This window comes from Sphingobium sp., from assembly GCF_049304695.1.
Lineage (GTDB): Bacteria > Pseudomonadota > Alphaproteobacteria > Sphingomonadales > Sphingomonadaceae > Sphingobium.
Genome location: NZ_JBAQOK010000096.1, coordinates 1 through 56,930, shown reverse-complemented (window position 1 = coordinate 56,930; position 56,930 = coordinate 1). Strand labels below are relative to the sequence as shown.

The 56,930-nt window shown below is 62.3% G+C and carries 56 protein-coding genes and 1 tRNA gene (1 of these 57 running past the window's edge); 25 read left to right on the top strand and 32 right to left on the bottom strand.

Annotation, left to right across the window (positions count from 1 at the left end):
* Positions 1 to 100 carry the 5' end (the start) of a peroxiredoxin gene (locus WA070_RS19655; RefSeq protein ID WP_422635602.1) on the bottom strand. 440 nt of this gene lie to the left of the window's left edge, so only the first 100 of its 540 coding nucleotides appear in the window; its start codon is at positions 98 to 100; its stop codon lies beyond the left edge, outside the window.
* A 112-nt stretch (positions 101 to 212) separates the two neighbouring features.
* On the opposite strand from WA070_RS19655, the gene WA070_RS19650 reads away from it, so the two are divergent.
* Complete coding sequence (locus WA070_RS19650; RefSeq protein WP_422635601.1) at positions 213 to 632, top strand: sugar transporter; 420 nt, start codon at positions 213 to 215, stop codon at positions 630 to 632.
* Between the two features lie 3 nt (positions 633 to 635).
* Here the strand turns inward: WA070_RS19650 and mltG are convergent, their stop codons facing one another.
* The 5 genes from mltG to fabD form a co-directional block, all read right to left on the bottom strand.
* Positions 636 to 1,607, bottom strand: a complete 972-nt coding sequence (gene mltG / locus WA070_RS19645; RefSeq protein WP_422635600.1) for an endolytic transglycosylase MltG — start codon at positions 1,605 to 1,607, stop codon at positions 636 to 638.
* Between the two features lie 196 nt (positions 1,608 to 1,803).
* Positions 1,804 to 3,063: a beta-ketoacyl-ACP synthase II gene (gene fabF / locus WA070_RS19640; RefSeq protein WP_422635599.1), complete on the bottom strand. Its 1,260-nt coding sequence runs from the start codon at positions 3,061 to 3,063 to the stop codon at positions 1,804 to 1,806.
* 181 nt (positions 3,064 to 3,244) lie between these two features.
* Complete coding sequence (locus WA070_RS19635; RefSeq protein ID WP_006950224.1) at positions 3,245 to 3,478, bottom strand: acyl carrier protein; 234 nt, start codon at positions 3,476 to 3,478, stop codon at positions 3,245 to 3,247.
* A gap of 162 nt (positions 3,479 to 3,640) precedes the next feature.
* Entirely contained in the window at positions 3,641 to 4,381 is a 741-nt protein-coding gene (fabG, locus tag WA070_RS19630; protein ID WP_422635598.1) for a 3-oxoacyl-[acyl-carrier-protein] reductase, read from the bottom strand.
* Between the two features lie 19 nt (positions 4,382 to 4,400).
* Positions 4,401 to 5,336, bottom strand: a complete 936-nt coding sequence (gene fabD / locus WA070_RS19625) for an ACP S-malonyltransferase (RefSeq protein WP_422635659.1) — start codon at positions 5,334 to 5,336, stop codon at positions 4,401 to 4,403.
* 184 nt (positions 5,337 to 5,520) lie between these two features.
* On the opposite strand from fabD, the gene WA070_RS19620 reads away from it, so the two are divergent.
* The 6 genes from WA070_RS19620 (at position 5,521) to WA070_RS19595 (ending at position 11,748) form a co-directional block, all read left to right on the top strand.
* Positions 5,521 to 6,978 (top strand): efflux transporter outer membrane subunit, encoded by a 1,458-nt coding sequence (locus WA070_RS19620; protein ID WP_422635597.1) that lies wholly within the window; start codon positions 5,521 to 5,523, stop codon positions 6,976 to 6,978.
* A complete protein-coding gene (locus tag WA070_RS19615; RefSeq protein ID WP_422635596.1) occupies positions 6,975 to 8,513 on the top strand; it encodes an efflux RND transporter periplasmic adaptor subunit in 1,539 nt (512 codons plus the stop codon). The genes WA070_RS19620 and WA070_RS19615 overlap by 4 nt, the downstream gene beginning before the upstream one ends.
* Before the next feature lie 5 nt (positions 8,514 to 8,518).
* Positions 8,519 to 9,220 carry an ABC transporter ATP-binding protein gene (locus tag WA070_RS19610; RefSeq protein ID WP_422635595.1) on the top strand — a complete coding sequence of 234 codons (702 nt, stop codon included), beginning with the start codon at positions 8,519 to 8,521 and terminating at the stop codon, positions 9,218 to 9,220.
* A 127-nt stretch (positions 9,221 to 9,347) separates the two neighbouring features.
* Entirely contained in the window at positions 9,348 to 10,553 is a 1,206-nt protein-coding gene (locus WA070_RS19605; RefSeq protein ID WP_422635594.1) for an ABC transporter permease, read from the top strand.
* Between the two features lie 236 nt (positions 10,554 to 10,789).
* The gene (locus tag WA070_RS19600; protein ID WP_422635593.1) at positions 10,790 to 11,176 is read left to right on the top strand and encodes an RcnB family protein; all 387 of its coding nucleotides are present in this window, start codon (positions 10,790 to 10,792) and stop codon (positions 11,174 to 11,176) included.
* 152 nt (positions 11,177 to 11,328) lie between these two features.
* Positions 11,329 to 11,748: a BLUF domain-containing protein gene (locus WA070_RS19595; protein ID WP_422635592.1), complete on the top strand. Its 420-nt coding sequence runs from the start codon at positions 11,329 to 11,331 to the stop codon at positions 11,746 to 11,748.
* Here WA070_RS19595 and WA070_RS19590 read toward each other — a convergent pair.
* A complete protein-coding gene (locus WA070_RS19590) occupies positions 11,727 to 13,127 on the bottom strand; it encodes a GntP family permease (protein WP_422635591.1) in 1,401 nt (466 codons plus the stop codon). The two genes, WA070_RS19595 and WA070_RS19590, sit on opposite strands and share 22 nt — an antisense overlap.
* Positions 13,128 to 13,398: 271 nt before the next feature.
* Between WA070_RS19590 and rpsF the strand changes: the two genes are divergently transcribed.
* The 8 genes from rpsF to WA070_RS19550 all read left to right on the top strand — a co-directional run bounded on the left by rpsF (position 13,399) and on the right by WA070_RS19550 (position 18,279).
* Positions 13,399 to 13,848, top strand: coding sequence for a 30S ribosomal protein S6 (gene rpsF / locus WA070_RS19585; RefSeq protein ID WP_422635590.1), 450 nt, complete (start codon positions 13,399 to 13,401; stop codon positions 13,846 to 13,848).
* Positions 13,849 to 13,860: 12 nt separating this feature from the next.
* Positions 13,861 to 14,085, top strand: a complete 225-nt coding sequence (rpsR, locus tag WA070_RS19580; RefSeq protein WP_004212076.1) for a 30S ribosomal protein S18 — start codon at positions 13,861 to 13,863, stop codon at positions 14,083 to 14,085.
* A gap of 14 nt (positions 14,086 to 14,099) precedes the next feature.
* Positions 14,100 to 14,705, top strand: coding sequence for a 50S ribosomal protein L9 (gene rplI, locus WA070_RS19575; protein WP_422635589.1), 606 nt, complete (start codon positions 14,100 to 14,102; stop codon positions 14,703 to 14,705).
* A 186-nt stretch (positions 14,706 to 14,891) separates the two neighbouring features.
* Positions 14,892 to 15,230, top strand: coding sequence for a hypothetical protein (locus WA070_RS19570; RefSeq protein ID WP_422635588.1), 339 nt, complete (start codon positions 14,892 to 14,894; stop codon positions 15,228 to 15,230).
* A 13-nt stretch (positions 15,231 to 15,243) separates the two neighbouring features.
* The gene (locus WA070_RS19565) at positions 15,244 to 15,477 is read left to right on the top strand and encodes a hypothetical protein (RefSeq protein WP_422635587.1); all 234 of its coding nucleotides are present in this window, start codon (positions 15,244 to 15,246) and stop codon (positions 15,475 to 15,477) included.
* 77 nt (positions 15,478 to 15,554) lie between these two features.
* The gene (locus WA070_RS19560) at positions 15,555 to 16,493 is read left to right on the top strand and encodes a DUF808 domain-containing protein (protein ID WP_422635586.1); all 939 of its coding nucleotides are present in this window, start codon (positions 15,555 to 15,557) and stop codon (positions 16,491 to 16,493) included.
* A gap of 9 nt (positions 16,494 to 16,502) precedes the next feature.
* The gene (locus tag WA070_RS19555) at positions 16,503 to 17,867 is read left to right on the top strand and encodes an MATE family efflux transporter (protein ID WP_422635585.1); all 1,365 of its coding nucleotides are present in this window, start codon (positions 16,503 to 16,505) and stop codon (positions 17,865 to 17,867) included.
* Positions 17,868 to 17,958: 91 nt separating this feature from the next.
* On the top strand, positions 17,959 to 18,279 hold the full coding sequence (locus WA070_RS19550) for a hypothetical protein (protein ID WP_422635584.1): 321 nt from the start codon (positions 17,959 to 17,961) through the stop codon (positions 18,277 to 18,279).
* Between the two features lie 81 nt (positions 18,280 to 18,360).
* On the opposite strand, the gene WA070_RS19545 is transcribed toward WA070_RS19550, so the two are convergent.
* The 4 genes from WA070_RS19545 to WA070_RS19530 all read right to left on the bottom strand — a co-directional run bounded on the left by WA070_RS19545 (position 18,361) and on the right by WA070_RS19530 (position 21,702).
* Positions 18,361 to 19,131 (bottom strand): ABC transporter permease, encoded by a 771-nt coding sequence (locus WA070_RS19545; RefSeq protein ID WP_422635583.1) that lies wholly within the window; start codon positions 19,129 to 19,131, stop codon positions 18,361 to 18,363.
* Entirely contained in the window at positions 19,128 to 20,060 is a 933-nt protein-coding gene (locus WA070_RS19540) for an ABC transporter ATP-binding protein (protein WP_422635582.1), read from the bottom strand. The genes WA070_RS19545 and WA070_RS19540 overlap by 4 nt, the downstream gene beginning before the upstream one ends.
* Positions 20,061 to 20,131: 71 nt before the next feature.
* Complete coding sequence (locus WA070_RS19535) at positions 20,132 to 20,761, bottom strand: class I SAM-dependent methyltransferase (protein ID WP_422635581.1); 630 nt, start codon at positions 20,759 to 20,761, stop codon at positions 20,132 to 20,134.
* A gap of 38 nt (positions 20,762 to 20,799) precedes the next feature.
* Positions 20,800 to 21,702 (bottom strand): LysR family transcriptional regulator, encoded by a 903-nt coding sequence (locus WA070_RS19530; RefSeq protein ID WP_422635580.1) that lies wholly within the window; start codon positions 21,700 to 21,702, stop codon positions 20,800 to 20,802.
* A gap of 160 nt (positions 21,703 to 21,862) precedes the next feature.
* Between WA070_RS19530 and WA070_RS19525 the strand changes: the two genes are divergently transcribed.
* The 3 genes from WA070_RS19525 (at position 21,863) to mmsB (ending at position 25,098) form a co-directional block, all read left to right on the top strand.
* The gene (locus WA070_RS19525) at positions 21,863 to 23,005 is read left to right on the top strand and encodes an acyl-CoA dehydrogenase family protein (RefSeq protein WP_422635579.1); all 1,143 of its coding nucleotides are present in this window, start codon (positions 21,863 to 21,865) and stop codon (positions 23,003 to 23,005) included.
* 97 nt (positions 23,006 to 23,102) lie between these two features.
* Positions 23,103 to 24,206, top strand: coding sequence for an enoyl-CoA hydratase/isomerase family protein (locus tag WA070_RS19520; RefSeq protein WP_422635578.1), 1,104 nt, complete (start codon positions 23,103 to 23,105; stop codon positions 24,204 to 24,206).
* Between the two features lies 1 nt (position 24,207).
* Positions 24,208 to 25,098 (top strand): 3-hydroxyisobutyrate dehydrogenase, encoded by an 891-nt coding sequence (gene mmsB / locus WA070_RS19515; protein ID WP_422635577.1) that lies wholly within the window; start codon positions 24,208 to 24,210, stop codon positions 25,096 to 25,098.
* Positions 25,099 to 25,245: 147 nt separating this feature from the next.
* Here the strand turns inward: mmsB and WA070_RS19510 are convergent, their stop codons facing one another.
* From WA070_RS19510 to folE, 5 genes are all read right to left on the bottom strand, one after another.
* Positions 25,246 to 26,469 carry a dipeptidase gene (locus tag WA070_RS19510; protein WP_422635576.1) on the bottom strand — a complete coding sequence of 408 codons (1,224 nt, stop codon included), beginning with the start codon at positions 26,467 to 26,469 and terminating at the stop codon, positions 25,246 to 25,248.
* Positions 26,469 to 28,847: a TonB-dependent receptor gene (locus WA070_RS19505; protein ID WP_422635575.1), complete on the bottom strand. Its 2,379-nt coding sequence runs from the start codon at positions 28,845 to 28,847 to the stop codon at positions 26,469 to 26,471. Before WA070_RS19505 ends, WA070_RS19510 begins: the two co-directional genes overlap by 1 nt.
* A 270-nt stretch (positions 28,848 to 29,117) precedes the next feature.
* Positions 29,118 to 29,897 carry an enoyl-CoA hydratase-related protein gene (locus WA070_RS19500; protein ID WP_422635574.1) on the bottom strand — a complete coding sequence of 260 codons (780 nt, stop codon included), beginning with the start codon at positions 29,895 to 29,897 and terminating at the stop codon, positions 29,118 to 29,120.
* Positions 29,898 to 29,982: 85 nt separating this feature from the next.
* Positions 29,983 to 30,882 (bottom strand): SDR family oxidoreductase, encoded by a 900-nt coding sequence (locus WA070_RS19495; protein ID WP_422635573.1) that lies wholly within the window; start codon positions 30,880 to 30,882, stop codon positions 29,983 to 29,985.
* A gap of 17 nt (positions 30,883 to 30,899) precedes the next feature.
* The gene (folE, locus tag WA070_RS19490) at positions 30,900 to 31,505 is read right to left on the bottom strand and encodes a GTP cyclohydrolase I FolE (RefSeq protein ID WP_422635572.1); all 606 of its coding nucleotides are present in this window, start codon (positions 31,503 to 31,505) and stop codon (positions 30,900 to 30,902) included.
* A gap of 153 nt (positions 31,506 to 31,658) precedes the next feature.
* Here folE and WA070_RS19485 point away from each other — a divergent pair, with 153 nt between their 5' ends.
* Both WA070_RS19485 and ilvD read left to right on the top strand, forming a co-directional pair.
* A complete protein-coding gene (locus WA070_RS19485) occupies positions 31,659 to 32,246 on the top strand; it encodes a nucleotidyltransferase family protein (RefSeq protein ID WP_422635571.1) in 588 nt (195 codons plus the stop codon).
* Positions 32,247 to 32,381: 135 nt separating this feature from the next.
* Positions 32,382 to 34,232: a dihydroxy-acid dehydratase gene (gene ilvD / locus WA070_RS19480; protein WP_422635570.1), complete on the top strand. Its 1,851-nt coding sequence runs from the start codon at positions 32,382 to 32,384 to the stop codon at positions 34,230 to 34,232.
* Between the two features lie 70 nt (positions 34,233 to 34,302).
* On the opposite strand, the gene fghA is transcribed toward ilvD, so the two are convergent.
* The 15 genes from fghA to WA070_RS19405 all read right to left on the bottom strand — a co-directional run bounded on the left by fghA (position 34,303) and on the right by WA070_RS19405 (position 53,614).
* Entirely contained in the window at positions 34,303 to 35,139 is an 837-nt protein-coding gene (fghA, locus tag WA070_RS19475) for an S-formylglutathione hydrolase (RefSeq protein ID WP_422635569.1), read from the bottom strand.
* The gene (locus tag WA070_RS19470) at positions 35,139 to 36,248 is read right to left on the bottom strand and encodes an S-(hydroxymethyl)glutathione dehydrogenase/class III alcohol dehydrogenase (protein WP_422635568.1); all 1,110 of its coding nucleotides are present in this window, start codon (positions 36,246 to 36,248) and stop codon (positions 35,139 to 35,141) included. The genes fghA and WA070_RS19470 overlap by 1 nt, the downstream gene beginning before the upstream one ends.
* 109 nt (positions 36,249 to 36,357) lie before the next feature.
* Entirely contained in the window at positions 36,358 to 37,068 is a 711-nt protein-coding gene (locus WA070_RS19465) for an SDR family NAD(P)-dependent oxidoreductase (protein WP_422635567.1), read from the bottom strand.
* Positions 37,065 to 37,817 carry a peroxide stress protein YaaA gene (gene yaaA / locus WA070_RS19460; protein ID WP_422635566.1) on the bottom strand — a complete coding sequence of 251 codons (753 nt, stop codon included), beginning with the start codon at positions 37,815 to 37,817 and terminating at the stop codon, positions 37,065 to 37,067. The genes WA070_RS19465 and yaaA overlap by 4 nt, the downstream gene beginning before the upstream one ends.
* Before the next feature lie 65 nt (positions 37,818 to 37,882).
* Positions 37,883 to 38,692: a YncE family protein gene (locus tag WA070_RS19455; protein WP_422635565.1), complete on the bottom strand. Its 810-nt coding sequence runs from the start codon at positions 38,690 to 38,692 to the stop codon at positions 37,883 to 37,885.
* A gap of 93 nt (positions 38,693 to 38,785) precedes the next feature.
* On the bottom strand, positions 38,786 to 40,222 hold the full coding sequence (locus tag WA070_RS19450; protein ID WP_422635564.1) for a hypothetical protein: 1,437 nt from the start codon (positions 40,220 to 40,222) through the stop codon (positions 38,786 to 38,788).
* 52 nt (positions 40,223 to 40,274) lie between these two features.
* Positions 40,275 to 41,408 (bottom strand): hypothetical protein, encoded by a 1,134-nt coding sequence (locus WA070_RS19445; RefSeq protein WP_422635563.1) that lies wholly within the window; start codon positions 41,406 to 41,408, stop codon positions 40,275 to 40,277.
* The gene (locus WA070_RS19440; protein WP_422635562.1) at positions 41,405 to 42,493 is read right to left on the bottom strand and encodes an endonuclease/exonuclease/phosphatase family protein; all 1,089 of its coding nucleotides are present in this window, start codon (positions 42,491 to 42,493) and stop codon (positions 41,405 to 41,407) included. Before WA070_RS19440 ends, WA070_RS19445 begins: the two co-directional genes overlap by 4 nt.
* A gap of 118 nt (positions 42,494 to 42,611) precedes the next feature.
* Complete coding sequence (locus WA070_RS19435) at positions 42,612 to 43,781, bottom strand: glycosyltransferase (RefSeq protein WP_422635561.1); 1,170 nt, start codon at positions 43,779 to 43,781, stop codon at positions 42,612 to 42,614.
* A gap of 5 nt (positions 43,782 to 43,786) precedes the next feature.
* Complete coding sequence (locus WA070_RS19430) at positions 43,787 to 44,314, bottom strand: DUF2141 domain-containing protein (protein WP_422635658.1); 528 nt, start codon at positions 44,312 to 44,314, stop codon at positions 43,787 to 43,789.
* A complete protein-coding gene (locus WA070_RS19425; RefSeq protein WP_422635560.1) occupies positions 44,314 to 45,276 on the bottom strand; it encodes a hypothetical protein in 963 nt (320 codons plus the stop codon). Before WA070_RS19425 ends, WA070_RS19430 begins: the two co-directional genes overlap by 1 nt.
* Positions 45,273 to 46,499: a glycosyltransferase gene (locus tag WA070_RS19420; protein WP_422635559.1), complete on the bottom strand. Its 1,227-nt coding sequence runs from the start codon at positions 46,497 to 46,499 to the stop codon at positions 45,273 to 45,275. Before WA070_RS19420 ends, WA070_RS19425 begins: the two co-directional genes overlap by 4 nt.
* 130 nt (positions 46,500 to 46,629) lie before the next feature.
* Entirely contained in the window at positions 46,630 to 47,325 is a 696-nt protein-coding gene (locus tag WA070_RS19415) for a methyltransferase domain-containing protein (RefSeq protein ID WP_422635558.1), read from the bottom strand.
* Positions 47,326 to 47,328: 3 nt separating this feature from the next.
* On the bottom strand, positions 47,329 to 52,002 hold the full coding sequence (locus WA070_RS19410) for an NAD-glutamate dehydrogenase (RefSeq protein ID WP_422635557.1): 4,674 nt from the start codon (positions 52,000 to 52,002) through the stop codon (positions 47,329 to 47,331).
* A gap of 292 nt (positions 52,003 to 52,294) precedes the next feature.
* On the bottom strand, positions 52,295 to 53,614 hold the full coding sequence (locus WA070_RS19405; RefSeq protein WP_422635556.1) for a PAS domain-containing protein: 1,320 nt from the start codon (positions 53,612 to 53,614) through the stop codon (positions 52,295 to 52,297).
* Positions 53,615 to 53,808: 194 nt separating this feature from the next.
* Between WA070_RS19405 and WA070_RS19400 the strand changes: the two genes are divergently transcribed.
* Positions 53,809 to 53,884: transfer RNA gene (locus WA070_RS19400), tRNA-Thr, on the top strand.
* Between the two features lie 61 nt (positions 53,885 to 53,945).
* Here the strand turns inward: WA070_RS19400 and WA070_RS19395 are convergent.
* Positions 53,946 to 54,341, bottom strand: a complete 396-nt coding sequence (locus WA070_RS19395; RefSeq protein WP_422635664.1) for a hypothetical protein — start codon at positions 54,339 to 54,341, stop codon at positions 53,946 to 53,948.
* Here WA070_RS19395 and WA070_RS19390 point away from each other — a divergent pair.
* The 4 genes from WA070_RS19390 (at position 54,249) to WA070_RS19375 (ending at position 56,855) form a co-directional block, all read left to right on the top strand.
* Entirely contained in the window at positions 54,249 to 54,623 is a 375-nt protein-coding gene (locus WA070_RS19390) for a rolling circle replication-associated protein (protein ID WP_422635657.1), read from the top strand. The two genes, WA070_RS19395 and WA070_RS19390, sit on opposite strands and share 93 nt — an antisense overlap.
* 209 nt (positions 54,624 to 54,832) lie before the next feature.
* Positions 54,833 to 55,162, top strand: coding sequence for a hypothetical protein (locus WA070_RS19385; RefSeq protein WP_422635555.1), 330 nt, complete (start codon positions 54,833 to 54,835; stop codon positions 55,160 to 55,162).
* A 249-nt stretch (positions 55,163 to 55,411) separates the two neighbouring features.
* Entirely contained in the window at positions 55,412 to 56,068 is a 657-nt protein-coding gene (locus tag WA070_RS19380) for a recombinase family protein (protein ID WP_422635554.1), read from the top strand.
* Entirely contained in the window at positions 56,058 to 56,855 is a 798-nt protein-coding gene (locus WA070_RS19375) for a hypothetical protein (protein WP_422635553.1), read from the top strand. The genes WA070_RS19380 and WA070_RS19375 overlap by 11 nt, the downstream gene beginning before the upstream one ends.
* Positions 56,856 to 56,930: the final 75 nt, after the last annotated feature.

Here is a 56,930-nt window from a genome sequence, read left to right as displayed (position 1 = left end):
CGGTTTCCACATCCTGCCAGCGGAAGGGGTTCGGTCCCTCTATACTGTCGTCGCGGACCCGCGTCTTGAGCGTTACATTGGGTACGGATCGTTCGAGCATGGTCGTCTCCCTCGTAAGGATATTGCCCGCTTTCGCGTGCTGCATGACGGCCGTATGATCCATGCGACGCACCCGCAATGGAGAGCGCGAAAAAAGGGAGAGGGTATCCATCATGAACGCAACGCGCTTCGTCACGCCGATCGCTGTCATCCTGCTGCTGTGGAACCTGATCGGGGTCGCCGCCTTTGCCATGCAATATAGCGCCGACCTCGACACGCTGGCGCTGACCGACCCAACCACCGCGCATGCTTTTGCGATGATGCCGGTCTGGGTCTGGGTCGCTTATGCAATCGCCGTGGGGGCTGGAATGGTCGGCGCGATCTTACTGTTTATGCGCAAGGCTGGCGCGGCAACCCTGTTCCTGGCTTCGATGATCGCGGTCGTCATCCAGTTTGCCTATATGTTTCTGGGCACCGACCTGCTGGCGGTGAAGGGTGCGAGCAGCGCGACCTTCCCGGCCTTCATTATCACGGTGGCGATCCTGCAATGGCTTTATGCGCGGTTTCTGGTCGTCAGGAGCATGTTGCGGTGAGTGTCAAAGCTCACCCCGCGCGCGCCTGATTTCAAACCATTTTCGTACATTTTCATTATGCTGCTGATAGGTGTCGGCAAAGATATGCCCGCCCTTGCCATCCGCCACGAAATAGAGCGCCTTGGTCGGAGCCGGGTGCAGCACCGCCAGAATCGACAAGGAACCCGGATTGGCGATCGGCCCTTTGGGCAATCCGACCATGGCATAGGTGTTGTAATCATTGACCGCTGCGATTTCCGATTTGCGGATGCGGCGGCCCAGCGGCTTGCCGCGCGTGATCGGGTAGATGATCGTCGGATCAGCCTGCAACATCATATTGGTGCGCAGGCGGTTGCCATAGACACCCGCCACCATCGGCCGTTCAGCCGGTACGGCGGTTTCCTTTTCTACGATGCTGGCGAGGATGATCGCTTCGCGCGGCGTTTTGGCGACCGTGTCCTTGGCGCGTCCAGCCCATAGTTTGGCCAGTTCGCGCGTCATCGCCGCCTGCATCCGTTTGAGGACGGCGGCGCGCGGTTCGCCTTTGTCAAAGGCATAGCTGTCGGGCAAGACGCTGCCTTCTTGCGGAATGGCGATGGCGCCGGTCAGTTCCTCATTGGCCATCAGCCGTTCATGGACCAGCAGCGAGGGCATGCCTTCAGGGATGGTGACGAGGCGGGTGAGCGTCTTGCCACCCTGCAGGATGGAGATAATCGCGCTGTTGCTGGATTTGGCGGGAATGACGAACTCGCCCGCCTTGATCGGGCGCGATCCACCGAAAATCCTGGCCCTAGTCAGGAAAGCATCGGCAGAGCGCACTGCGCCTGCCTGTTTCAGCAGGACGGCCGCGTCGGACAGCGTTGCGCCTTCGGGTACGGTGATACTGATTTGGCGGGTCGCCGGTCCCTGCTCGCTCCATCCATAGACGAAGCGAAAGCCCACGAAGGCTGCGACGGCAAGGCCGATCAGTAGAATGATACAGCCTAAGCGGCGCATGGGATTTGCCGATCGTCTTGCCATCATCATAACCGCCCGACCAGAGACAGGATGGACCCGCCATCCATATGATCCTCCCCTGCAACGGGAGGTGGATGGCCAAAGGCCAGACGGAGGGGTGTCATGCTCTCTATAGGGTGACACCCCTCCGTCACGCTACGCGTGCCACCTCCCCTACAAGGGGAGGATTGACACATCAGATCGCCTTCATGATGAGCGATGCGTTTGTACCGCCGAAGCCGAACGAATTGTTCAACACCGCGCGCACCTTGCGTTCCTTGGCGACATGGGGAACCAGATCGACGCCCAGGCAGCTTTCGCTGGGGTTGTCGAGGTTGAGCGTCGGCGGCACGATACCGTCGCGCATGGCCAATATGCAGAAGATGCTCTCCACCGCGCCCGCGCCACCCAGCAGATGGCCGATGGCGGACTTGGTGGAGCTCATCGACATATGACCGATCTGGTCACCGAACAGGCGGCGGACCGCGCCCAGTTCCAGTTCGTCGCCCAGCGGCGTCGACGTGCCGTGCGCATTGACATAATCGATGTCTTCCAGCGCCAGACCCGACTTTTTGAGCGCCATCTGCATCGAGCGGAAAGCGCCCGATCCTTCAGGATGCGGGGCAGTGACGTGGTAAGCATCGCCCGACAGGCCGTAACCCAGCACTTCGGCATAGATTTTCGCGCCGCGCGCCTTCGCCCGCTCATATTCCTCCAGCACGACCACGCCTGCGCCTTCGCCCATGACGAAACCGTCGCGGTTGACGTCATAGGGGCGGCTGGCGCGGGTAGGATCGTCGTTGAAGCCAGTCGAGAGCGCTCGCGCCTGTGCGAAACCGGCGATGCCGATCGGGCAGATCGCGCTTTCCGCACCGCCCGCCAGCATAACGTCAGCGTCGTCCATTGCGATCATCCGCGCGGCGTCGCCGATCGAATGCGCGCCGGTCGAACAGGCAGTGACGACGGCATGGTTCGGACCCATCAGGCCATATTTGATCGAGACCTGACCCGAGATCAGGTTGATCAGGCGACCATGAACGAAGTGCGGGCTGACCCGGCTAGGCCCCTTGTTCGCCAACACAAGGGATTCGCTTTCGATGCCCGGCAGGCCGCCGATGCCCGAACCGATCGAACAGCCAGCGCGCAGGCGATCTTCCTCGCTCATATTGTCGAGGCCCGCATCGCGCAGCGCCTGGCTGGCGGCGGAGATACCGAACACGATAAACAGATCCACCTGACGCTGAATCTTGTGATCGACGTCCAGCGAAGCGTCATAGCCATATTCATGGTCTTTGGGCTTCACTTCGCAGGCGATCCGACATTTATAGTCGGTGGGGTCGAACCGCGTGATCGTCGCCGCGCCGGATTTCGACGCGATGATATTCTTCCAGGTGGTTTCGACATCCCCGCCGAGCGGGCTGACCATGCCAAGGCCGGTTACGACGACACGACGCATATCCTAGCTCCGAAAATTTCTTGTGGGCGCATTGCCATTCCCTACCCGTTGTCGCGGGATTTAGGAACAGCGCGCCAGATACGAAAAGGCTCCCCGCGCTCCGGGTTCACCGGACTGGAGGAGCCGTTTCTCTCAACGCGCGATGCGACCGCCGCCCGAGGGCGACAGGCCGCGAAACGCCTTACTGCTTGCTGTCGATATAGTCGATCGCATCCTTGACGGTGCCGATCTTTTCAGCCGCATCGTCGGGGATTTCGACACCGAATTCTTCTTCGAACGCCATGACCAGTTCCACGATGTCCAGGCTGTCTGCGCCCAGATCGTCGATGAAGCTGGCATCCTCGGTCACCTTTTCGGCTTCAACGCCCAGATGCTCGACGACGATTTTCTTTACGCGATCCGCGGTCTCACTCATGAGTGGTCCTTCTTACTGACTACTGGGTATCGTTGATGGTATGAACAACCGTTAAGGCAGCCCTAGTGCCAAGCTCCGATAGAGGCAAGAGGCAAGGCCGCCAAGCCCCTTTTGTTCACTTTACGCGGACTTTCCGCAAATATCGGGTTCGACAGGTCGCCGTCAGATCATCGCCATCCCGCCATTCACATGCAGCGTCTGGCCGTTGACATAGCCTGCTTCCCGGCTGGCCAGATAAACGACCGCCGCGCCGATGTCGTCGCCGTCACCCAGATCGCCGACCGGAATCTTCTGAAGGATCGCGCCTTTTTGCGCGTCATTGAGCGCGTCGGTCATCGCCGAACGGATGAAGCCGGGCGCGACGCAGTTGACGGTGATGCCCCGGCTGGCGAGTTCCTGGCCCAGCGATTTGGACATGCCGATAATGCCCGCCTTGGACGCGCAATAATTGGCCTGCCCCGGATTGCCGGTGACGCCCACGACCGAGGTGATGGAGATGATACGGCCAAAGCGCGCCTTCATCATCGGCCTGGCGGCCGCGCGACACAGGCGGAATGCGGCCTCCAAATTGACCGAAATAACGCTCGTCCATTCCTCATCCTTCATGCGCAGGATCAGGTTATCGCGGGTGACGCCGGCATTGTTGACCAATATATCGACCTTGCCGCCCAGCGCCTCGACCGCTTGCGGCACCAGCGCATCCACCGAAGCAGGGTCGGAAAGGTTGCACACCAAACTCTTGTGATCGCCGCCCAGTTCAGCGGCGAAGGCTTTGAGCTTATCGGCATTGCTGCCCGACAGCGCCAGCGTCGCGCCCTGCGCGGCCAGCGACCTGGCGATGGATGACCCGATGCCACCCGATGCGCCCGTCACCAGCGCGGTCATGCCTGTTAGATCGAACATTTTCTTATTCCCTATCCTATCAGAATGCGCCCAGCGCGGCTTCGATATCGTCCATGGTGATGATGCTGCGCACGGTCGCGTCGGGGGCGATGCGTTTGACCATGGGGGTGAGCACCTTGCCGCCCAGTTCGACGAACTCGGTCACGCCCGCATCCCACATCGCGATGATGGATTCGCGCCAGCGCACCCGGCCCGTCACCTGCTCCACCAGCCGCGCCCGGATTTCGGCAGCGTCGGCGATCGGCGCGGCCAGTACATTGGCGTAGACGGGCAGCAGCGGCGCCTGAATCGTCACCTTGGCCAGCGCGGCTTCCATCGCGTCGGCGGCGGGTTGCATCAGCGGGCAGTGGAAGGGCGCGGACACCGGCAGCAGGATGCCGCGCTTGATGCCGTGATCCTTCACCATCTCGATCGCCCGCTCGATCGCACCGCGATGGCCCGAAATCACCACCTGCGAAGGATCATTGTCGTTGGCCACGGTACAGACTTCGCCCTGTGCCGCAGCGTCGGCCAGCGCCTGCGCCTTGTCGATGTCCGCGCCCAATAGCGCCGCCATCGCGCCTTGCCCGACCGGCACGGCGGCCTGCATCGCCTGCCCGCGCAGCTTGAGCAGCCGCGCGGTCGTGGAAATGTCAAACGCCTCTACGGCACACAGGGCGCTATATTCGCCAAGGCTGTGGCCCGCGACATAATCGCCCTTCTGCGCGAGGGAAAAGCCGCCCTCCTTTTCCATCACCCGCAGCGTGGCGATGGCGTTCGCCATGATCGCTGGCTGGGCATTTTCCGTCAGCGTCAGGTCGCTGTCTGGCCCTTCGACCATGAGGCGATAGAGATTTTGCGACAGGGCTGCGTCCACTTCCTGAAACAGTTCGCGCGCGGCGGCGCTGGCGTCGGCCAGCGCCTTGCCCATGCCGACCGACTGGCTGCCCTGTCCCGGAAAAAGAAAAGCCCGCATCATCCAACCCCTGATCCATGGCGCCATCAAAAAAACGCCTGATTTCAAACTCGTTACACTTTGAGACATAAATGCCATTGAGCCGTACACGGCCCTGCGGCAGGCAGGGTGCGCACATGGCTGACCCGTTTTGCAGCAGGACAGCGTGGCCGCCCCTTTAACGATGACGGAGTGTTAGGAAAAGGTGCGATATCGCATTGCATGGATTGCCGGGACAGCGCTGAGCCTGTCCGCGTGCGCAGCCGGGCCGGACTATCGTCCGCCGCAGGCCGCTGCGTTGGGCGTCCCCGCCACGTTCAGCGCAGGCGTTGCGACGCCGGTCAGCGACGCCGATCTGGCAAGCTGGTGGACGCGGCTCAACGATCCCACGCTCAGCGCGCTGATCGACAGGGCCGTTGCCGACAATCTCGACATTTTGGCAGCACAGGCGCGGTTGCGGCAGGCGCGCGAAAGCCTGGCCCAGACCAATGCCGCCTTCCTGCCGCAGGTCAGCGGATCGGCGAGCGGCGGCAAAAATTACCGTAGTCAGGCCGGCGGCACCCGCGTCGATGGCAATGGCAACGTCATCAGCACGGGCGCTAGCAACTGGTCGAGCAGCTATTCGGGCAGCGCCAGCGCGAGCTGGCAAATCGACCTGTTCGGGGAACTGGCCCGATCGAGCGAGGCGGCGCGCGCGGACCTGGCCGCATCAGGCTATGATCTGGCCAATGTGCGCATGACGCTGATCGCCGAACTGGTGACCAATTATGTGCAGGCCCGGCTGGGGCAGGAACAGTTGCGGATAGCGCGGACAAGCCAGCAGGTGCAGCAGGACAATTATAACATCGCCAACTGGCGGTTGCAGGCCGGGCTTGTGTCCTCGCTGGACGAGAATCAGGCGCGGGCGCAATTGGCGCAGACCAGTGCGAGCATTCCGCAGATCGAGGCCAATCTGAAAGCCAGCCTGAACCGCATCGCCGTACTGACGGGGCAGGCGCCGGGCGAAGCGACCCGCGCGCTCGAAACGCCCGCCCCCATTCCGGTCGCGCCGGTGCAGATCGCGACCGGCATACCCGCCGATACGTTGCGCCAGCGGCCAGACGTGCGCTCTACCGAACGGGCGCTGGCGGCCGCGACCGCGCGGATCGGGGTTGCGCAGGCGCAGCTTTATCCATCGCTGGGCATCAGCGGCAACATCGGCACCACGTCGAACGCCTTCAAGGATCTGTTCAGCCTGATTACCGGCGGCGTGTTCGCCAACGTCGCGCAGACGATCTTCGACGGCGGACGGCTCGCGTCGCAGGTGCGCGCTCAGCGGGCTGCGACCGATGGCGCGTTCGCCGCCTATAAGAAAAGCGTGCTGACCGCGCTGGAGGATGTCGAAAACGCGATGGCGTCGCTGTCGAGCGCGCGGGAGCGCAAGGCGCAGTTCACCATCGCCTATGACGCATCGAACAGCGCGGCGATCATCGCGCGCAGCCAGTATCAGGCGGGCCTTGTCGATTTCCAGACATTGTCCACCACCGAAACCACCCTTTTGAACGCCCGCAACAGCCTCGCTGCCGCCCGCAGCGACGAGGTTCTGGCCATCGCCCAGCTATATAATGCGCTGGGTGGCGGCTGGCAGAGCATGGATAACCGCCCGGATGAGCAACGTCGATGAGCAATGATGTGACCAACACCGCCGCCGCGGATCCGTCGCTGGACGAATTTCTGGGCGCGAAGCCGGAAAAGCCATGGCGCAAATGGGCGGTCCGCGGCGGCATCGCGGTCGCGCTGCTGCTCCTCATCCTGCTGCTGGCACGCTGCTTCGGGAGCGAGGACAAGCCCAATTATGCGACTCGCGAAGTGCGGCGCGGCGACCTGACCGTCACGGTGTCGGCCACGGGCAACCTCAAGCCCATCAATCAGGTCGATGTCGGGTCCGAACAATCGGGCAAGATCACCGCCGTCTATGTCGATGTCAACGATCGCGTGACCAAGGGGCAGCGGCTGGCCGAACTCGATACCCGTCGGCTGGTCGATTCGATAAACCAGAACAAGGCGCAGGTTTCGTCGGCGCAGGCCAGCGTCGCACAGGCGCAGGCGCAGGCCGCGCTGGCCAAGGCGACGCTGGACCGGCAACTCAACGTGTTCGCGCTGTCGGGTGGCAAGGCGCCTGCCAAGACCGAGATCGATACCGCGCGCGCCAATTATACCAGCGCGCTGGCCACGCTGCGGTCTGCGCAGGCGCAGGTGGACGTATCACGGGCGCAGCTTTCGTCTGCACAGACGAACCTGTCGATCGCGCAGATCGTGTCGCCCGTCACCGGCGTCGTGCTGTCGCGCGATATCGAACCGGGCCAAACCGTTGCAGCGTCGCTGAACGCGCCTGTCCTCTTTACCATCGCCGAAGACCTGACCCAGATGGAGGTCGAAGTGTCGGTCGATGAAGCGGATGTGGGTCAGGTGAAGGACGGGCAGACCGCCAACTTTGCCGTGGACGCCTTCCCCGGCCGCACCTTCCCGGCGAAGGTCGCGCGCGTCAATGTCGGCTCTAACGCCAGCAGCGCGTCGTCGTCCACGACCACGACGACCAGCAGCACGGCTGGCACGGTCGTCGCCTATACCGCTGTCCTGTCGGTCGATAATGACGACGAAACGCTGCGTCCCGGCATGACCGCAACAGCCGATATCGTGACGCAGGAACTGCGCGACGTGCTGCTGGTCCCCAACAGCGCGCTGCGCTTCAAACCCAGCGAAGGCAAGAAGGGCGGTGGCATCGCCAGCGTCCTGCCCGGCCCCGGCCGGATGCGGCGCGGCGGCAATACACGACAGGTCAGTTTCGGCGCGGGCAGCAGCCAGACCGTCTATGTGCTGGACGAAGCAGGCGATCCCAAAGCCGTGCAGGTCACGGTGGGCGCCAGCGACGGATCGCGCACGGCGATCACCGGTGGCGACCTGAAGGCGGGCGCGCGGGTCATCACCGGCCAGCTTGCCGCCGGACAGGAAGCCCCGGCGGAGGACCAGCGCGACAAGGCTGACGTCGGCGCAAAGTCCAGCGGCCCGCGCAACCCCGCTACTGACGGCAGCCCCGCCAGCATGGGCAAACTGGGCAATTCGGGTGACAGCGCGCCCGAAACCGCACCGGTCGCGCCTGCCAGTGGCCAGCCTGCGCCTGCGCCCACGCGCGGCACCGGACGGCAGAGCGGAACCTGACGCCCATGGATGGCAAACCCATCATATCCCTGCGCGGCGTGACCAAAGTCTATGGCGCAGGCCCAACGGCGTTTCAGGCATTGAAAGGCATCGACCTCGACATCGCGCAGGGTGATTTCGTTGCGGTCATGGGACCGTCGGGATCGGGCAAATCGACCACGATGAACATTCTTGGCTGCCTGGACGTGCCGTCCGACGGTCAATTTCTGTTCAAGGGCCATCATGTCGAATCGCTCGACCGCGACCAGCGCGCGCTGCTGCGCCGCCGTTATCTTGGCTTCGTGTTTCAGGGGTTCAATCTGCTGTCGCGCACGACTGCGCTGGAAAATGTAGAACTGCCGCTCATCTATCGCGGCGAGGACAAGAAGACCCGCTATGACCTGGGCATGGCGGCGCTGGACAAGGTGGGGCTGAAAGACTGGTGGGACCATACGCCTGCCGAACTGTCCGGGGGCCAGCAACAGCGCGTCGCCATCGCCCGTGCGATCGTGACCAGCCCTGACGTGCTGCTGGCCGACGAGCCGACCGGCAATCTCGATTCGGAACGGTCGGTGGAGATTATGGAATTGCTGACCGACCTTAACCGCAACAGCGGAATCACGGTGTTGATGGTCACGCACGAACCCGACATGGCCGCCTTCGCGCGCACCATCGTCCATTTCAAGGACGGAATGGTGGAACGCATTGATCAGGGGGTAGCGGCGTGAGTATCATAGTTCCCGTTCGTCCTGAGCGAAGTCGAAGGACCATGCTGAGCATGGCGAAGCACTTCGCCAAGCTCAGTGGAAGGCTTCGACTTCGCTCAGCCCGAACGGACGTGGGGTCTGATTATTCATGCTAGGCACGACGATCACGCTCGCCTTTCGGGCGATCAACCGGCACAAGCTGCGCAGCTTCCTCACCACGCTGGGCATCATCATCGGCGTGGCGGCGGTGGTGACCATGGTGACGCTGGGCAATGGCGCGACGGCGGCTGTGCGGCAGCAGATCAGTTCGCTGGGCGCCAATGTCCTGCAACTGCGCCCCGGTCAGGGCTTTGGTCGCGGCGGTGGCGGGCCACGCCCACCCGATTTCAAAACGGCGGACCTGACCGCCATCCAGAACCAGCTGACCGGCGTGCGCGCGGTCGCGCCGGTGGTGCAGTCCAGCGGCACGGCCATTTACGAAGGCAATAACTGGTCCACCACCGTTTATGGCACCACGTCGGCCTATTCCGAAGTGCAGCAGTGGAAGGTCAATGACGGCCGCCTGTTCCTGCCGGAGGAGGAGGAAGCGGGCCGTCCGGTCTGCATCATCGGCAATACCGTGCGCACCAACCTGTTTCAGGGCGGTGAGCCGGTCGGCAAGCGGATGCGGATCAAGGGCGTGTCCTGCCAGATCATCGGCGTGCTTTCCACGCGCGGTCAGGGCGGTTTCGGCGATCAGGACGATGTCGTCGTCATGCCGATCAAATTCGTGCAGCGCCGCTTCACAGGCGATCGCGACATCAGCCAGATCATGGTCGCGGTTGACGACGCCTATGACAGCGCGGCCGTGCAGGCCAGCCTGGAACAGCTGGTCCGCGAACGGCGGCAGATCAAGCCGGGCGCGGAAGATAATTTCAACGTCTTCGACACCAAGCAGATCAGCGACACGCTGACCGGCACCACCACCATATTGACGCAGATCGTCGGCGCGGTGGCGGCCATATCGCTGCTGGTCGGCGGCATCGGCATCATGAATATCATGCTGGTGTCGGTGACGGAACGGACGCGCGAGATCGGCATCCGCCTCGCCATCGGCGCGGTTGCGCGGGAAGTGTTGTTGCAGTTTCTGGTGGAGGCAATCGTGCTCTCGTGCCTTGGCGGCCTGATCGGGCTGGCATTGGCGCTCGTCGCTTCGGTGTCGATCGCGCCGCTGATGCAGGTGCCGTTCCTGTTCGACCTGAAGGTCAACCTGATCGCCTTCTTCTTTTCCGCCGTGATCGGCGTGGTGTTCGGCTACTTCCCTGCCCGCCGTGCCGCCGCGCTCAACCCGATCGACGCGCTGCGGCACGAATAGTCAATGTTCCCCGGCGAAAGGCCGGGGAACAGGATATTGTCCGATGCAGCAGGGCCGCGCCTTGCCCAAACGACCCAAAAACATCCTATTCTGAACGGATATTCAGCTTAAATCTCAGTCTGTTACATTTTCCGACAATCTTTACCCCAACCGGCACATCCTCGCGACAACTGCCCCTTATCTCTGTCTTCGACGCCACGGCATGGCGCACGGAAACACGGTAAAGGAGACACGCAATGTTCAAGAAAATTCTCTTCGCCCTGGCCACCACCACGCTGGTCGCCAGCCCGATCATCTCGGCGCAGGCACAGGCGCAGGGCTATGGGCCACAGCATCGGAACGAACAGACCCGCACTGTCGTAAAACACAAGCCCAACGGCCGCACCGTCATCAAGAAGCAGACCGTCGTGCGCAAACCAGTCGCATCGCACCGCCGCTGGGCCAAGGGCCAGCGTTTCGACCGCCGCTATGCGACCAACTATCGCGTCGTGAACAACTATCGCGATTACCGCCTGTCGGCCCCGCCGCGCGGTTACCACTGGGTGCGTTCGGGCAATGATGCGGTGTTGATCGCCATCACCAGCGGCCTGATCGGCGCGGTCGTGGGCAGCGCGATCCGGTAACGCCCCATCATCCTGACAGAAAACGGCGCGCGTCCCGGACATCTTCCGGGGCGCGCGTCGCCGTGTAGGGGAGTATGATCGAGATCAAATACCTGTTTTTAAAGGATTGGGCGTAGGAGAGGTCTCAGGCCGGGGGGCCAAAAGGATCATTCATGTCGTTACGTCAAATCATGTATATCAGCAGCGCGACCGGGCAGATGACCGCCGTCGAATGCGCCGCCATCGCCAGTGCGTCCACGCCAAGAAATGCGGCGCAGGACGTGACCGGGCTGCTCCTGTTCAATGGCAAGCGCTTTCTTCAGGTGCTGGAAGGGCCGACCGCCGCTCTGGACCCGATCTATGATCGCATCAGACGCGATGGACGGCATCAAGCATTGGTCAAGCTACGCGACACGGCCATCGAAACGCGGGAATTCGGGCAATGGGCGATGGCATTCGACGACCCAGCCAGTTCCGGCCCCGATTTGAAGGATAAGGTCGCCGCACTGCTCCATCGGGCAGGGCCGACGACCAGCGCGCACTTCATAGGATCAGCCGAAATGCACCGGCATCACACCAGCCCGGTCGCATAATAAACGGCTATGACGATGAACACCGTCACCGTCTTGATGAGCGTCAGGGCGAAAATATCCTTATAAGCCTGCCGATGGGTAAGGCCGGTCACCGCCAGCAGGGTGATGACCGCGCCATTATGCGGCAGGCTGTCCATGCCGCCCGACGCCATCGACGCGACTCGGTGCAGCACTTCGCGCGGGATACCCGCCGCATCGCCCGCTGCCGCAAATTGATCCGCCATGGCCGCCAGCGCGATCGACAGGCCGCCCGATGCCGACCCGGTTATGCCGGCCAGCGATGTCACGGTGATGGCTTCGTTGATCAGCGGGTTGGGGATGGCGCGCAGTGCCTGTTTGACGATCAGGAAGCCGGGCAGCGCAGCGATGACCGCGCCGAAACCATATTCGACCGCCGTGTTCATGCCCGCCAGCAACGCGCCGCCGACCGCCGCCTTCGACCCTTCGGCGAAACGGTGTGCGACCGTGCGAAAGGCAAACAGCAGGATCGTCGCGATCCCCAGCAGCAAAGCCCCTTCCACCGCCCATAGCGCCGCCATCTGCGCCACTTGCACCGTCACCGGATCGGCCATGCCCGGCAGGGCCAGCGTCACCTGAGGGCTGTCGACCCAGCGCGGGATCGCCAAGGTCAGCAGCAGGTTGCCCACGCCCACCACCACCAGCGGCAACAGGGCGATCATCGGATGCACCGCCACGTCGTCGCCCTCATTATCCGGTTCGTTCACCAGCGTTTCGGGCGCGCCATAGCCCTCCCCCGCCGCCATCATCGACCGCCGTCGCCAGCCCAGATAGGCCAGCCCCATCGCCACGATACAGGCTGACCCGATAACACCCAGCACCGGCGCAGCCCAGGTCGTCGTGCCGAAAAAGCTGGCGGGAATGATGTTCTGGATCTGCGGCGAACCGGGCAGCGCATCCATGGTGAAGGTCAGCGCGCCAAGGCCGATAGTCGCAGGCACGAGCCGCTTGGGAATGTCCGCCCGGCGAAACATCTCGGCGGCGAAGGGATAGACGGCGAACACGACGACGAACACCGACACCCCGCCATAGGTGAGCAGCGCGGTCACCGCCATGATCGCCGGGATCGCCCTGCCTGCGCCAATGAAGCCAATGACGGCAATCACGATCGCGCGGGAAAAACCGGAAATCTCCACCAGCTTGCCGAACACCGCGCCCAGCAGGAAAACGGGGAAGTAGAGTTTGAGGAAGGTCGCGACTTTTTCCATGAACAGGCCAGAAAACGCAGCGGGCACGGCGGCAGGATCGGTCAGGAACACGGCCAACATCGCCAGCAGCGGCGCCATCAGGATGACGCTCATGCCCCGATAGGCCGCGATCATCAGCAGGATCAGCGATAATGCTGCAATTGCGACTGCCATAAGCTAACCCTCTCCCGTTCGCACTGAGCCTGTCGAAGTGCCGCACTTCTTCCTCAAGCGATAGAAGGAAGTGCAGGTCTTTCGACAAACTCGGCCCGAATGGCGCTTTGGGGGATCGCCCCTTGCCTTCCTCCCCCCTTTCCGTCATAGGCGCGCCTTCGCATTGGGTCCGGGGTGACTCGCCCCATGTGCGACACATTCGAGACGACAGCCGGAGGGGCGTTGCGCATGGGGCGTACGTCAGCGATCGGCCAACAGAAAAGGCATAACCATGGCTCTGTACGAGCATGTGTTCCTTGCGCGCCAGGATCTGGCACAGGCGCAGGTGGACGCGCTGGCGGAAACCGCCACCAAGATCGTGGAAGACAATGCGGGCAAAGTAACCAAGGTCGAGACCTGGGGCCTGCGTTCGCTCGCCTACAAGATCGCCAAGAACCGCAAGGCTCACTATGTGATGCTGAACATCGACGCCCCCGGCGGCGTGATCGCGGAACTGGAGCGTCAGACCCAGATCAACGAAGACATCATCCGCTACATGACCGTCAAGGTCGATGAACTGGAAGCTGGCCAGTCGGTCATGATGCGCAAGCAGGATCGCCCCGACCGTGGCGATCGCGGCCCTCGCGGCGACCGTGGTGATCGCGGTGATCGTGGTCCCCGCGAAGATCGCGGCGACCGTGGCGATCGCGGCCCGCGCCGTGAAGAAACCGCTGGCGAGTAAGGAGACACACACATGGCACGCCCATTTTTCCGCCGCCGCAAGAGCTGCCCCTTCGCCGCCAAGGATGCGCCGAAGATCGACTATAAGGACGTACGTCTGCTTCAGGGCTTCGTGTCCGAACGCGGCAAGATCGTCCCCAGCCGCATCACGGCCGTTTCGGCCAAGAAGCAGCGCGAACTGGCCCAGGCCATCAAGCGCGCCCGCCATCTGGGCCTGCTGCCCTACATCGTAAAGTAAGGGAGTAGATACCCATGGAAATCATTCTCCTCGAACGGATCGAGAAGCTCGGCGCCATCGGCGACGTCGTGACCGTCAAGGACGGTTACGCCCGTAACTTCCTGCTTCCGAACAAAAAAGCGCTGCGCTCCAACAACGCCAATAAAAAGGTGTTCGAGGCCAACCGTGCGCGTATCGAAGCCGACAATGCTGCCCGTCGCACTGATGCGGAAGCGGCTGCCGGAGACGTGAACGGCAAGCAGATCGTCCTGATCCGCCAGTCGTCCAACGCCGGTGCGCTCTATGGTTCGGTTGCGGTTCGTGACATCCTCGAAGCGCTGCATGCACAGGACGTCACCAACGTCACCAAGGCGATGATCGTGCTGGAACGCCCGATCAAGACGCTGGGTGTGTTCGACGTCAAGGTTGCGCTGCATCCTGAAGTCGTCACCACCATCCAGGTGAACGTCGCCCGCTCGCCAGAAGAAGCCGAACTCCAGTCGCAAGGCGTGGACGTGATGGCCGATCTGTTCGAAAAGGACGAAAGCGGCTTCACTGAGGATTACGATCCCAATGCAGAGCCAGGCGAGATCGCATCGTCCTCGGCCGATGCGGACGAAGAGCCAGCCGAAGAGGCGTAAGCCTTTTTCGCAGCCTATTCTTCAGGCACAAAATAGAAAAGCCGCCCCGCAACGGGCGGCTTTTTTGTTATGGGGACGCTTGTGAGCCAAACCCAAGCCCTCCTTCGCCATGAACTGCCCATCCGCGCCGATGCGCAACCGTTACGATAGGGCGGAACGCGCCTGACGCCCGCGCGTTCGACTGCCATGGAACCCCGCCCCCTTATCGAACGCATCGCCCGTCATCTGGCTGGCACGGACCCCAACCGCTGGCCCGATCATGTGGAACAGGCAGGCAGCATATTGGCGTTAGCCAAAGAACCGGACGCGGCGATGCGGGAGGCGGGCGACACCGCCACATGGGGCGCGATGATCGACGCCGCGCTACGCCAGCGTTGGGACGGAACGCACACTCCGGTCCACACCAGCGATCAACCGCCCGCCGGTGCGGATGAAGAAGGCGAAGCGCCCCTGTCGCCCGATGCCGTCGGTCGTGATCGTGCGGATTGGGTCCATCTCCATCCTGCTCACGATCGGCAAACATAAAGGGGCTTGGACTATGAAGGGACTGATCAAACTCGCCGTCGTCACCGGCCTTGGCTTTGCCGCACTCAAAGGGTGGCGTGAATGGATGGGCGATGGACAACCGCACGATGATCGCGGACCGGTCGGCTCGTCCGGCATTGTGCGCGACGCCGGTCCGCAACATGGTATCGCGGATAAGGATTGGGACGTGGTGGACGAACAGTCCGACGAATCCTTTCCCGCCAGCGACCCGCCGGGCAATTTCTAAACCGGTGGGGAAAGGCGATTGCCGCGTAGCGCCCCGATCCCTATGACGCGCGCATTGATAACAGGGGACTTCCATCTATGCCTTCGGGTCTGATCGCGCTGCTCGATGACGTGGCGGGTATCGCACGGCTTGCCGCTACATCGCTGGACGATGTGGCCGCCGCCGCTGGCAAGGCGGGAACGAAAGCGGCGGGCGTTGTCATCGACGATGCCGCCGTGACTCCCAATTATGTCATGGGCCTGACCCCCGACCGCGAATTGCCGATCATCTGGAAGATTGCAAAGGGATCGCTACGCAACAAGCTGCTGTTCCTCCTGCCCGCCGCCCTGCTGCTCAGCGCCTTCGCGCCCTGGCTGCTGCCGCCGCTGCTGATGCTGGGCGGGGCGTTCCTATGTTACGAAGCGGCCGAAAAGCTGCTCGAAGCTATGCAGGGCGGACATGACGTGGCGGAAACCGCGCTCGAAACGCATAGTTCGACCGAGCTGGAAAACCAGAAAGTATCGAGCGCGATCCGCACCGACTTCATCCTGTCAGGGGAAATCATGGCGATTTCGCTCGGCACGGTGGCGGACAAGCCGATCTGGGAACAGGCGATCGTGCTATTCGTCGTCGCCATCCTGATAACGGCGGGCGTCTATGGCGTCGTCGGCCTGATCGTGAAGATGGACGATATCGGCCTGCATCTGGCCAAGCGCACGTCGGCCGCCATGCGCGTCATCGGGCGCGGTCTGGTCAAGGCGATGCCAATCCTGATGGGCATCTTAAGCGTCGTCGGCACCGCTGCGATGCTGTGGGTCGGGGGCGGGCTGATCGTCCATGGCCTGCACGAATTTCACTGGGACATGATCCCCGGCACTATCGAGCATCTGGCGCAAGGCGCGGCGCAGGCCATGCCCGCCATCGGGGCGGTGATCGAATGGGTCGTGAACGCCGTGGGCGGCGCGATCGTCGGGCTGGTCGTCGGCGGCATCGTCGTCGCGGTGCTGCATGTCATTCCCAGAAAACAAAAGCATTAGAGCATAACCATGAAGTCCCTCTGGCGCATGGAGGCAGGCGCCCTCATCGCGCTCGCCCTGCCGATGATCGCGGGCAATGTCGCATGGTCCGCGATCGCCGCGACGGACCTGCTGCTGCTTGGGCGGCTGGGCGCGGAATCGGTGGCGGCGGGGGCGTTGGCGATCAACCTGTTCCACGCGCTGCTGCTGTTCGGCATGGGACTGGTCACGGCGGCATCGCCTTTGATCGCCAGCGAACGGGGCCGTCGCCGCCATTCGGTGCGCGACGTGCGCCGCACCGTGCATCAGACGCTGCGGGCCGCCGCGCTGTTCGTCCTCCCCGCCTGGGCGATCCTGTGGCAGTGCGAAGCGATCATGCGTGCCATGGGGCAGGATGCGGATCTGGCGCGCGAGGCCGGACAACTCATGCGCGGGTTGCAGTGGGCGCTGCTGCCCTTTCTGGGCTTCACGACGCTGCGCAATTTCATGGCGGCGCTGGAACGCCCGATCTGGGGTCTGGTCATCATGCTGCTGGCCATTCCGATCAACGTGGCACTGGGATGGGCGCTGATCTTCGGTCACTTGGGCCTGCCCCGGCTTGGCCTGTTCGGTGCGGGGCTGGCCAGCACCCTGTCATCGACCTTCCTGTTTCTGGGCCTGCTGGCGGTCGTGCTGAGCGACCGTGGCTTTCGCCGCTATCGTTTGATGGGCCGATTCTGGACGCGCGACCGGGAACGCCAGCGGCAGGTCTGGGCGCTGGGCCTGCCGATCGCCATCACGCTGGGCTTCGAAACCAGCGTGTTCAACGTGTCCGCATTCCTGATGGGCCTGATCAATCGCGATTCGCTGGCGGCGCATGCGGTGGCGATCCAGATCGCGGCGCTGGTGTTCATGGTGCCGATGGGCATTGGGCAGGCCGCCACGGTGCGCGTAGGCATCGCCTATGGACGGGGCGACCGGGCGGGCGTAGGCCGTGCGGGGTGGCTGGCGCTGATGGTCGGCACTGGTTTTGCCTGTGCCGCTGCCACCGTACTGATTCTGATGCCGCGTACTTTGGTGTCGATCTTCCTCAACCTGTCCGACCCCGCCAATGCGCAGACCGTCCGTCTGGCCGTCAGCTTTCTGGCGATCGCCGCGCTGTTTCAACTGGTCGATGCGGCGCAGGCCGTGGGCGCTGGCGTTCTGCGCGGGCTTCAGGATACGCGCGTACCGATGATCTTCGCCCTGCTGGGCTATTGGGTCGTGGGCCTTGGCGTCGGCACGATCCTGGCTTTTCCGCTGAAAATGCGGGGTGTTGGCATCTGGCTGGGCCTGGCCAGCGGGCTGGGCGCGGTTGCCGTGCTGATGGTCATACGCTGGACCATGCGCGAACGATTGCATCTCGTTCCGGGCTGATCCACCCGTCCCATCGGTTGCGCAGGTTGAACATGGTGCAGCGCACAAAGCAATTGAAAATTTCGCGCAAATCGGTAAGGAACCGCTTATCATGCAAGCCCCTACCGAGATTTTTGAAGCGATCGCGCTCCAGAAGTGCCTGAAGGTGACCTATAACAAGATGGTCGTCACTCTGGCTCCCCACATCCTCTACACCCGTCATGACGAAATGTTCATCGACGCCGTGACTGTGGACCGCGACGGCCGTCCGCCGCGTGAGCTGAAACTTGGCACGTTCAAGATCGTAGGCCTGTCCGACTTGGTCGTGACCGACGAAGCATTTGATGCGATGCATGGCCTGTATGACCAGAATGACGACAAATATAAGGGCGTGACCCTGTTCGCCGTCGCGCCGGAAAGCGCAGCGGCGTAATAGCGGAGCGTGCTCCCGCGAAGGCGGGAGTCCAGCCCCTACGCCTGAACCAGGCTCCCGCCTTCGCGGGAGCCCATCAGACTATTTCTTCAAACGATAGCCCGTCCGAAACATCCAGCTGATGATGGCAATGCACACGGCTAGCATCCCCGCGACGAACATCAGGCTAAATTCGATCCCCACATCGCCCCGACCAAAGAAGGTCCAGCGGAACCCCGAAATCAGATAAACGATCGGGTTGAACAGGGTGATCGTGCGCCATGGTTCGGGCAGCATATGCACCGAATAAAAAGCACCGCCCAGAAACGTCATCGGCATGATCAGCAGCAGCGGAATGACCTGCAACTGCTCGAAACTCTGCGCCCATATGCCTAAGATAAAGCCGAACAGGCAGAAACTGACCGCGATCAGAACCATGAAGCCGACCATCGCCAACGGGTGCGCCACCGGCACATCGACAAACAGATGCGCGGTCACGAATATGATGCTGCCCACGATCAGCGACTTGGTCGCCGCCGCGCCGACATAGGCAATCACCGTTTCCGTCGCCGACACGGGGGCCGACAATAGTTCGTAGATGGTGCCGGTGAATTTGGGCATGTAGATGCCGAAGCTGGCGTTGAAGATGCTTTCAGTGAACATCGACATCATGATCAGGCCCGGCACGATGAAGGCGGCATAGGCGATGCCGTCCACTTCCGTCATGCGCGACCCGATCGCGCCGCCGAATACCACGAAATAGAGCGACGTCGTGATGACCGGGACCAGCAGTCCGGTCAGCAGCGTGCGGCGAAAGCGATGCAGTTCGAACCGATAGATGGCCGAAATGGCGCGTAGATTGGACAGGCTCATGCCGCCTTCTCCTGATGGACCAGGCTCACGAAAATATCCTCCAGGCTGCTTTGCCGTGTATTGAGATCCTTATAGACGATGCCCAGATCGCCCAGCCTGCGCAGCAGAGACGACACGCCTGTCCGCTCCGCCTGCGTATCGAAAATATATTCGATCTCCGCGCCATCGGCCTTCAGGGCCACGTCCCATTCCGCCAGCTCGACGGGTATGGCGGCCAAAGGTTCGGCCAGCACGACGCCCAGCGTCTTCTTGCCCAGCTTCTTCATCAAGGCGGTCTTGTCCTCCACCAGCACCAGTTCGCCCCGGTTGATGACGCCCACCCGGTCGGCCATTTCCTCGGCCTCCTCGATATAATGGGTGGTCAGGATGATGGTGACGCCGGTTTCGCGCAGCGCGCCGATCAGCTTCCACATGTCGCGGCGCAACTCCACGTCCACGCCTGCGGTCGGCTCGTCCAGAAACAGCACGCGCGGCTCATGGCTCAACGCCTTGGCGATCATGACGCGGCGCTTCATGCCGCCCGACAGTTCCAATATCTTGGCGTCACGCTTGTCCCACAGCGACAGGTCACGCAGGATTTTTTCGATATGCGCCGGGTCGCGCGGCTTGCCGAACAGGCCACGGCTGAGCGTTACCGTGTCGATCACGCGCTCGAACTGGTCGGTGGACAATTCCTGCGGCACCAGCCCGATGGCAGAGCGCGCGCCGCGATAATCGCGCACGATGTCATGCCCGGCGACGCTCACGCTGCCCCCGGTCGCCCGAGCAATACCGCAAATGATGGAAATCATCGTCGTCTTGCCCGCGCCGTTGGGACCAAGCAGGGCGAATATCTCGCCTTCCTCGATCGTCAGGTCCACGCCCTTGAGCGCTTCGAACCCCGACGCATAGCGTTTCGTCAAACCCTTGATGTCGATGATGGATGCCATGGATGGCTCTGCCCCCTTATGTTGGGGTCAAGATAAGGACCGCGCGCCGCGATGCAACCACGCGACCGTGCCTATTCCCCGTGGCGGAAGAAACGGAATACGGTCGCGGGCGGGAAGTTGCGCACGGTCTGCCCCGCGCGCACGACGTCCAGCCCCAGCGCATCCATCACATCGCGGCTGACGGGCGGGCGCATCGAATAGGTGAACTGCACGAAACTGCCGCCCGGCCGCAGCATGCGGAAGGATTCGGACAATATGTCGTGGTGCATATGCCGATCCATCGCCAGCAGGGGCAATCCGCTCACTACCGTCTGATAATCGCCCGGTTCGCCCGCCGTCGCGGTCGATACGATCTGTGCGGGCGTTTCCAGCACGGATACGTGGGGGAAATGCCGCCGCAGACCGCGCGCGAAGGCAGGGTTGATCTCCACCACTTCCAGCTTTTCCGGCGGCAAACCTGTGTGCAGGATGGCGCGGGTGAACACACCCGTGCCGCCGCCCAGTTCCAGCACGCGCCCGTCCGTGGGGTCGATCTGCTCCACCATCAGGCGCGCCAGATAGCGGCTCGATGGAACGACCGACGCGGTCTGGCGCGGCTTCTTCACCCAGGCGGCCAGAAAATCCAGATATTCCGTTGCGCGAATGCCAAATTCGCTGTTCCGAAGGGCGATCGCCCGGCTGTGCTTCGGCTTATATTGCATGGGCGAAATGCGACCATTCCTTCTTTTACCCAACCCCCTTAGCCGGGTCGGAGGGCGGCGTCGATTGGCTTTAACGTTTCGATGCGTTCTTGCAGCCAGCCAGCCACCGCGCCGATGCGCGCCAGCTTGCGCAGGTCGCCATGCATGACCAGCCAGAAGCTGCGGATAATCTCCACCCGGTCGGTCATCAACGGCACCAGTGTCGAGTCGCGTCGGCCGATAAAATCGGGCAGCACGCCGATCCCCGCCCCTTCGGCGATCATGCGCTGCTGCATGATGATGCTGGTCGATCGCAACGTGGCTTCCAACCCCGCCTCCACCTCATCCAGATAATCGAGTTCGGGGGAGAAGATGAATTCAGGCACATAGCCCACCAGCACATGTTCGCGCAGCTTTGCGGGCGTCGTCGGCGTCCCGGCCCGCGCCAGATAGTCAGGCGCGGCGTAAAGATGCAGCCGATAGTCGCCCAGTCGCCGCACCATCAACCGTCCCCGCTGCGGCCGCGCCAGCATGACCGCCATGTCCGCCTCCCGCTTCGACGGGTTCAGGAAACCGGATGCCGTTATCAGGTCCAGCCGGATGCCGGGATGCCGCCGGTTGAAATCGGCCATGCCGGGGGCGAGCACCCAAGTGCCGAACCCTTCGGCCACGGACAATCGCACTTGCCCGGCCAGCTTCCTCTCCTGCCCCCGCGCTTCCTCCATCGCCGCCAGCGCCGCGCTCTCCGCCGCTTCGGCATGAACCAGCAGTTCCTGCCCGCGCGGCGTCAGCGACCGTTCGCCCGCGCCGATTTCAAACAATTCGGCATCCAGCGCCTTGTCCAGCCGGGCCAGTCGCCGCGCGATCGTCGTCGCATCGATGCCCAATGCCCGCGCCGCCGGGGCCAGCTTGCGCGCCCGCGCCACGGCCAGAAACACCCGCAAGTCATCCCAATCGAACATGGCGCCCCATCACTGCAAAGTTGCAGCCCACCCATGCAGAACTTCTCCATTGCTTGCAATTGTGCAAGCCGCCACATAGATTTGCCCGATCAATAAGGCACAGACCGCCTCCGGTCCCATGGCGTCCCAGGCGTCTGGCCCCGGTCGGGACAAGGAGAGTATGACCCAGTTCGATTTGACCGAGGACCAGCGCGCCATTCAGGACATGGCCCGCCGCTTCACCGCCGACGCGATCACGCCCCATGCCGGCGAATGGGACGAGAAGCATGTCTTCCCCCGTGACGCCATCCGCGCCGCAGCGGAACTGGGTTTCGGCAGCATCTATGTATCGGAAGAGTCCGGTGGCATCGGCCTGGGCCGTCTGGAAGCTGCGCTCATCATGGAAGCGATGGCCTATGGCTGTCCGTCGACCAGCGCGTTCATCTCCATCCACAATATGGGCGCGTGGATGATCGACCGCTTCGGCGCGCAGGCGGTCAAGGACAAATATCTCCCTGACCTCATCCCCATGACCCGCATGGCCAGCTATTGCCTGACCGAAGCGGGCGCGGGGTCGGACGCATCCAGTCTCAAGACCCGCGCCGTGCGCGATGGCGACCATTATGTCGTTACCGGGTCCAAACAATTCATATCCGGCGGCGGTGAGAATGAGATTTACGTCGTCATGGTCCGCACCGGTGAAGATGGTCCCAAGGGGATTAGCTGCCTCGTCATCGAAAAGGACATGCCCGGCGTCAGCTTCGGCGCGCCCGAACGTAAGCTCGGCTGGCATTCGCAACCCACGGCGCAGGTCAATTTCGACGGCGTGCGCGTGCCGGTGGAAAACCTCGTCGGGGCGGAGGGCGAAGGCTTTCGCATCGCAATGATGGGGCTGGACGGCGGCCGCCTCAACATCGGCGCCTGTTCTCTGGGCGGGGCGCAGCGCTGCATCGACGAAGCGGTGCGCTACACCAAAGACCGCAGCCAGTTCGGCAAGGCGATCGCCGAGTTCCAGAACACCCAGTTCATGCTGGCGGACATGCAGACCGAGCTGGAGGCCGCGCGCACGCTGCTTTATGCCGCTGCGGTCAAGGTAACGGACAATGCGCCTGACAAGACACGCTTTGCTGCCATGGCCAAACGCTTTGCCACCGACACCGGATCGTCCGTGGTCGATCGCGCGCTGCAACTCCATGGCGGCTACGGTTATCTGATGGACTATCCGATCGAACGCTTCTGGCGCGACCTGCGCGTCCATTCGATCCTGGAAGGAACCAATCAGGTCATGCGCATGATCATCGCACGCGACATGCTGCGGGATTGAACGCTGTCACCCGACGATAACAACAACCGTCATCCCCGCGAAGGCGGGGATGACGGACAATGATGATCGCCTGCGCAGATCGCGAAGGGAGACGAGAATGACCGACCAAGTCCTGACCCTCATCGAAAACGGCATCGGCCGCATCCGCCTCAATCGGCCAAGGGCGATCCACGCCCTGACTCCCGAAATGTGCGACGCGATCAACGCGGCGCTGCTGGCGTGGCGCACCGACGACGCCGTGGTCGGCGTAATGATCGACCATTTGCCCGCCGCAGATGGCGATCCCAAATTGTCGCGCGGCTTTTGCGCGGGCGGCGACATCGCGTTGATCGCCAACAGCGCCAGGGGTGACTGCGTCGAAGCGGAACGCTTCTTCCACCTCGAATATCGCATGAACCATCTATTGTTCGTTTATGACAAGCCGATCGTCGCCTTCATCGACGGCATCGTCATGGGCGGCGGGGTCGGCCTCTCGCTTCCGGCGCGCTACCGCGTTGCAACCGAACGCACTGTGTTTGCCATGCCCGAAACCGGCATCGGCCTGTTCCCCGATGTAGGCGGCGGGTGGTTCCTGCCCCGCCTGCCCGGCCGCATCGGCGCATGGTTGGCGACCACCGGCGCGCGGATCGACGGCGCGGATTGCGCGACCATCGGCATTGCCACGCACTATATCGGGTCGGATCGTGTCGAGGCGGTCAAGGCGCGCATATTGGCCGATCCGCTGGGCATGGGCGAGATATTGGACGAAAATGTCGAAGCCCCGCCCCATTCCAGACTGATGGATGCGCGCGCCGACATCGACCGGCTGTTCGCATCTGATGACGCGGAATCCATCGTCGCCGCGCTCGAAGCCGATGGCGGCGAATGGGCGGTGAAACAGCGCGCCGTCCTCGCCACCAAATCGCCCCAGACGATCAAGGTCGCGCTGCGCCAGTTGATCGAGGGCGCGGCCAAACCCGATTTCGCCGCCAACATGGCGATGGAATATGGCCTCGCCTGCGCCATCATCCGCCGCCCCGACTTTGTCGAGGGCGTGCGCGCGGTGATCTTCGACAAGGATAATGCGCCGCGCTGGAACCCGGCAACGCTGGCCGATGTCAGCGACGCGATGATCGACGCGATATTCGCGCCGCTGCCCGCCGACCGACAGTGGACGCCCCTGCCCGAACTTGCGCCGAACCTGACCGAAAAGGATGCCTGACATGACGACCCAGCAGACAATCGCCTTCATCGGCCTGGGCAATATGGGCGGTGGCATGGCCGCCAACCTGCTCAAGAACGGCTATGCCGTGCGCGCTTTCGACCTGTCCGAAGACGCGCTGGCCAAGGCGGAGGGGCATGGGGCCGTACGAGCCACAAGCGCTGCCGACGCCGCGACCGGCGCGGACGCCGTCGTCACCATGCTGCCTGCCGGCACCCATGTCGAAAGCGTCTATGGCGGCGACATATTCGGTGCTGCCACCCCCGGCGCGCTGTTCCTTGACTGCTCCACCATCGACGTTGCCACCGCCCGCCGCGTGGCCGACGCCGCGCTCGCTGTGGGGTTCGAAATGGTCGATGCGCCAGTATCGGGCGGCATCGCGGCGGCCAATGGCGGCACGCTGACCTTCATGGTCGGCGGCAGCGACGCAGCCTTTGCCAAGGCCAAGCCGATCCTGTCCGCCATGGGCAAGGCGGTGATCCATGCGGGTGGCGCGGGCAATGGGCAGGCCGCGAAAATCTGCAACAACATGCTGCTGGGCGCAACGATGGTTGCCACCTGCGAAAGTTTCGCCATGGCCAAAAAGCTGGGCCTTGATCCCCAGACTTTCTACGACATATCCAGCGTGTCGTCGGGCCAAAGCTGGTCGATGACCAGCTATTGCCCCGTCCCCGGCGTCGGCCCGCAATCACCGTCCGACAATGGCTATCAGGGCGGCTTTGCAGTCGGCCTGATGCTCAAGGATCTGAAACTGGCGACGCAGGCCGCTGCCGTGGTCGGAGCGTCCGTGCCCATGGGCAATGCAGCCGAAGCGCTATACCAACTGCTCGCCAATCAGGGCGAAGGTGCGCGCGACTTTTCGCTGATGATCGAGATGCTGGAAGGGAAATAACGCCTTTCCTCTCCCCACCCGTCATGCCAGCGGAGGCTGGCATCTCTCTTCTTCCGACGTTGTGCAGAAGAACAGCGAGATCCCGGCGTTGACCTTCGGTCGCCCTTCGGGTCGCCGGGATGACGATAGGAGAGGCGGGGTCTTGAATCACTTCCCCTTCGCCACCTCCGCCGCCGCCAGCACGCGCAGCACATTGCCCGACCAGATTTTCTGGATATCGGCCTCACTATAGCCCGCCTTCAACAACGCATTGGTGATCCTGGGCAGGTCCAGCACATCCTCCAGCCCTGTGACCCCGCCGCCACCATCCCAGTCCGCGCCGATACCGACATGGTCCGGCCCCACGACCTGCAACGCATGGAGCATATGCGCCATGAAATCTTCGAAGGTCGCCCGGTCCGTATCGGGATAGAGCCTGTCAATCTCCTGCCGCTTGGCCAGCAACTCGGCGCGCTTTTCCGCCGATACCTTGGCCCCTTCGCGCATTTCCCCGAACAGCGCCGCCATCGCCTTTTGCCGTTCCGGGTTGGGTTTGCTGGCTTTCAGATAGGTGCCATAAGCGTTCATCTGGATCACGCCACCCTTGGCCGCCAGCGCCTTCAGATGCGCGTCGTCGATGTTGCGCGGATGGTCATAGACCGCCTTGCACCCCGAATGGGTCAGCAGCACCGGGGTCGTGGACAGCGCCAGCAGATCGTCCAGCACCTGATCGCTGCTATGCGATGCGTCCGGCACCACACCCAGCCGGTTCATTGCCTTGAGCAGTTCCTTGCCCAGCGGACTCAGCCCGCCATAGCGCGGCTTTTTCGACGGGTCGGTCGAACTGTCGGCGAACTGGTTATGCGCGAAATGGGCAAAACCCGCGACCCGCACACCCATGTCGTAGAATGTCTGGAGCAGGGAAACATCTTCCCCCAGCGGATAGGCATTTTCGATCGACATATAGACGACCCGCTTGCCCGCCGCCGCGATGGGAGCCGCGTCCTTTGCTTCCAATGCCAGCGTAAAATTCGCCGGGTCCGCCGCCACCATGTTGCGGATTGACACACCGCGCAGGATCGCAAAGTCACGCGCCTTGCGAAACCCTTCGATCGTCAGCGGTCCCTGCGAGGTGTAAATCGCCCAGAAACCGCCATCCAGCCCGCCCTTCTTCATGCGCGGCAAATCGACCTGCGTATAATCGCTATGGACGCCATGTTCTTCCTCGATCGACCAACCCGGCAGGTCGAGCGAGGCGGGCGTATCCAGATGCGTGTCGAGCGTCAGGAGGCTCTGGTGCAACTGCTGCACCTTTTTCGGCACCGCCTGCGCCGAAGCCGGACCCGAGAGCAGCGCAACACAAGCCGCTCCCATCATCAAGAACAGCCGCATCAGATTTCACCCGAGATCGTGAACTGGAACGTGCGCGGAGAAAGCGGACGGAACGTGCCGTCGCCGGTCACGCTGGCGGAGATAAAGGACAATGTGTCCTTGTCGAACAGATTGTCGATGTTGAAGCGCGCTTTCATGCTCTTGATCGGGCCCAGGCTGAAACCATCACCAATGTCGACATAGGCGCTGAACACGGTGAAGCCCGGTACGCTCGATCCAGCGGTATTGGTGAAGGTCGACCAGCGCTTGGACGTATATTTGCCCGAAATATTCGCCACCAGCCAGCTTGCCGGTTCTACCGTCACGCCGCCACTGACGATCCATTTCGCACTGTCAGGGATATATTTGTCGGCGATTCTGATGGGCGTGGATGCGGCGATGTCATCCTGAAACTTGGCGTTATTATATGTGACGTTCAGATTGCCATAGGCTAGACCGTTCAGGAAAGACGGCTTGTAAGTGCCTGAAAACTCGGCGCCATAGGACCGGACCCGGCCAACATTCTGGAAGAAGGTTTCGGTCGCCGCACCGTTGCTGCCCGGAACAAAGCTGGTGATCGACTGGATGCGATTGTCGAACTTGGTGTAGAAAGCGGCGAGCGAGGCATAAAGCTGCCCCTGATTGGTGCGGATGCCCAATTCCATATTCTTCGACCGCTCCGGTTTGGGCTGCGTCACGAGCGCGCCGCCCGGCCGGATGACCGAATAAATGTCATCCAGTCCCTTGGGCAGGGCCATATTCTCCGCGTAGGATGCAAACATCTGCGTGCGCTCGTCAAATTTATAGAGCAGCCCCGCCATCGGCAGGAAGAAGTCGCTATAATGGGCCGTGTTGCTCTGCGGGCCATAGCCAGCGACGTTGCGCCCCGCGACGACGCGATAATAATCGTCGAAGTCGCGATAGCCGCGATAGCTATAGTCCAGATTCAGCCCCTTGAACCCGACGTCGATGATGAACCGGTCGTCGGCCAGCTTGAGCGTATCCTTCAGGAATATCTGCATCGTATCACGCTTGGACCGATAGTCCCGGCGCAGATAGACCAGTTCGTCCAGCAGCGGCGCACCGTCCGCCGCGCCATCGACAGTATTATAGCGCGCCTGCGTGCGATGATATTTGTCGACTTCGGCCCACAGGCCCGCTTCGACTGTATTGTTGCCCATTTCCCAATGCAGCTTGTTGGTGATACCATAGCGATCACCACCGACGCCCGACCGGCCGAATTGCGTGCCTCTGGGTCGCGTGACGGGCAGGCCGACGGCGACCTGTCCATTATAGCGGGTCAGCGAATTGGCATAGGTGTCGGGCGAAACGCCGTAACCGCCCTTATCCTCATAATAGAGCGTCGATTCTGCCCATACGCCCTCTGCAATCCCCGCATGGAATGTCGCGCCATATAGCTTGTCCTTCCGCACGTTGATCGCCAGATTATAGACCTGCGCATAATTGGGGTTGGAATAATAAACGCCCGCGACCGTCGGCGCGAAGCCCGGCGTCGTGTTCGGCACATTTTCCAGATAGGCATAATCGCGCCCGCACTGGCCGATCAGGTTGGTCGCCGTGCAATTATATTGGGCGCGCGTGATCGAGGGCGAGTCATAGTCGAAAAAGTCGTTCGACACGAATTTGAACCGCGCCCAGCTAGTCCCGCCGAGATCTGCGTGGATTTGCCCTTCCCAATGTTCGCGATCGACCGAACCTGGCCCCCGCCATAAATCCGTGTCCAGCTTGGTGCGGCTGACATAAGCCTTGAACGGACCGACCCTGCCGGTGCTGGCGCGGATGAAGGTGCGGCGCAGATTCTGGTCGCCAAAGCTCTGCGACACGAACAAGCCCATCTCCTCCTGCGGCGCGATGCTGTTATACTGGATCACCGGACCCAGCGTCGAATAGCTTGGCAGGCCTACATCGCCTGCGCCGATCGACGCTTCCACCACGCCCAGATTTTCATTGTCCACATAGCGGAACACCGGACTGCCGCCGAACGCATCGCTGCGCCCCGTGGGAATGCCGTCCACCACGAAGCCGATCTGGTCCAGGTTGAACGCGCGCGTCTGAACGCTGTTGCCAAACTCGTACAGCCCCAGCGCACCGTCCGTCTGCACGTTAAAGCCGGGCAACTGCTCCAGCATCTTCAGCCCCGAAACGCCCGCTGGTGCGGACAGCAACGCCTCACGCGTGACGGCGACGACGTTGCTCACCTTATCCTCACCGATCGCCTCGGCCGATTGCGATATGCGGCGACCCGTAACCGTGATGATATCCTCCGCTCCCTCCACCGGCTCCTGCGCATAAGCGGCAGATGTCAGCGCCCCGACGGCACAGGCCAGCGACAACGCAGCGCGAGATGAAAAACGAAAGGACGACGAGGCAACGAACATGGACAGGCTCCCTTTATGCCTTTGGCAGGCGTTTTGGGCCATTCAGGGCAGCATCGCGGGGACGCCGCACCTCTCCATGGATGATGAAGGCGAACGCATCGCTGCGCCCGCCCGACTGTTCTGGGTTTCCCTTTGAAACGAAGTTGCCGTCACATTCCGCCACGGGTTAACGCGGATTTATGATCCGGCGGGAGAATGTTTAAGCCGCGTGTTCCCGCCAAGGCGGGAACCCAGCCCTGCCGTCGCGGGAGCACGCAGCCTGCTAAACCCTCAACGCCCCTTCCAAACGCCCGGCCGCTTTTCGACGAAGGCGGTCATCCCCTCCGCCCTGTCCTGCGTCGCAGTCAGGATCTGGAACAGGCGGCGTTCGGTCAATATGCCCTGCGCCAAGCCGGTTTCGAACGCGACATTGACCATTTCCTTGTTCACCATCGCGGCCATCGGCGGCATCGCGGCGATCGCGGCAGCGGTCTTGAGCGCATCGTCCAGCAGGTCGGCGGCAGGCACGATCCGGCTCACCAGCCCCGCCCGCTCGGCTTCCTCAGCCCCCATCATGCGGCCAGTGAGGCACATCTCCATGGCCTTGGCCTTGCCCACTGCGCGGGTCAGGCGCTGCGATCCGCCCATGCCCGGCGCGACGCCCAGCTTGATTTCGGGCTGACCGAATTTCGCCGTATCCGCCGCGATGATGAAGTCCGCCATCATCGCCAGCTCGCACCCACCGCCCAGCGCAAAGCCTGCTACCGCCGCGATCCATGGCTTGCGGGTGGCGACCACGTGGGTCTGCCAGCCGGAAAAGAAATCCTGCAGGAAAAAGTCCGCCGCGTCCTTTTCCACCATTTCCTTGATGTCCGCGCCCGCCGCGAATGCCTTTTCCCCGCTGCCGGTCAGGACCGCGCACAACTGGGTCGGATCGGCGTCGTAGGCGGCAAAGGCGGCGCTCAGGTCGGCCAGCACCTGGCCGTTGAGCGCATTCAAAGCCTGCGGCCGGTTCAGCGTAATCAGCGTCACCGCATCGCGCTGCTCCACCAAAATCGTCTCATAGGTCATCGCCATCTCCTTTATGTCGTCGCATATGCTTTATTGCGGGGCGCGCATATCGCCCACCCCTGCCACGCCCGCATATATGCCGACCCTATCGGCACAGATGCATGAAGTCCCGATCATAGCTTTTCATATGCGCGCCGCCATCGACATAGAGCGTCTGCCCCGTCACCGACGCCGCGTTGGCCAGATACAGCACCGCCTGCGCGATCTGCTCCCCCTGCGGCAGGCGACCGAGCGGCATCATCGCCTCCAGCCGCTCCATCTGCTGCGCATCATAATCGGGCGTGGCGATGGTCAGCCCCGGCGCGACGCCATTCACCCGCACGCGCGGCGCCAGCGCCGCCGCGCTCGTCCGCGTCAGCCCCGCCAGCGCCAGCTTGGACAGGGTATAGGCAAACTGGTCGCCATGAGGATGGTCGATCCGCTGGTCCAATATGTTGACGATGCATCGGTCCACATCGCCAGCAGGGACGGTGGCGAACGCCTTGGTCAGCATGGCGGGCGCGGCGCAATTGACCGCATAATGGCGCATCAGGTCATCGGCGGTCACGCTGTCCAACCGATCCTGCCCGAACATCGCGGCGCTGTTGACCAATATGTCGGGCGGGCGGCCAAAGCGTTCCGCGACCATCGCGATCAACTCTTCGGCATTTTCGGGATCGGCGAAATCGACGGTAAAGCCTTCCCACTGCGTCCCCTCCTCCTCCAGCGTCAGCGCCAGATGGGAATCGAGCCGCGTGTCATGACTGCCATGGATCGCCAGCGAACAGCCCGCCCGCGCCAGCGACGCCGCGATCACGCCGCCCAGCCGCCGGTGCCCCCCCGTCACCAGCGCCAGCCGAGGCGAGGACAAGGGCAACCCAGCCCGCTGCGCCGTGGGAGCCACCACCACCGGTTCGCCGATCGGCGCCGCGATGGGACCATCTGTCGCATCATCCGACACGCGCGCACTGCCCAGCGGGCGGTAGGGAGGGTCGTCTTCGTTCACAGGCTATACCTCTACGACTACGACGCGATCAGCTTCAACACTTCCTCGCGTGATTTTTCGTCGTCGCGAAACACGCCCAGCATCCGACTGGTCTTCATGATGACACCCGGCGTGCGCACCCCGCGCCCGGTCATGCACCCATGGGTAGCCTCGATCACCACGGCCACGCCCTGGGGTTTCAGATGATCCCAGATGCAGTTGGCGACTTCGGCGGTCAGCCGTTCCTGCACCTGCAACCGGTTGGCATAGGCGTGCAGCACGCGTGCCAGTTTCGATATGCCCACCACATATTCGCCGGGCAGATAGGCAATATGCGCCTTGCCCACGATGGGCGCCATATGATGTTCGCAATGCGACTGAAACGGTATGTCTTTCAACAGCACGACATCGTCATAACCGCCCACTTCATGAAAGATTCGCGACAGATGATAGGCCGGATCATCGGCATAGCCCCGGCAGTATTCGCGCCACGCCCGCGCAACCCGCTCGGGCGTTTCCACCAATCCTTCGCGTTCCGGCGCATCGCCCGACCAGCGAATGAGCGTGCGGATCGCCTCGCTCACTTCGGCCGGAACCGGCTCCTTGCCTCCACCGACATCTACGGGATCGCGGTCATATGCCATGAACAGGGCCACTCCTTTTCAACTGCGTCGCATATGGCAACGGAAGGTTGGGATGGCCAGTGGTTTCAGGATCACTGGACAGCGGACCATCCCGGTGGCAAATCGGACGTTTGTCGGGTCGCAATCGAGCAATAATGTCTTATCCTTTCGCCCATGCGTACTGAACGCATCGCCGCCGTGCTGCTGGCGGCTGGCACATCTTCCCGCTTTGGTGACGACGACAAGCTGATGGCGGACCTGCGCGGCAAGCCGCTGGCCGCCCATGTGCTCGAAACGATCGCGTCCATGGCCTTTCGCGAATTGATTGCCGTCGTCCGGCCGATCGAGCAGGCGCCGGTGCTGCACCGCAAACTGGATCGGCGCGGCTATCACATCATCGTCAACGACCAGCCGGAGGACGGCATTTCGGGCAGCATCGTGCGCGCGGTCGAATATGTCATGCCCAATAATCGCATACGCGGTATCCTCATCTGCCTGGCGGACATGCCCAACGTGCCGCAAACCCATTATAATCGCATCTGCATGGCGGCGGAGGATATCCGGTCGGTCGTCGCCAGCACCGACAGCTTCTCCGCCTCGCCCCCCGCCTTCATCGGCCGCAAGCATTTCCCAGAACTATTGGCATTGAAGGGCGATCAGGGCGCCCGCGTCCTGCTCAGCCACGGGCTTCAGATCGAAACATCGACGCAGGTGCTGCACGACATCGACACACCCGACGATCTGGCAGGTTTTCACAAATAGGCTTGACGCTCTTGAACCGCGCGCCGATCATCTCATTTATGTCCTGAACATCGCCCGTGCAGCAATAAAATGTTTCTTCCCCGCGCCCCTGCGGCTAGAGCGGCTGCCTTATATCCGCCCGAAGGACCATAGATCATGCCCGCCTACCGTTCCAGAACCACCACCCACGGTCGCAATATGGCGGGCGCGCGCGGCCTGTGGCGGGCGACGGGGATGAAGGACGAGGATTTCGGCAAGCCGATCATCGCGGTCGTCAACAGCTTCACGCAATTCGTGCCGGGCCATGTCCATCTGAAGGATCTGGGCCAGCTCGTCGCGCGCGAGATTGAGGCCGCCGGTGGCGTCGCCAAGGAATTTAACACCATCGCGGTCGATGACGGTATCGCCATGGGCCATGGCGGCATGCTCTATTCGCTGCCCAGCCGTGACCTGATCGCCGACAGCGTCGAATATATGGTCAACGCCCATTGCGCGGACGCCATGGTCTGCATCTCCAACTGTGACAAGATCACGCCAGGCATGCTGATGGCTGCGATGCGCCTCAACATTCCCGCCGTCTTCGTATCGGGCGGCCCGATGGAAGCGGGCAAGGTGGTGATGCGCGGCAAGACGGTCGCGCTGGATCTGGTCGATGCGATGGTCGTCGCTGCCGACGAAAGCTACACCGACGAAGAAGTCCAGACGATCGAACGCTCCGCCTGCCCCACCTGTGGCAGTTGTTCGGGTATGTTCACGGCCAATTCGATGAACTGCCTGACCGAAGCGTTGGGCCTCTCGCTGCCCGGCAACGGTTCGACGCTGGCCACCCATTCCGATCGCGAACGGCTGTTCCGCGAGGCGGGCCATGTCATCGTCGATATCACCAAACGCTATTATGAGCAGGACGACGAAAGCGCCCTGCCCCGCAACATCGCCAGTTTCAAGGCGTTCGAAAATGCCATGAGCCTGGACATCGCCATGGGCGGATCGACCAACACGGTGTTGCACCTGCTGGCCGCCGCGCATGAAGGCGGCGTCGATTTCACTATGGCCGACATCGACCGCCTGTCCCGCCGCGTGCCGTGCCTGTGCAAGGTCGCGCCCGCCAAGCAGGACGTGCATATGGAGGATGTCCATCGCGCCGGTGGCATCATGGCCATATTGGGCGAACTGGAACGCGCTGGGCTGATCGACACGTCGCTGCCTACGGTCCACAGCCGCACCATGGCCGATGCGCTGGCCCGCTGGGACATTGGCCGCACCAACAGCGAAGAAGTGCGCAACTTCTACCGCGCGGCGCCCGGCGGCGTCCCGACCCAGACTGCGTTCAGCCAGTCCGAACGGTGGGAAGACCTCGACATCGACCGCAAAAAAGGCGTGATCCGCTCGGCCGAACATGCCTTCTCTCAGGATGGCGGCATCGCCGTTCTCTATGGCAACCTTGCTCCCGAAGGCTGCATCGTGAAGACCGCAGGCGTCGATGACTCCATCCTCATCTTCCACGGCACCGCGCGCGTCTACGAAAGCCAGGACGCCGCAGTGGCTGGCATTTTGGGCAATGAAGTCAAGGAAAAGGACGTCGTCGTCATCCGCTATGAAGGGCCAAAAGGCGGTCCGGGCATGCAGGAAATGCTCTATCCCACCAGCTATCTGAAGTCGAAAGGCTTGGGCAAGGCCTGCGCGCTCATCACCGACGGGCGTTTTTCTGGCGGCACGTCGGGCCTCTCCATCGGCCATGTCTCCCCCGAAGCAGCAGAAGGCGGCCTGATCGCGCTGGTCCAGACCGGCGACCCCATCGTGATCGACATCCCCGCCCGCGTCATCAAGGTCGATCTGGATGACGCCCTGCTCGCCGAACGCCGCGCCGAAATGGAAAAGATGGGCGCAAAGGCCTGGAAACCCTTCGGCCGCAAACGCGCCGTATCCCCGGCCCTGCGCGCCTACGCCGCCATGACCACTAACGCCGCCAAAGGCGCCGTCCGCGACGTCAGCCAGATCGAGAAATAGGATCCTCCCCTGCAAGGGGGCACTTGGCGAACCCTGCAAAGATCCTCCCCGCGCAGGGGAGGATCAAGCATCAAGCCAACCGCGCAGCATGCCAGCGCAGATGATCGTCCATGAAGGTCGATATGAAATAATAGCTATGGTCATAGCCCTCGCGCATGTTCAGCGTCAGGGCGATGCCCGCCTTTTCACACGCAGCACGTAGCAAATCCGGCCGCAATTCCTTTTCAAGGAACTGATCCGCCCCGCCCTGATCGACCAGCAATGCCTCGACCCGCGCGCCATCCTCGATCAGTGCGACCGCATCATGCTTGCGCCACGCGGCCTTGTCGTCACCCAGATAACCGCCCAGCGCTTTCTGCCCCCAAGGCACCTGCCCCGGCGCGACGATCGGCGCGAAAGCCGACACGGCCTTGAACCGATCTGCCAACGCCAGCCCGATGGTCAGCGCGCCATGGCCGCCCATGGAATGGCCCATGATCGACTGGCGTGTCATGTCGGCAGGAAACTGCGCCGCGACCAGCGCGGGCAGTTCGTCCGTCACATAGGACCACATTTTATAATGCTGCGCGAAGGGTGCCTGCGTCGCGTCGACATAGAAACCCGCGCCCAGTCCGAAATCATAGGCGCCATCCGGGTCGTCCGCCACGCCCTCGCCACGCGGCGACGTATCGGGCGCAACGAAGATCAGGCCCAGCTCCGCGCACACCCGACGATATTCGCCCTTGTCCGTTACATTGGCGTGGGTACAGGTCAGGCCTGACAGATACCATACGACCGGCATCGTCACGCCCGGCTCATGCGGCGGCACATAGACAGAGAATGTCATGTCCGTGCCGGTGCTGGTGGACGCATGGCGATAGACCCCCTGCGTCCCGCCATAGGCCTTGTTCTGCGATACCGTCTCCATCAGAAGACGACAACCGAACGGATGCTCTCGCCTGCATGCATCAGGTCGATCCCCTTGTTGATTTCCTCAAGGGTCAGAACATGGGTAATCATCGGGTCGATTTCGATCTTGCCGTTCATATACCAGTCCACGATCTTGGGCACGTCCGTCCGCCCCTTAGCCCCGCCAAAGGCGCTGCCCTGCCAAACGCGGCCGGTGACAAGCTGGAACGGACGAGTGGAAATTTCCTTGCCCGCTTCGGCCACGCCGATGACCGTGGAAACGCCCCAGCCGCGATGGCAGGCTTCCAGCGCCTGACGCATCACCGTCGTGTTGCCGGTGCAGTCGAACGTATAGTCCGCCCCGCCATCGGTCAGTTCGACCAGATGCGCCACGATGTCGCCATCGACCTTCAGCGGATTGACGAAATGGGTCATGCCGAAACGGCGGCCCCATTCCTCCCGGTCAGGATTGATGTCCACGCCGATGATCTTGTCCGCGCCCACCATCCGCGCGCCCTGCAGCACGTTGAGGCCGATGCCGCCCAGGCCAAAGACGATGACATTGCTGCCCGGTTCGACCTTCGCGGTCTTGACCACCGCGCCCACGCCCGTCGTCACGCCGCACCCGATATAGCAGCTCTTGTCGAACGGCGCGTCTTCGCGGATTTTTGCGACCGCGATTTCGGGCAACACCGTGAAGTTGGAGAAGGTAGAGCAGCCCATATAGTGAAAGATCGGCTGGCCCTTATAGCTGAACCGCGTCGTGCCGTCGGGCATCAGCCCCTTGCCCTGCGTCGCGCGGATCGCGGTGCATAGGTTCGTCTTGCCGGACAGACAGCTTTTGCACTGGCGACATTCGGGGGTGTACAGCGGGATGACATGATCGCCCGGCTTCACGCTGGTCACGCCCGGTCCGACTTCGCGCACGATGCCCGCGCCTTCATGGCCCAGGATCGATGGAAAAATGCCCTCGCTGTCGAATCCGTCGAGCGTATAGGCATCGGTATGGCAGATGCCCGTCGCCATGATCTCCACCAGCACCTCGCCAGCCTTTGGCCCTTCCAGGTCGACCTCGACGATTTCCAGCGGCCTCTTGGCTTCGAATGCTACGGCGGCGCGGGTTTTCATGGGGCTTGGCTCCTCGCAAAATGATATCACGCCTCCCCTAGCAACATCGGGGCTGGGCGATAAGGAAGCATTTTTGCAATAGACTATGACATGACGGGGATAATCCCGATCAGAAAGGCACTTCCTCGCCCTGAAAGTCGAACAGCTTGCCGCTGTCGGGAATCTTCAATCCCTCGACCACATCCAGCAATTGCAGCGCGGCGCGCTCCGCATCGAACAGGCGGCCCGGCTGGACATTGCCCTGAAACGGTCGAGACAGGTCGGTATCGACCGTGCCGGGGTGCAGCGCGACGACGATCGAGCGATCGTTGCGGCGGCGCTCCTCGATTGCCAGCGTACGGATCATCATGTTGAGCGCGGCCTTCGACGCGCGATAGCCATGCCATCCGCCCAGCCGATTGTCGCTGATCGATCCCACCCGCGCAGACAGGGCCGCAAACACACCACGCTGGCCGCGCGGCATGATCGGCAGGAAATGCTTGGCGACCATCGCCGGGCCGATCGCATTGACGGCATAGACCTGCGCCAGCCACGCCGCGTCCAGATCGCGCAACGCCTTTTCCGGGCCATGTTCGCCATCATGCAGCAGGCCGGTCGCCACGATCACCAGAGCCGGTGGTGGCCCCTTGGCAACGTGATCGGCGGCGGCTGCAATGCTTGCCTCATCGCGCAGGTCGATATGCTGCGCTCCCTCACGCGATCGGGCGAAGCCGTGGACGCAGGCAAACGCCCCTTCCTCGACCAGCGCCGCTTCCAGCGCGCCGCCGATGCCGCCCGATGCGCCGATGACGACCGCGCTGCTCTTGCCCGTGTCACTCATGCCCGCATGAACCGCCAGCGGTTCGCATCGCTTTCATCCGCATCGAACCGATAGCCATCGCTGTCGAAGCCGCGCATATCATCGACCTTTATAATATGATGCTCGCACATCCACCGCGCCATCATGCCCCGCGCACGCTTGGCGTTGAAGCTGACGAAGCGGGGACCATCAGGGCCAGGTTCGCGAAACTCCACATCGATCACCCGCGCATCGCCCAGCTTGCCCGCCACGGCCGCATAATATTCCTGGCTGGCCAGATTCAGCACCACCTTTGCCTCGTCCTGCGCCAACTGGGTGCGCAACAGATCGGCGATCCGGTCGCCCCACCAGTCGGTCAGCTTCTTGTGCCGGGGTGCCCAGCGCGTGCCCATCTCCAGCCGATAAGGGCGGATCGCATCGAGCGGGCGCAGCAGGCCATAGAGTCCCGACAACATCCGCACATGATCCTGCGCGAAAGCGACCCCGGCCTCATCCAGCGTATCGACCTCGAACCCGGTGTAAACGTCACCGGCGAAAGCGAACAGCGCAGGACGCTCAGGCAGGTCGGGGAAATCGCGAAACCTCTCCGCGTTCAGCTTGGCCAGACGCGGCGAGATATGCATCAGCTCGGCCAGCTTTTTCTGCGACAGATTGGCCGCCGACTTGGCAAGGCTGCACGCTTCCTCCGCAAAATGCGGGGTGGTGACATCAAGCGGCGGGAGCGCGCGCTCGAAATCGAGCGTCTTGGCGGGGGACAGCAGGGCAATCATGCCGCCGTCCGTAGCGCGGGCCGATCCATGCGTCAAAATGTCCGCGCAAAGATCGCGCGCGAGCGCTATTCTTCAGCTATGGCACTTGCGACCATGGTGCTCTGCGCCCGATCAATGGACCACAGACGCCCGGCCTGAACCGGATCCCAGTCGATCGCCTGCCCCGGCGTAGCCGTGCCGATCGTGCGCTGCAATTCCAGCCGCGATCCGCCTTCCGGCAGGCGCAGTTCATAGATTTCGGGGCGATCATGCCCCGCGACATAGAGGCGACCATCCCTGCTCCAGCTTAGCCCCGAGCAACTGAAAGGCGCAAAGCGGGCCAGTATCTCCGTCGGAAACGTCCATGCCGCTTCCTGCCGGAAAGCATCGTCCAGCCGCGCCAGCAGCGTATAGCGATGGTCCCGGTTCGGTTCCCCGCCCTTGCCCGCATAATTGGCGTAGACCGCCCAACATTTGCCATCATGTCGATCGAGCGCGGTCAGCGATCCGGGACCAAAGCCAAGGCTGACGGTGCGCAGGTGGCGCAGGGTGTGCGTATCGAAAATCTCCACGGCGCTGGTCTGGGGCACTTGCGGATAATTGGATGCCGCGCAGACCAGTTCGCGCCCCGCGACGGTGCAACTGTTCATATGGGGGAACAGCGCACGCTCCCCCTTCCATTCCGCAATTCGCTTGCCGGTGGCGATAATATATTTGCCGATCCGATCATTATCGATCGCATAGACATGGGTGCCATCCGATGCGACCCCCTGATGCGCTTCGGCCGCGGGGATACGCAGGACGACGGGTGACGCTGGTGGAGACGGAGATGGAGATGGGGACGGCGCGTCGCCTGCCACCTGCCCGGACGCTGGCGACAAGCCTATGATAAACAAGATGAATATGAGTGACAGACGGGGCATTGCAGGACTTTCCTTGGGCGGCAGGGCCGATCCATAAACCGCCAATGCTACCGACAAATGGCAAAGCTATCGCGGCGGCAGATAGAGGCGCATCCGTCCCGAGGGCAACGGCACCGGTCGATAACCGTGCCTCCGCGCCCACTGCTCAAGCGGCGCGTCCAGCCCCCCGGACGCGGCGCGTTCCCGCTCCCCTTCTCCACCAGCCAGTATCGCGGCAGGCGGCTGGGCGTCCAGATCCTCGACCAGCGTGGCGGACGTGGTCAAATGAAACGCCCGCGCCTGATGCGGCGACAGAATATTACGTGTCCGTAACAGAAACGGTCCAGTCACAAATCGCCGGTCAATCGGCAGAGCGGCATCGACAATGCGTTCTGTAGAAACCGTGGTGCTCACTCGCGAATTCAGGTCCGCAGGCAGCAGACGATCGATCGCCCAGACGTCCCGCATAACGGCCAGCATCGGGCTGCGCCCTGACGCAATATTGCCACCGACCTTCATCGCCGTTTCGCCAAGCCCCGCCACTACACAAAGAACGATCAGGCCATGGCCTAAGCCCTGACGCCAGAAAGGCGCGTCGGCCAACAGCGCAAAACGGATGAACAAGGCAGGCAATACTGGCCCCAGATATTGCACATAAATGGGACGCGGCAACCATGCGGCAACCATCCCCGCGACGATCACCATGTCCAATAGCACCTCCACCAACCTGCGCCGCCGACCGGCGATCGACAGCAGCGCGATCAGCGCGATCAGGCCGCACCCCTGCGCCAGATAGCGCACCATCCGGACCAAGCTGAGCGGCCAGTCCAGCATGAATGCCTGACCATTCAGGGTGCGCCATTCGACCGGTGCCTTGATGCTATAATCGATGATGCCAAACCATGCCGCGTCCCATGCCTGCGCCGCCATCCAGATGGTCGGCAGAGCGCCGATCCCGCCGCCCAGCGCCAGCAGAGCCACTCTTGCCACGCCCAGACTGCGCCAGTGGAGCAGCGCAAAAAGCCCGACCGCCGCAGCCGGCAGGCCATAGCTGATCTTCGCCGAAGCCGCGCCTGCCAGCATAATCCCCGCCAGCAGCGCCGACCACCGGCCAGTATCCCCCCGAACCACGCCGATCAAGACCGCCAGCCCCGCCGTCATCAGGAGCAAGGGCAAAGCATCATTGCGCGCAACGCTGCCCGCGAACAGCAGCATATGGCTGGACGACAGCGCCAGTGCCGCGATGGCCGCACCACGATCCGATGCACCCGCCCGTCGCGCCGCCAGCCAGACACAGGCGACAGCCCCTGTCGCCAGCACCGCATTGACGACGCGCAGGGCGGGGAACAGCCACCCCTTCGCCCCCCACGCCAACGGCGCGAAAAGAAGGGGTTGCAACGGCGTCTGAAGATAGGCGAAGTCGCGATAGGGAAGGCCATAGCGCATCATTGCAACCGCGCCGACATATTGCCCCTCGTCATGATCGAGCGGACCGAACGCGACAAGGATCAGCAGCAAAACCAATAGCGCGGCGCACAAGGGCCAGATGGCGTATCGAACGGGAACGGGGCCGGTCCTACCAGCTAAGCTGCGCACGGACCATGATCGCCCGCGCCTGATCCGCCGCATAAAGCGGTCCCAACGGATCATCGCGCATGAAGCGACCGCTGGTCAGGTGATCCGGGTCCGTCATACGGGCGGACAGCAGCAGGGGTCGCCCCGCAGACGTCGCCATCCGATAATCGACACCGGCCTGCACCCGCACTGCCCGGCCTTGCTCTGCCCAGAAGGCAGGCGCGCTGTTATGGGCGATCGACAGGTCTGCCTGCCACGGTCCATCCTGCCATACGGAGCCGATCCCCAGGCTCCGCTCGCGCATCATGGCCCCGCCCGATACGTGCGTCCGCGCGTCGCCATAGCGGACGGTCCATGACAGATGCGGGGTCAGGCGATGCTGCGCTTCCGCCACGACGCCTGCGATCCGCGCGGAGCCGCCGTTCACCGGCAAAACGCCGCGCCCGACGAAGGCCAGCTGGTCGTCCAGCCGCCCACCCTGCAACGCGATGGACAGGTCGACGGCAGGCGTCGCAACCCAATCGGCGCGCATCTGCACGCGGCTATATGTCTCTGGCTTGAGCGTGCGGGTGAGCGACAGGAAGCTGTCGCGCGTCAATCCCATCGGTCCGCCCGTCCCGGTTTCGGCATAGGCCCGCAACCGTTCAAGATAACCGACAGTCAATCGCAGGCCGCGGCCCGGCTGGATGGCCAAATGCGCGCGCGGCAGGAACCAGTCGCGTGAGCGCAGCCGCTCGCTGCCTGTGCCTACGGTAACGTTCGCGCTGCGATTGCTGATCTTGATGCCATCCCAGCCCAGCGACGCCAGGACGTGATCGCCGATCGAAAACCGGTCCTCAATCGTATAGCGCACCACACGGCTACGCGAGAGCGCGTGCGGCGTCAGCGGCGTCGCAGTGCCAAGATCGGAAAACCGCCGCGTGGTCCGTTGCAGCATGATGCGAATATCCTGCATGCGATCGTCAGCGCCGATCGGATCGATATGCCCGCTTATCCTGGGATCGTGGACGCGGGCAGGCAGGCGGGGCGACAGGCCAGGATGTGGTTTCAGTGAAAAGCCGAGCGGCAGTGTCTGCGCCTGCGCATTGCCAGCGATGCAGGCCAGCAACAGAAGCGACGCACTAGGCCGCTTCACAAGCGCGCTCCGGCAGGGCCGCCCGTCGCGACGCGGATCGGCGGACCCAGTCCATAGTCGATGACATATCCAAAATGATCGGACAGCGACGCGCCATCGGGTTCATATCCGAAAGGCACATGCGCCGACAAAACCGGCAACGGCCTGTCCTGCCCATTCCGCGCGAACAACCAATCCTTCGCCTTGCCGCTGGCGAGGCCCAAGTCGCGGCATGTCGCCGCGTCGATGCAAGCGGATTGAACGAGCGCACGGCGCGCTCCGCCCAGATCAGGGCGGATGAAGCGCATCCCGGCCTGCGCGAAACTGGTGAAGAAGGCGTCGGCCCGGCGGCCATCCTTGCCGATATTCATATCGCCGCCCAGCACCATCGCCTGCCCGGCCGGAACATGGCTCGCGACGAAGCGCGTCATCAGGTCGACCTGCCGCACGAAGGCGCGCTGGGTGCGTTCGATCGATACACCTGCGGCGCCACGGGCATTGAGGTGCGTGTTGACGATGCTGATAGGCCCATCGAAACCGGGCACCGCCAGATGGGCGATCAACACGCCCTTGTTCGCCAGACAATCGAACCCGGCGCAGGCGAAATCCGGGAAGGTTATGCGATCGATCCGCTTGATCGGATAGTCTGACAGGATTTGCAGTCCACTGCCCAATTGCTTTCCTACCGCCTCCCCCCGCTCCCAGCGTGCTTTGGCCAGAAAGGGCCGGTCGGCGACGTCCATCGCGATGCCTGACAGAGACGCCGCATCCGGGCCGTGCGCAACATGGGCATAGCCTGCCCGCAGCGCGATCCGTGCCGCCTGCGCCGTGAAGGCTTCCTGCAACAATATGATATGGGGCTGCTGGCCGGACCGGCGCAACTGCGCCAGCCTGTCGGCAATATCATCCAGCGCCTCTTCCCGCCCGAATGCGATCGGCCAGGGCAGGCCTTTGACATTATAGGTCATGACCGACAGCCTGCCGTCCGCAGGCGCCGATCCGGCTGCATCCCGATACAAGGCAGGATATTGGCCGCCATGCGTCGATCCGGACGCGGCCAAGGCGACCAGCCCCGCAAATAACAGTGCGCGTAATGGTTTGAACATGATGGCGGCCCCCCGTGTATTCAGGGCATAGCGGGCAATTGCGGCATCACCGTTTCGGTTAAGCGGCAGCGCGGTTAAACTTTGGCGGCATGTCCGTCATCGAAAGGACGCCATCCTGTCACGCAGCCATTGGCTGCGCGTGCGCTGCGTAGAGGGCGAACAGATCGGCGAAATGCGTGTCCATCGTGCGCGTGCCCATCGCAGCAGCGCGCGCCTTGACCATGTGCGTGTCAGGGCCGTCCGACACGAAGCGGTCCAGCCGCTCGACCAGGCTCACGCCATCGGCTGCAACATAATGATAGCCTGCGCCAGGCACCAGATGATCCGCCGCTGCGCCGCTATCAGGCAGGAACATCGGCACGCCGCTCGCCCGCGCTTCCGCTGCGATCATGCAGAATGTCTCGGATTCACTGCCATGGACCAGAGCATCCGCACTGGCGAGCAAAGTTGCGAAGGCCGCTCGATCGGTGACGGGCGCGATCAACCGGACATGTGGATTGCCAGCCGCCGCACGCTGCACACTGGCCCGCGCCCGACCATCGCCCGCAATGACCAGCCCGACCGGACGGGCAAAACCACTGGCCGTGGCGGCCTCGATAATCATAGGCCACCGCTTTTCCGGCGCATGCCGACCAGCGCCCAATAACAGCACTGCGTCTTCAGGAAGGCCGCAGGAGGCCAGAAGCTGCGCACGCAGATCGGCGTCACGCCGGGCGGGCGAAAAAATGCCGGGCTGCACACCCATATGGTTCGTCACGACACGACGCAGCCCGCCTGCCTTCAGCCGGGCGGCCAGATCGTCGCTGGCGCACACGATATGGTCGAACCGCGCGTCCATGCGGTGCAGATGGCGCCAGAACCAGTCGAAGCCGCGATCGATCACCGGGCGCGGGGCAAGTCCCCGAAACCAGCGATAGGCATAATTGCCCAGCGGATCGGCATGCATGATAAGGCTGCGTGGCGCGCTGCCGCGCCAGTTGGCGACCATCGTCGCGCTGGCCCAGGGCGTCGATGCCTCGACCAGATCCGGCCGCAGCGAATCCAGCCGCGCATGCAAAGCCGGTTCGTCGTGAAAATAGTGATAGCGCCCATCGAGCGGGAAACGACGCGCGCGGACAAATTCGATACGGGCATGATCGTTGATGATTTCCACCCCCGCCTCCGCCGCCGGGGCCAGGATGATGACTTCATGACCCTGCTTTGGCCCCGCCAGCATCTTGTGCCGGACATAGGTTTTGACGCCCCCGCCCCGGTTCGAATAAAATGCGCACACATCGACGATCCGCATGATCTCTACCGCCTTGCCGACACAGGGCCGAAGGACAAAAGCCCCCGGCGATAATTCATGACGATCTGCTCCCGCGTCACGCTGGCACCCGCGACGATCGCCGCCTCGCTGGCCCTGGGCTTGCCCATGCCCAGCTTCGGGTTGCTCCCAAAGCCAACGCCATCGACCGACAGGCCGAACCTGTGATTGCCGTCCCGATCATGCAGCACGCTGACGGCGTAGCGGCCCGGCCCCGGCAAGCGCACGCATAAGCTCACCGGGTCGCCCGATGGCACGGGCACTTCGACGCGCCGGAACGCCTTGCCCTGCGCAATCAGGATATTGTCGTCCTGCAGGAAATCACGATCGTTGGCGGGATAGACTTCCAGCTTCAACAGACCGCTGCGGTCCTTCAGCCCGACGATGTCGATCAGGAAGGCCGGGCCGCTTTCGTTGCTACGGCACTGCGCCTCCGCCTTTCCCAAAGCGGGGGTGGAGGGAGGGATGACGCCCGACAGCAAGGCCAGCGTCGCCGACAGGATGACCGGCGCAATCACAACGCCATCCGCCGCCGAATGACGCCGCTCGCACCCAGCAGCAGCCCAACCAGCAAGTGCGTGGCCAGCAACAGGCTGGCGAGCAGGGCCAGAATTTCGGCAATCTCCCCTTCCCGCCCGACCAGGAAAGTGGCGACGCCTGCAAACAGGACATCCTTGTTGGGCACCAGCGGCAAACGCGACAGTACCAGCCGGACGGTCGACAGCATCACCCACCAGCTCAGCGCCACGTCGGGCAGCATCAGATGCCACAGCCATGCATATAGCAGCAGGTTGGTGAAGATGCGCACGAAATGCACCGACGCCACCATCCGCCGTTCCCGCGCAGGCAGACTGAATATACGCCGCCCCAACAGCATGGGGATCAGCGACGCCAACACCAATATGGCCAGTGAAATGCCCAGCGTCTGCCCGTTGATCGCCAGCCGCAGGGACGAGAGCAATGGAAAGGTCAGAGCCAGCATCGCCAGCGTCACGACATTGCCCATGATGCCCGACAAAATAGCCGAATCCTTGACCGCGCCAAAGGGCGACCCCGCCATGCGCACATGGCTGCGCGCCCAGGCGTAGAAATAGACGTCGCCGACATAGCCCAACAGCAGTTCGTTGCTCAGCCGCTTGCGGAACAACGCCGCCAGTCCGCCCGCCGGGATCGACCAGAGCCGATGGAAGATGAACCAGTCGAACAGTGGCGTCAGACTGTAGGTCAGGACGAAGACGCTCCAAAACATCACTGTCTTGGGCACGAGAGCCAGCAACGACGTAAAATCCACGCTGCCCAGTTGCACGAACACGACGGCCAGCAGCGCGAACGAAATGACGGGGCCAAACCATGCCGTCCAGTTGCGACCAGACGCCACCAGCGGCGCGGGCAACAGCCGTTCGCGCACGGCAGGCGCCTTCCATTGCGGAAGCGCCGTATCGATAGGATGGGTCGGGGCGATATCCACGCTGCTCATGCCGGCTTCACACTGCTCCCTGAACGAAGAAATGAGGATGTCTTGCGCATCTTGGCTTCGCGCGCCTGCCGATCGGCAATTACGGTCGCAAAGAGCGCGACATAGGCCGGAACCGCCGCCTCTATAGTGCAATCGCGCACCTTCGCCCTTGCTCTGGCGCGGTCCTGCCGGACAGGATCGACCTGCGCTATCGCCTGCGCGAAACCTTGAACGTCGCCGCAGGCGACCAGCGTGCCAAGCCCGCCATGGTCGAGCATATCCGCGATTCCCACGCAGCAGCGTGTCGCAACGATCACGAGACCGACCGATAGCGCTTCGACCACGGCCCCAGGCAGCCCTTCGTAAAGGGACGAGAGCAGCAGCACGTCATAATCGCGCAGCCGCGCACGGACATTGCAGCAATGTCCCGGCAGATCGACCCGATCCGCTAAGCCGAGCGCAGCGATCAGAGCAAGCAGCGCACCACGCTCGCTACCTTCGCCGAAAATGGTCAGATGGTCGTCAGGCCACGCACCGCGTGCGAACGCGCGCAGCATGGCGGGATAGTCCTTCTGCCGCTCCAGTCGCCCCACCGCAACAAAGCGCCGCCCTGTGGTGGGCTGACGCTCACGCCTATCCGGCTCGAAGTCGGCAGCATCCAGCACCGGATTGGGCATGACATGCACGCGATGCGGGGGAACTCGCATCAATGTCATGACTTCGGAGGCCATGGGCGTGGACAGCACCGCAAAATGATCGATCGCCCGCCCCTGCAAACGCAGCCAAAGACGATAGAGCGGGCGAATCATTGGCGGCAGATCATGACGCTGCAAATCATTGCTGATCTTCGCGACGATCGGCGGGCAGGTGTTACCCAGCGCCAGCTTCAGCAGAACGGGGATGACCGTATAGGCATTGCCGGGACAGAATAATATGGTCGGCGGCGAGCTGCGTATCTGACGCCAGAGCGACACAGTAAGGCGCACGATAGGCGCACGCGACCCGATAGCAGGCCAGACCCGCGCGACGTGATACTGTCCCGATGGCGGCTCCATCGGCCCAAATTCCGATCCAGCCACCAGGTCAATAGGCAGCCCGGCCGTTCTCAAGCCGTCAGCGAGACGCAGGGCAATCCGCTCTACCCCGCCCGGACCAAAGCCTTTGACGAACAGCATGATGCGGCGATCTGAACCGTCCGCACGCTGGCGAATGTCGAAGCTGACCAGTGGATCCGTGCGCGTCATAGACTGTGCCCATGGCCGCGCGATGTAACAACCTCATGCCAGTTCGATGACTGGCTTGTGACTATCGCGTCTTTGGCAGGAAAAATTCCAGCCGGGTCGGGTCAGTTATTGCAGTGCCACTAAACCATATTTAGCGCAGCCGCTCCACGCACAAACGAAAAGCGAAGCGTCGCACGATCCGCACGTCATCAACTGACAGCCCCGCTTGCGGAAGTAGGGCGCGCCAGTCGTCGGGACGGAAGGATCGCGCGATCGACAATTGCCCATCCTCGCGCACGATCCGATGGACCAGCAGAAGGCGGGCCAGAAGCGGATAGCCCCAATAGGCAAAGCCGTGGCGATGCAGGTCGCAGATCAGCCAGCCCAAGCGCGCCCGCGCCTCCATATGGCGCAGAAAGGTCATGAGCTGACCGTCCGTCATATGGTGCGTCACCTGACTGGAAACGATGAAGTCGAACGTTTCGGGCTGATCGCGATAGTCCCCGGCGCGATAGTCTATGCACAAGTCCGCCGGAGTCGCCGCGCGGGCGGCGGCGAGGCTGTTTTCGTTAAGATCGACCCCGACCAGTTGCGCATCGATCCCGCGCATGCGCGCCCACCGCGCCACGACGCGCAATATGTCGCCATCGCCAAAGCCAACGTCCAGCAGGCTGAACCGCCTGGCCGACCCGATCGCGCGGTTCAGAAACGCAATGGTCGGCCGGGCGGTGAAGGTCCAGCGATTGACGCGTGCCAGATCGTGCAAAACCTGCGCGTAAATTGCGGAGTCGAGGTCGGCCGCATCCATTTGCTCTTCCTGCCGCGACCGGACTTGCAAATTAGCCATGGCCTAACGCCCCAGCAATCCGCGTGCCTGCCCCGCAATCTCCGCCAACATAGCAACATTGGGCGCTGCCGCCGCCTTGGCCCGCTGCACTAGCGTGCGAAACTGGCGGATGCGTGCGCCGCGTTGCACCAGCCAGTTTTCGATATGGGTGGCGATGTCCTTGCCGCCGTCATTCCGGCTGCAATGCGCCAGGAAATCGAGCCGCACCTGTTGCATGTCCCGAGCCACGCCCGATATGAGCAACCGCTCCCACGGGTCGGTCGGCTGCATCCGCGCGGCGGCGGACTGCACCCAGTCGATGCCAACCGCTTCGCCCAAATGGGTGAAGGCGCGGGTCAGCGCGACTTCCTCCACCTTCAACCGGTCGGCCAGCGCGGCAATGCCCACTGCACCATCCAGCTTGAACAGACCCGCCGTGCGCAGCGCCAGCGTTTCTGGCGCACCCAGACCCAGCAGGCGGTCTGTCACGGCGTTGCTGCGCCTCTGCGCCTCAGTCGTCAGCAGATCATCGACCTGCCCCGCCAGCTTGCCTACGCCGCTGGCCAGCAATGCGCAGGCCTCGCCCGGCAACGTCCCGGCAGGCACGGCGCGCAATATGTCGGCAATCTGCGCGCGCATCCCGGTGGCGATGTCGTTGAACAGGGCAAGCCGGGCATCTTCCGACATGTCGGCCGCGTCTATATCATCCCAGAGCGAGCGGATATCATACAGCCGTTCGGCGACCAGGAACGCGCTGGCCATGTCGGACAGGGCGCAGCCTTCTTCCTCCACCAGTTCGAAGGGGTGGATGATACCAAGCCGGTTAACGATCCGGTTGGCGACCTTCGTGGCGATGATTTCCTTGCGCAGGGCATGGGCGGCGATGGCGTCCGCCTCCTTTTCCTGCATCGCAGGTGGGAAGGCGGCGAGCAGTTCGGCCTCCATGCTGGCGTCCGTCGCCAGATCGCCATGTTCGATCGCGTCCTGCAACGACAATTTGGCTGTCGACAGCAGCACGGCCAGTTCGGGCCGGGTAAAGCCCTGACCATCCTGTCCGCGCCGCAGCAACTGATCGTTGGCGGGCAGCCCCTCGACCTGCCGGTCCAGCCGTCCGGTTTCTTCGAAGGTTTCGATCAGCCGGACATAGCTGGCCAGATCGGCCGCGCCGCCGCTTTCGGCGATGGACAGCCCCAGCGCCTGAAGCCGGTTATCCTCCAGCACGATATCGCCCACCGCATCCGTCATACTTTCCAGCAACGCGTTGCGGGCGTCGAACGGCAGGCGTCCCTCGGCCATTTCCTTGTTCAATGCGATCTTGATATTGACCTCATTATCCGAACAATCGACGCCGGCCGAATTGTCGATGAAGTCGGTATTGATCCGCCCGCCGTGCAGGGCAAAGGCGATGCGCCCCGCCTGCGTCGTCCCCAGATTTGCGCCTTCGCCGATCACCTTGACGCGCAACTGTTCGGCGTTGATCCGCAACCGGTCGTTGGCAGGATCGCCGACATCGCTCTGGCTTTGCGCCGCCGCCTTTACATAAGTGCCGATGCCGCCGAACCACAGCAGGTCGGCGGGTGCCTTGAGAATGGCGGAGATGAGCGCGGTCGGCTCCATCTCGCTGTCAGTCACGTCCAGCACGGACTGCATTTCGGGCGACAGGGGAATGCGCTTCATCGCACGGGAAAACACGCCGCCCCCACTGGAAATCAGCGCCTTGTCATAATCGTCCCAACTCGACCGGGGCAATGCGAACAGGCGATTGCGCTCTTCCCAGCTTGCAGCAGGATCGGGCGTGGGGTCGAAAAAGATATGGCGGTGGTCGAACGCGGCGACCAGCCTGATCGCCTTGCTGAGCAGCATGCCGTTGCCGAACACGTCGCCCGACATGTCGCCACAACCCACGACGCTCACCGGTTCGCTCTGCACATCGACGCCCATTTCGGCGAAGTGGCGCTGGACCGAAATCCATGCACCGCGCGCGGTGATGCCCATCGCCTTATGGTCATATCCGTTGGACCCGCCGCTGGCGAAGGCATCGCCCAGCCAGAAATTGCGTTCCAGCGCGATTGCATTGGCAACGTCGCTGAACGTCGCAGTGCCCTTATCGGCTGCGACCACGAAATAGGGATCGTCGCCATCGCGCACGACGACCTTGCCCGGATGCGTCACCGCGTCCTTGACGATATTGTCAGTGATCGACAGCAGCGAACGGATGAAGATGCGATAACTTTCGGTGCCTTCGGCAAACCATGCGTCGCGGTCGGTCTGCGGATTGGGCAATTGCTTGGGATAGAAACCACCCTTCGCGCCAGTCGGCACGATGACGGCGTTCTTGACCCGCTGCGCCTTCATCAGGCCCAGCACTTCGGTGCGGAAATCGTCGCGTCGATCGGACCAGCGCAGCCCGCCGCGCGCCACTGGGCCGGCGCGCAGATGGATGCCTTCCACCCGTGGGGAATAGACCCAGATTTCGCGCCATGGCAGCGGCGCGGGCAGGCCGGGAATGAGCGCGCTGTCGAGCTTGAAGGCCAGCGCCTCGTCCGCTGCCGGGCTGTAGAAATTGGTGCGCAACGTCGCCACGATGACGGCGCGCAACAGGCGCAGCACGCGGTCTTCGTCGATCGCCGTCACCTGCTCCAGCCCCGCGTCGATCGCGGCCTGAGCGGTGTCGATCCGGCCCTGTGCATCGACGGCATCGGGATTGTGCAGCGCCTCGAACAGGTCGATCAGATTGTTGGAAACATCCTGCGCGTGGGCCAGCGTTTCGGCAAAGGTCGCCATGCCATAGGCCATGCCAGTCTGGCGCAGATAGCGGAACAGGGCGCGGAACAACACGACCGATCGGGGGGCAAGGCCAGCGGTCACGATCAGTTCGTTGAAACGGTCGTTTTCAGCGCGCCCTTCCACCACCTGCGCGACGGCTTCGGTCACGGTTTCCGCGCGCGACACGACGGCCTGCGCATCACCGCCCACGGGCAGTTCCAGCACGAAGCGCTGGACATGCCCCAACGCGCCGCTCTCGATCGCGGTGGTCATTTCCTCGATCACGCGGAATCCGAAATTCTCGAACACCGGCACGACTTCGGACAGGGCGATCGGCACATGGCTGTAGAGCTTCAGGCGCAGCCGCTCGCCGCTGTCTTCAGGATTGCGGTAGATGCGGATTGACTTGTCGTGCGGACCCGAAAGGCCGTGGATCAGGCGAATATCAATGGCTGCCTCGGCCGGGCCAGCACCATTGCGGTAGGCCAGCGGGAAGCCACCCGCATAACGCTGCGCCAGCGCGGCGGCGCGTCCGGCGTCCTCGGTCTCCGCCAGCGCTTCCTCGACCGCTGGACCCCATCCACGCACCATCTGGCGCAATTGCCGGTCCAGTGTCGCGTCGTCGGGCACGACGCCGCCATCGCGCAGGTCGAGCGTGATGCGCAACAGCGCCAGCCCGCCCTCCTCCAGCGCGATCGACCAGCTGAGCACCGGGCCATTGGCAGCCTGCGACAGCATATCCTGTATGGCCACGCGGCGCGCGGTCGATAATTCATCGCGCGGCAACCAGACGAAGGCGTAGAGATGCCGTGCCAGCGCACTGGTGGCGATCACCAGCTTAGGGCGGGGACGATCGGTCAACGACATGAACGTCAACGCCAGACGTTCGAGCGTTTCGCGATCGAACCCGATCAAAATGTCGTGCGGCAGGGTGGTCAGCGCATGGACCAAAGTCTTGCCGGCATGACCCTGTGGATCGAAGTCGAACTTGTCCATCAGGCCCGACAGCGCGGATCGCAGCAGCGGTACTTTATCCGGCATCGCCGACAGGCCGGTGCTGGTCCACATGCCCGCATGGATCGACAGTGCGGTCACATCCTTGCCCGTGCGCACGGGAATGATGATGAGATCGAGCAGGACCAGCCGATGCACGCGCGACATGCGGCTGGACTTGATGATCAACGGCGTGCGCTTGCCTTCCTCGAACCAGTCGAAGGCAGCGTCCAGCGAGGCTGGCGCGATCAGCGGCCGGTCATGGCGTGTGCAGATGCCCAGCGGCGCGCTGCTGCTGCCGTCACGCTGCACGATCTCATGGCCGGTCTGGGTAAAATGGCGCGCCAGGAACCAGCGCAGCAAAGCCGCCCCTTCCTCGTCCGGCACCGCGTCCGCGTCCGCCGACATCGCCGCCTGCATCGCGGCCCAGTCGGCCACGGCGGCGCGCACGTCGGCCAGCGTATCCTGCAACGCCTTTTCCAGCGCGCGGCGCGCCTTCGCATCGGCACGATCGGCCTCGATATAGATCATCGATTCACGCCGCGCGCCCGGTGCGTCGTCATCCAATATGGCGGATAGCGCACTGTCCCCCGCGCGCGTCACGGACAGGACCGGATGCAGCAGGCGGTGGATGGTGATGTCGGATGCGGCCAGAGTGTTGGCAATCGAATCGACCAGAAACGGCATGTCATCGTTAATCAGCGCAATCCGCATGTAACGGCCGTTCGCGCCTTCCCCCAGCGTTTCGGTGACGATCGCTGGTTGACCGGGTTTGCGGCCATTGGCTGTGCGAGCAAGGAAAGCGGCGGCAGCGGACAGGGCCGCTTCATCCAGCCCCTCTCGCTCGCCGGGTAGCGCGTTGCGCGCCAGCGCGGTTTCCAGCGCCTCACGAATGAAGGGTTCGACCTGCTTGTTCTTCGCGTCTGCCAGCGCCGTCATGCACACACCTCGTGTCGCGGGTAAGCCCCGCCTGTGGGTCTTAAACGAAGGAGGCGCTGGATCGTCGTCCTGCGACTCCTCGGCTTTGGGTGGACTATATGCCCCCGGCCGTCGATCGCCTCAAGCCTTGGTTAGAAATAAAGTTTCCCAAACTTGTAATAATATGACGCGTCGCAGCACGGCGTATCATGACCGGGGCAGCGGTTCGACTATCGGACGGCATGACGGCAATGTCGACAGGCAAATGGCGACCGCGCTTGCCTCTTGTACCGAAAGCCCCGCTTTTTTGCGTCTATTTCTGCTTGAGAGCGTGAGCCGCCACGATCACTCGCTGGCCGAGGTCCGTCCCCTGCGGTAACGCGCCGACCAGCGCCAATGTACCGTCGGCCTCCCGCCGAGCGACGACGATGGCCAGGCCATCCTCATCAGTAGCAATGGCCATATGATCGAATTTGGCGGCGACCTTCATTGCGTCGCGTGCATCTTGGCGCCGGTCTGGACGGGCGGGAGCGTGCGCCCGGCGCGCCATGCGCGCGTCGCGCACCAGCGCCTTTAGGCCACCTGTGTAGCTGGAAAGATAGTCGGCCAGCGATCCCAGGGCCATGCCCACAGCGCGCCCATGGTCCAGCGCCGTGGCATATTCCGTGATCCGGGTCTTGTCATATGTCGCGCCGAAAACCAGCTTGATGATGGCGGTCATCGGACTGCGCACCTGCGCCTTGATCCCGCAATCGGCGAGCAGATGCGCATAATCATCAGGCCGGGCTTGAGCAACCAGCGCGAAGTCGTAGGCAAGCCCGATGGCGCGATAAAGCGCGGCATGGCTGCGCGCTTCGCTCGCCCTGACCTGTTCCGCGCCATCGCGCGCCAGCGCCAGCCAGTCCGCCAGCGATGCGTCATCGTCGGGACTTTCCATGCCGCTCAGGTCCAGCGTATCTTCATGGGGGGAGGAAACGCGATCCGTTGAACTTATGTACTGCGATGTCGCAGGACCATCGGCCCAGACGGGCGTGGCCGTTCGGTCCACTGGTGCGGTGCGCAGGGCTTCACCGATCTCGGCCTCCAGCGCGTCTGTTACGTCGCGGTTGGCCAGCTCCTTCCAGTTGATGACGCCGAACACGAAATCGATCGTCTCGTCGTCGGAAGAAAAGGGCATCAATATCCCGCGATACAGGATTTCCGCGCTGCGCTGGTTAACGAACTCAGCCTCGAATCCGATGGGTGCGGCGTTCGCAACGATCTGAAGATAATGGTCCGTCAGGCGCGACAGCAGCGACCGGGCGGGCACGTCGTTAATATACTCGATCGTGCTGGAAATATCGCATTCCTGGCGCAGCGCCGCACCCAGATAGACGATGGCGGGATTGTCGAGACCGGTGCTGAAATCCAGCAGCACACTATGCGGGCCGAAATCCTCCAATTCGTCGGGCGACAAATCCTCGATCGATGGCAGCGACCGATCACCCAGCAGCGACGCCCAATAATTATAGGCGCGCACCTGCATACGTCGTTCTTCGGACACGACTGTGGGTGGTGTTTCGAACGTGGCATCATCGCCATAATCGAAATCATCATGGTCGTTGGCGACGTCATGCCCCCGCAGAGTGTCCATTCGGTCGGTCCTAAATCAGCGTGTTTGTACGTGTGAAAACAGTCTTTGGACTCCACATTGGCACCGGATGGTAAACTTGCCGTAAATTTGAGGAAAAGCAGGAGGCCGCGACCGCTTTGGACGCAAAAGAACGGGCGGCAATGCATTTGCCCGCTTGTCCTGACGCCCAACCGCTGTTATCTGCCCGCCGCAACGCCGCTTTAGCTCAGTTGGTAGAGCATCGCATTCGTAATGCGGGGGTCACAGGTTCGAGTCCTGTAAGCGGCACCAGAAAACCACCTAAAATCAATGACTTACACGGTTAGCGTCGTGATTTCGCTATGATCCACTTTCATCGGGCATAATTGCCGGTGATCCGCACATTTCTGCGGAAAATTGCTGATCCCCTATTGGTGCGATTCAAGCTGTCGGGTATATTAAATAAGCAGATCGTCTTTATCGACTGCACACCCACCCCCACCACATCCCTAAATACACTCAACACCCTTTCACGGTCCCACACGTCTGCATGAGAACATATCAAGATCAAATTGCATATCGTCAGGCATTTCACGATCTCGTCAGGATCGAGCAATTTGCCGACCCCTTTGCCGTAACCTTGACCCTTCGGCAGGGGATTAACGGGTCCGCTGGGATGCAAGGACAATTCCAGCGAATCGATAGATATGAAGCTGAGAAGAATTTCCGACACTTCATGAACCTGCTCAATAAACAGGTTTACGGTCATGCTGCGGAACGGCATGGCAAGCGGGTGCAAGTTATGCCCGTGTCTGAGGGTGGAGATTCGATCCGCTATCACTATCATGCGATTATCGACTGTCCCCGACCGGAGCTTCATTTCGAGTTTCCGGCCATGATCCGCACCTGCTGGCTGCGGACACCATGGGGATATGACCAGATCGATATCCAATCCTCCTGTGATGAGGGTTGGAGCAACTACATCAGCAAATTTCGCAGCAAGGTCGAATACGATATGTCGTTCGACTGGACCAACTGCCATCTGGATTGATTGTTGGGTCTAAACCCCTTCAACCACTTTTGCCTTTGTCACCTCTGCCAGCTTGGTTCGAAATTAGTTCGGACCTTGATTAAAAGGTCATGTCTAAAAGACATCAAATACATTCTACAGAATATCCACAAATACTAATAACATTATAAATTTAAAAGTGCGAAGCACCATCCGAAGGATGTAATATAATAATATAGAAAGGAGGTTTTATGAAAATCGAAAAAACACTTATAAATTTCAACGTGCCGACAGCGATGTTGCACACATTCGATCGTCTATGCCGTTTGCACGGCCGGTCCAGATCGTTGGTTTTAAATGAGCTGCTCTATGAATATGTGTTGAAGATCGGTCAGCATGCATTTTCCCGGATCGATCAGTTTCGGAAGATCGATGAGCATCTGAAAAGGGCGCTTCTACAGGATGTTGGCTGCGAGCTGGGTGTCGGATCGCCGCAGGCGAGTATCGGTGTTCAGAACCCGTCAAAATCAGAATTTGCAGCCATTGGCGGAAAGGATGCTTTTTCGACGGAGGGCTGCTGACATGCGGGAGGTAGTTCGGCAGAGGAAAATTAGGGCAGAGCTGTTGGCGCTGTTGGACATGACGCCGTTTCAACGGGCGGTCCTTTTCGAAAAGGAAATAGTTCAAGAGCGGCTAGCAAATCGCAATCTTGTTCCGATGGAGGTTCGGTGCCGATGATCCTCCATCCTGTGAATGTCCGTTGTCCATCCGTTCTGATGGCGGGAGCACGTCCACGACAAACCAAGGTTTATTATGGACGGAGCCGGGATGTGAACCGCTATGTTGCCTATTATCGAGTATCGACCGCGAGCCAAGGGCGATCGGGCTTAGGTCTTGCCGCCCAGCAGACAAAGATCGAGACATTCCTCTCCGATGGCGACGAGGTGATTGCCGAGTTTGTAGAGGTGCAGTCAGGAAAGTCTGACACTCGCGAACAGCTTTGGAAGGCGATAGCCCACGCTAAAAAGCATGACGCCAAAATCCTGATCGCGAAGCTGGATCGGTTCTCACGGAAAGTGAGCTTCATCGCTGGCATCATGGAGCAGGGGATTGGTCTGGTCGTTGCCGAGATGCCCCATGCCAGTGATTTCCAATTGCATATATTTGCAGCGCTGGCGCAGGAAGAGCGACGGCTGATTTCCGAACGGACCCGTAGTGCGTTGGCCGAAGCTAAGAAGCAGGGTGTTATCCTCGGTAAGAATGCGGCTGCATTGAAGGAACGGCATTGTCAGCAGGCGTTGGATTATGCCCGCTCTGTCGAACCGATATTAATGCCGCTGGCACGGCAAGGCTGGTCGTTCACTGCCATTGCAGAGCAATTGAATATGGCCGGTATCCATGCAGCCAAAGGTGGGCGGTTCACGGCGCAGACGGTGAAAAATATCGTCGTTCGGCTTCGCGTGGAGGATTTACGCCATGCACGTTGAGCGGATTGGCCCTGTTTCGCTGACCGGAGTGGTTGGCTCTCCCAATTATTATGCACGGTATCGGAAGAATGGTAGGCAGATCACCCGGTCATTAAAAACGAACGACGTTCATGATGCCCGTCAACAGGTTGAGGCTATCGCCACAAAGCTGGGATATCGGAAACCGAAAGAGAAGATCGACTACAGCTTCCGACGGTTTGCGCTCGATACGATTGAGGCTGACCGGAAAAAGGTTCAGCGCGGCGAACGGGCGGCTACGCTGGTCAAGGACAGCGAATGGATTTTGAAGAAATATCTGACGGAGCGGATTGGGGCCGTTGATATTCGCAAAGTGGATTATCTGCGGATGCAGGAGGTGGTGGACGACCTCACCGACCTCGAATTGAAATCCACGTCCATCAAGCGCATCATGGTTATGGTCAGCAAAACGTTGAAGACGGCTGTTCGTGCCGGTGTGTTGGGCCATGTGCCAATGATGCCGGAAATCAGCTTGAAGCATCGAACGCGAGGGTGGTTCTCCGAGACGGAATATGACCGTCTTTTGCAAGCCTGCCGGGATCATGAAAAAGCGAAGACCAAGGTTCGGTCACAGACGGTTGGACCGGAATTGCAGCGGTTCATTCGATTCATGGTCGAGACGTTCATGCGCCCCAGCGACGTGAAGCTGCTTCGCCATCGGCACATAGAGATCGTGCGGAGAAACAGTACCCAATATCTGCGGATTTCCACTGATTTCTGTGGATCGGCGTGCAAAAAGGACCCCGTTAGCGGGGTGATCGGCGTCTAAAAGGGACCCCTCATTTCGATGGTTTAAGCAGCCGGCTGGATTTTCAGGCGGCGAGATCGGGATGTTGGTTTTGGA

Excerpts from the sequence above, each read along its gene's own strand:
- WA070_RS19650 (WP_422635601.1), top strand. The coding sequence starts at position 213 with ATGAACGCAACGCGCTTCGTCACGCCGATCGCTGTCATCCTGCTGCTG.
- fabG (WP_422635598.1), bottom strand. The coding sequence starts at position 4,381 with ATGTTCGATCTAACAGGCATGACCGCGCTGGTGACGGGCGCATCGGGT.
- WA070_RS19545 (WP_422635583.1), bottom strand. The coding sequence starts at position 19,131 with ATGAGCCTGTCCAATCTACGCGCCATTTCGGCCATCTATCGGTTCGAA.
- WA070_RS19520 (WP_422635578.1), top strand. The coding sequence starts at position 23,103 with ATGACCGACCAAGTCCTGACCCTCATCGAAAACGGCATCGGCCGCATC.
- WA070_RS19565 (WP_422635587.1), top strand. The coding sequence starts at position 15,244 with ATGAAGGGACTGATCAAACTCGCCGTCGTCACCGGCCTTGGCTTTGCC.
- mmsB (WP_422635577.1), top strand. The coding sequence starts at position 24,208 with ATGACGACCCAGCAGACAATCGCCTTCATCGGCCTGGGCAATATGGGC.
- yaaA (WP_422635566.1), bottom strand. The coding sequence starts at position 37,817 with ATGATTGCCCTGCTGTCCCCCGCCAAGACGCTCGATTTCGAGCGCGCG.
- WA070_RS19435 (WP_422635561.1), bottom strand. The coding sequence starts at position 43,781 with ATGCGGATCGTCGATGTGTGCGCATTTTATTCGAACCGGGGCGGGGGC.
- WA070_RS19425 (WP_422635560.1), bottom strand. The coding sequence starts at position 45,276 with ATGAGCAGCGTGGATATCGCCCCGACCCATCCTATCGATACGGCGCTT.
- rplI (WP_422635589.1), top strand. The coding sequence starts at position 14,100 with ATGGAAATCATTCTCCTCGAACGGATCGAGAAGCTCGGCGCCATCGGC.
- WA070_RS19410 (WP_422635557.1), bottom strand. The coding sequence starts at position 52,002 with ATGACGGCGCTGGCAGACGCGAAGAACAAGCAGGTCGAACCCTTCATT.
- WA070_RS19405 (WP_422635556.1), bottom strand. The coding sequence starts at position 53,614 with ATGGACACTCTGCGGGGGCATGACGTCGCCAACGACCATGATGATTTC.
- mltG (WP_422635600.1), bottom strand. The coding sequence starts at position 1,607 with ATGCGCCGCTTAGGCTGTATCATTCTACTGATCGGCCTTGCCGTCGCA.
- WA070_RS19555 (WP_422635585.1), top strand. The coding sequence starts at position 16,503 with ATGAAGTCCCTCTGGCGCATGGAGGCAGGCGCCCTCATCGCGCTCGCC.
- rpsF (WP_422635590.1), top strand. The coding sequence starts at position 13,399 with ATGGCTCTGTACGAGCATGTGTTCCTTGCGCGCCAGGATCTGGCACAG.
- WA070_RS19615 (WP_422635596.1), top strand. The coding sequence starts at position 6,975 with ATGAGCAATGATGTGACCAACACCGCCGCCGCGGATCCGTCGCTGGAC.
- fabF (WP_422635599.1), bottom strand. The coding sequence starts at position 3,063 with ATGCGTCGTGTCGTCGTAACCGGCCTTGGCATGGTCAGCCCGCTCGGC.
- WA070_RS19570 (WP_422635588.1), top strand. The coding sequence starts at position 14,892 with ATGGAACCCCGCCCCCTTATCGAACGCATCGCCCGTCATCTGGCTGGC.
- WA070_RS19385 (WP_422635555.1), top strand. The coding sequence starts at position 54,833 with ATGAAAATCGAAAAAACACTTATAAATTTCAACGTGCCGACAGCGATG.
- WA070_RS19560 (WP_422635586.1), top strand. The coding sequence starts at position 15,555 with ATGCCTTCGGGTCTGATCGCGCTGCTCGATGACGTGGCGGGTATCGCA.
- WA070_RS19610 (WP_422635595.1), top strand. The coding sequence starts at position 8,519 with ATGGATGGCAAACCCATCATATCCCTGCGCGGCGTGACCAAAGTCTAT.
- WA070_RS19465 (WP_422635567.1), bottom strand. The coding sequence starts at position 37,068 with ATGAGTGACACGGGCAAGAGCAGCGCGGTCGTCATCGGCGCATCGGGC.
- WA070_RS19505 (WP_422635575.1), bottom strand. The coding sequence starts at position 28,847 with ATGTTCGTTGCCTCGTCGTCCTTTCGTTTTTCATCTCGCGCTGCGTTG.
- fabD (WP_422635659.1), bottom strand. The coding sequence starts at position 5,336 with ATGCGGGCTTTTCTTTTTCCGGGACAGGGCAGCCAGTCGGTCGGCATG.
- ilvD (WP_422635570.1), top strand. The coding sequence starts at position 32,382 with ATGCCCGCCTACCGTTCCAGAACCACCACCCACGGTCGCAATATGGCG.
- WA070_RS19500 (WP_422635574.1), bottom strand. The coding sequence starts at position 29,897 with ATGACCTATGAGACGATTTTGGTGGAGCAGCGCGATGCGGTGACGCTG.
- WA070_RS19525 (WP_422635579.1), top strand. The coding sequence starts at position 21,863 with ATGACCCAGTTCGATTTGACCGAGGACCAGCGCGCCATTCAGGACATG.
- WA070_RS19530 (WP_422635580.1), bottom strand. The coding sequence starts at position 21,702 with ATGTTCGATTGGGATGACTTGCGGGTGTTTCTGGCCGTGGCGCGGGCG.
- WA070_RS19595 (WP_422635592.1), top strand. The coding sequence starts at position 11,329 with ATGTCGTTACGTCAAATCATGTATATCAGCAGCGCGACCGGGCAGATG.
- WA070_RS19470 (WP_422635568.1), bottom strand. The coding sequence starts at position 36,248 with ATGAAAACCCGCGCCGCCGTAGCATTCGAAGCCAAGAGGCCGCTGGAA.
- WA070_RS19395 (WP_422635664.1), bottom strand. The coding sequence starts at position 54,341 with ATGACCGTAAACCTGTTTATTGAGCAGGTTCATGAAGTGTCGGAAATT.
- WA070_RS19375 (WP_422635553.1), top strand. The coding sequence starts at position 56,058 with ATGCACGTTGAGCGGATTGGCCCTGTTTCGCTGACCGGAGTGGTTGGC.
- WA070_RS19485 (WP_422635571.1), top strand. The coding sequence starts at position 31,659 with ATGCGTACTGAACGCATCGCCGCCGTGCTGCTGGCGGCTGGCACATCT.
- WA070_RS19390 (WP_422635657.1), top strand. The coding sequence starts at position 54,249 with ATGCAAGGACAATTCCAGCGAATCGATAGATATGAAGCTGAGAAGAAT.
- WA070_RS19600 (WP_422635593.1), top strand. The coding sequence starts at position 10,790 with ATGTTCAAGAAAATTCTCTTCGCCCTGGCCACCACCACGCTGGTCGCC.
- fghA (WP_422635569.1), bottom strand. The coding sequence starts at position 35,139 with ATGGAGACGGTATCGCAGAACAAGGCCTATGGCGGGACGCAGGGGGTC.
- WA070_RS19535 (WP_422635581.1), bottom strand. The coding sequence starts at position 20,761 with ATGCAATATAAGCCGAAGCACAGCCGGGCGATCGCCCTTCGGAACAGC.
- WA070_RS19605 (WP_422635594.1), top strand. The coding sequence starts at position 9,348 with ATGCTAGGCACGACGATCACGCTCGCCTTTCGGGCGATCAACCGGCAC.
- WA070_RS19540 (WP_422635582.1), bottom strand. The coding sequence starts at position 20,060 with ATGGCATCCATCATCGACATCAAGGGTTTGACGAAACGCTATGCGTCG.
- WA070_RS19510 (WP_422635576.1), bottom strand. The coding sequence starts at position 26,469 with ATGCGGCTGTTCTTGATGATGGGAGCGGCTTGTGTTGCGCTGCTCTCG.
- WA070_RS19440 (WP_422635562.1), bottom strand. The coding sequence starts at position 42,493 with ATGTTCAAACCATTACGCGCACTGTTATTTGCGGGGCTGGTCGCCTTG.
- WA070_RS19420 (WP_422635559.1), bottom strand. The coding sequence starts at position 46,499 with ATGACGCGCACGGATCCACTGGTCAGCTTCGACATTCGCCAGCGTGCG.
- WA070_RS19415 (WP_422635558.1), bottom strand. The coding sequence starts at position 47,325 with ATGGCTAATTTGCAAGTCCGGTCGCGGCAGGAAGAGCAAATGGATGCG.
- rpsR (WP_004212076.1), top strand. The coding sequence starts at position 13,861 with ATGGCACGCCCATTTTTCCGCCGCCGCAAGAGCTGCCCCTTCGCCGCC.
- WA070_RS19635 (WP_006950224.1), bottom strand. The coding sequence starts at position 3,478 with ATGAGTGAGACCGCGGATCGCGTAAAGAAAATCGTCGTCGAGCATCTG.
- WA070_RS19590 (WP_422635591.1), bottom strand. The coding sequence starts at position 13,127 with ATGGCAGTCGCAATTGCAGCATTATCGCTGATCCTGCTGATGATCGCG.
- WA070_RS19550 (WP_422635584.1), top strand. The coding sequence starts at position 17,959 with ATGCAAGCCCCTACCGAGATTTTTGAAGCGATCGCGCTCCAGAAGTGC.
- folE (WP_422635572.1), bottom strand. The coding sequence starts at position 31,505 with ATGGCATATGACCGCGATCCCGTAGATGTCGGTGGAGGCAAGGAGCCG.